This window comes from Pseudomonas sp. ADAK2 TE3594 (genome assembly GCF_053628675.1).
Window position 1 is genome coordinate 2,203,679 of record NZ_JBRJGV010000001.1, and the last position, 57,671, is coordinate 2,261,349.

Sequence of the window (57,671 nt, forward strand, 5' to 3'; positions counted from 1 at the left end):
ATACCCGGTCAGCAACGGCGCAAGCCGTTGCTGATTTTTTGCGTGTGACCTGCGCAAAACAGCCAGATGAATATTGCATGACAGAAGTTCGGTCGCGTCTTCGCGAAACCGCCTATCCCCTATAAGCAACGCTGGCCGCTTGATGGCACGGCGTTGCAGACCTTCTGCAAATCGAAAGGATGAGTAGTGATGCTGCGCTGCAAACCTCTGGCAAAACCGAATGCCCCGCGTCGTGATGGCGAGCTGTCGATACTGCGGCTCAAGCCGTTGGCCCAGGCCATTGCGTTGTTGATGGTTGCCGGCAATGCCCACGCGGCCACGGCATTCAGTTCCAGCTGGTTCGCCGCCAAGGGCGCGGCGCAGTCTGCTGGCGCGGCACTGCCAGGAGCGGCGGTGCCGGGGATGCCGCCACCACTGGCGCAGCAACAAAAGGCCAATCAACAGTTGCAGCGTTCACTGACCAACCTCAACAACACCGTGGCCGCGATTGCCGCGCAGCAAGCCGCGCAAGCGGCGGGGCGTCAGGCAGCGTTCGGCCGGGTGCAGACGGTGCCTGACGGGCTGGGCGAGGGCGGTTTGAAAGTCGACAACAGCCTGACCCAGGGCTGGGCCAATGCCCAGGCGCCGGAGCAAAGCCAGGTCGATGGCAAGACCACGGTGAAGATTCAGCAGACCGCCGACAAGGCGATTCTCAACTGGGAAACCTTCAATGTCGGGCGCAACACCACCGTGGATTTCAAGCAGCAATCGAACTGGGCGGTGCTTAACCGCATCAACGATCCGAGTGCGCGCCCGAGTCAGATCCAGGGGCAGATCAAGGGCGACGGCACGGTGATGCTGATCAACCGCAATGGCATCGTGTTCAGCGGCACCAGCCAGGTCAACGTGCGCAACCTGGTGGCCGCCGCCGCAACGATCACCGACGAACAGTTCACCCAGCGCGGCTTGTATGTCGATGCCACCGGCAGTCAGCCGACCTTCGCTGATGCCGCCGGCAAAGTGCTGGTGGAGCGTGGTGCCTTGATCGAAACCCGCAAGGCGGCATCGTCCACCGATGCGGGCGGTTACACCTTGCTGCTCGGCACCGAGGTGGAGAACGCCGGTTCGATCGTCACTGCCAAAGGTCAGGCCACGCTGGCGGCCGGCGACAGCTTTTACATCCGCCGTGGTGTCGGCACCAGCGGCAACCAACGCTCTACCACCCGTGGCAACGAAGTGGCCACGGCGCTCAAAACTGGCAGCAGCGCCGGTACGGTGATCAACAACGGCCTGATTCAGGCGTCCACCGGCGACATCACCCTGACCGGGCATCAAGTGCAGCAAAACGCCGTGGCGGTGGCCAGCACCTCGGTCGATATTCGTGGCACCGTGCATCTGCTTAACTCGGCCACCGACAGCACCGGCAGCGTGACGCTCGGCCAGGGCAGCATCGCGGCGATCCTGCTCGATGCCGCCAGCGGCTCGGCCCTGGACAGCCAGCGCAATGCGGCGCTGGCGGGGCTCGACGGTTTATCGAACACGCTGAACACCGGGCGCTTCAATAACCTCAGCGCTGTCGCCGACCGCACCGATCAGTCGCGGGTCGAGATCGTCAGCGGCGGTAGCGTCGACTTCCAGAACGGTTCGATCACCTTGGCAACCGGCGGCCAGGTCGCGGTCAGTGCCGGCCGTCGCAGCCTGGTGCAAGAGGGCGCGGTGATCGACGTGTCCGGCGCCATTGGCGTCAAGGTGGCGATGGAATCCAACAGCATCAAGATCAACGTCCAGGGCAACGAGCAGCGCGACGCCTCGGTCAACCGCGATGGCGGCAAACTGAGCAACAGTGACGTATGGGTCGATTTGCGTGAGCTGGTGCAGGTAGCCGCCGGCACCAATGGCTACGCCACTGATCGTTGGTACACCGCCGGTGGTTTGCTGGAAGTGGGTGGTTACCTCGGCACGCAAAATCACAGCGTCGGCGAATGGATGGCCCAGGGCGGCACGTTGACCTTCACCGGCAATGACGTGGTGACGCAGCAGAACGCGCAGCTCAACTTGTCGGGTGGCACGCTGGATGTGCAGAGCGGTTACGTCCAGCAATCCTGGCTCAAGGGGCCGAATGGCCGTTTGTATGAGTTGTCGCGCGCACCAGGGGACATTCTCTATTCCGGGCTTTACAAAGGCTACGAAGATCACAGCGAGCGCTGGGGCCAGACCGACTATTACTACAGCCCGCTGATCGCGCCCAAGCAACGCTACGAGGACGGTTACACCGTGGGCCGCGACGCCGGCAAACTGGTGATCGCCACCACCAGTGCGGTGCTCGAGGGGCAGATCGTCGGTGAAGTGTTCAAGGGCGAGCGCCAGACGCAAGCACCGAATCCCGGCCTCGACGGATACCGGCAATCGCAAACCGCCGTGGCTCGACGGGCACAGTTGTTGGTGGGTAACTACACGCCGATTTACGACACCACCACGGGTTCGCTCAACAGTGGTTTGAGCCCGACCCTGAATCAGGTGCTCATTGGCGATGTCGAGCAGAAGATCGCCGCCGGCCTTGACCTGACCTCGGCGGTGGCCAGTGATCGGCAGGGCACACTGCGACTGGACAGCGATCAGCTCAATGGTTTCCAGCTCGGCGCGGTGAAAGTCGCGGCCCGGCAACAGGTTCAGGTCGATGCCCCCCTGACCGTGGCTGACGGCGGCGAAATCACCCTGTATGCCCCGCAAGTCAGCGCCAACGCTGACCTCACCGCTCGCGGTGGCAGCATTCGTCTGGGCAACGTGCTCAAACAGGTCAATGTCGACAGCAACTTCGTGGTCGGCGATGTGATCCTGGCACCCACCCGTGATTTCAAGGCCCAGGTAACGGTGGCCGATGGCGTGCGACTGAACACCGCCGGTCTGTGGAGCAACCTGCTGCTTGATGCCAGCGACAGCACGCGTTTGCCGTACCTCAATGGCGGCACGGTGTCGTTGCGCAGCAGCGGCGATATCGACTTGCAGGCGGGCAGCCTGATCGATGTGTCCTCTGGCGGCGCGGTCATGTCCGACGGCAAGACCCGCGGCGGCAAGGGCGGTGATCTGACCCTGGCGGCGGGTGACGGCAGCCCGTCAGGATCGGCTTCGTTGACCCTGGGGGCCGGGTTGCGCGGTGAAGGTGTGACGGGGGGCGGCACCTTGAAAATCCAGTCCCATAAGGCGCAGATCGGCGAGGCGGACGCTACCGCTGCGAGTGACACGCTGCAGTTGGCCGCAGACTTTTTCAACAAAGGCTTTTCAGCCTACGACATCACTGGCAATGAAGGTTTGATCGTCGCGGATGGCGCTCAGGTCGAGGTGATCGCGCCGGCTTATCGCTTTGGCGAAGATGCCGCGCGCACGGAAACCGGCGCGGAACCGGCGACGGCGCTGGAGCGTTGGCTGCCGACCCTGTATCAGGAAAATCCGCTCAAAGGCGTGCTGACCCAGCGTAAAGGCGCCAGCCTGAGCTTGAATGCCGGCACCGCACAATCCACACCTGCCGACATGGCCACTACTGCGTTGACCGTTGGTCAAGGCTCGGTGATCAGCGTTGAGCCTGGCCAGTCAATCAACCTGCGCAGCATCGGCCAACTGACCGCCAACGGCACCCTGAATGCCTGGGGTGGGCAGGTCACGCTGGGCGCGCTGAATGTCGCGGCGCCGGTGTCCGAAGCGGTGAACGCCATCGGCCATGGCCGTACCATCTGGCTTGGTGAACAGGCATTGATTGATGTCGCGTCGCGGGCGGCGACAGCGGTTGATGCCCGTGGCAGGACCTATGGACAGGTGCGCAATGGCGGCCAGATCGTGATCGGAGGCCAGATCGACAGTAAAACAGGGATAGCCACGGCGTCCGATCTGTTCGTGGTACTGCGCGAAGGTTCGCGCCTGGAAGCCTCGGGCACTCAGGCATTGCTGGACATCGCCGGTCAGGGCAAAACCTGGGTGGCGAGCAATGGTGGGAGCATTTCGCTAGGCTCCAACAATGGCTTGTACCTGGATGGTAGTTTCAACGCCAAGGCGGGCGGTGTGGGAGCGGCGGGCGGCAGATTGTCGGTGGCGCTCGAAACACCTTACTACCCGAACGCCACCGTCACGGATCGAGTGTTGCAGGTCCGTGAGTTGATCCTCAGCCAGACGCATTTACCTGGCGCCTTGAATGGCTCACCTGAAGAGAATGCCGGTTCGCTGGTTTACGGTCGCGGCCAACTGGGCGTCGATCAGGTCCAGGCCGGCGGTTTCGACAGCGTGGCGCTGCTCAGCAACGGCTTGTTGAGCGTGGCCGGCGATGTGTCACTGACCACCGGCCAAAGCTTGAGTCTGTATGCGCGGAGCATGGGCCTGGCCAAGGGCGCCGCCGCCAATTCGCGGGTTGAGCTGAACGCGCCGCATGTGCTGTTGGCGGGTATCACGGAGGTTGCGAGCAAGGACGGCTACAACCGACCGGTGCTCAACGCCGATGTGTTTACGGCGACTAATCAGGCGCTGTTTTCGGTCAATTCCGATCTGCTCGACGTTCAAGGCAACGTGACTTTCAGCAGCAAAGGCACGTTCAGACGCGCCGACAACTCGACCGTCATTGTCGAACGCGAGGGTTTCGACCGGGTCGAGTTGACCAGTCGCGGTGATCTGCGTTTCCTGGCCGGTACCGGGGGGCAGGGGATGCCAGTCGGCTTTACCACGCAAGTGGTGACCCCAGGCGATATGACCTTGCGTGCCGCGCAGTTGTACCCGGCCAGCGGAGTTGGTGCGCGGGCGTTGGCGGGTTTGAGCATGGGGTCAGTCGTGGGGTCGATGTTCTATGACCCTGCGCGAGTATTGGTCGTCGGCCGTGTGGGTGACGTGATTCCAGATGTACCGTATTCGGTATTTGGTCGATTGCAATTGGGTAGTGGGAGAATCGAGCAAGGTGGTGTCGTTCGGGCGCCGTTGGGGCTTCTCGAGATCGGAACCGTGACCGAAACGCCAGGTAAAACGACGAAAGTCGAGCTGCTCCCCGGCAGCTTGACCTCCGTCAGCGGTAAGGGATTGACGTTGCCCTATGGCGGCACCGTCGATGGTCAGGCCTACAGCTATGGGGGCAAAAATGTGGCACTGGTCGGCCAAGGATCCGTGCTCAACGAGAACGGTGATCTGACGGTCGGGGTGATTTTGGGCGGGCAGTCGATCACGGCTCAGGAAGGGGCGGTTCTGGACCTGTCCGGTGGCGGTGATTTGTTGGGAGCCGGGTTTATCTCTGGCCGTGGCGGTTCGACCGACGCCCGTTACAACCCGTTGGTGCAAATCGGCGCCAACGGTGGCTTTACTTTGCCGGGCCTTGCCACTAACCCGGTGTACGCCATCGTGCCGGGCAATCAGAGTGCCTATGCACCAGTGGCCGCCGAAGGCGGTGCAGTCGACCCGGTGATTGGGCGACAAGTCACCATTGGTGCAGGAGTGCCAGGGCTGGCAGCGGGCACCTACAGGTTGATGCCTTCCACCTATGCCTTGTTGCCGGGGGCATTCCGGGTCGAGGTCAACGGCCTGGCGGGATTGGGCAGCGTGGCTGGCGCGCAACGGATGCGTAATGGTTCGTGGACCACCGCCGGTACGCTCTCGGTGGCCAATACCGGGCTGCGTGACAGCATTGCCAGTCAGTTGATCCTCACCTCGGGTGACGTGTTGCGCCGTTACTCGCAATACAACGAAACCAGTTACGCCCAGTTCGCGGTGGCCGATGCCGCGCGGTTGGGCGTTCCGCGAGCGATGCTGCCCATGGACGCGAAAACGCTCAAGCTGGCGCTGCTCAAGGGTGCCAAAGAAGAGGCGTTTTCGTTCAACGGCACCGGCAAATTCGACGCCGCACCGGGTGGGTATGGCGGCACTGTCGTGGCCTTGTCGGCCATCTCCAATGTCGACCTGGAAATCGTCGGCGCGGGCCAACCGGCTACCCCGGCCTTCTCCGGCATCACGCTGGATGCCGACAGCCTGAATGCCTTGCAGGCAACGCGGTTGATGGTCGGTCGACTGCCTTACGTGGTGTATGGCCAGGGCGGCAACTACATCAACTTCACCGGCATCGGTGCCAGTTCCAACATCGCCCTGCGTCAGGGTGCGACCCTCTCTGCCCCGGAGGTCTTCCTGGTGACCGGCAACGGTAACCTGGTGGTAGAGCAGGGGGCGATGATCAATACCATTGGCCGTGGCGCGGCGTCGTTTGATGCCCGGGACGGCTTCATTTATCAGGCGACCAACCTGCTCGCGGCCTCCAATGGCCTGCTCAACGTGCAGTTAGCGCCCAATACCATCAGCGGTTCGATCAGCGTGGGCGGTTGCGACAGCCTCTGCGCCGGGCAGACACGACTTTACTCCGAAGGCAGCCTCGTCGCGGCCACTGGCACAACCCTGGAACTGGGCGATCAGGTGCGCTACGGCACCCGCCACCTGACCCTTGCCGTGGGCAACATCAACGTCGGCAGCAGCCAGGCATTGACCGATGCCGCGACGCGCAACGTATTGCCCGCCGGTTTGAGTTTGAGCCAGCCAGTGCTTGAACGCTTATTACGGGGCGACACCGAGTATGGCGCTCCGGCACTGGAGACGCTGGAACTGTCGGCTCGCGAAGCGCTGAATTTCTACGGCAGCGCCAGCCTCGACACCTACGATGCCCAGACCGGTCGCTCGCGGCTGAGCAACCTGATGCTTACCACTCCCGCGATGTATGGCGCTGGCGGCGCGAATGATGTGGCGACGATTCGCACCTCCAACCTGATCTGGAACGGCGCCAAGGGCGTACCCGGCACGGTGATCGCCGGCGGTGCCGGCACCGGCAGCGGACGCCTGGACATTCAGGCCGAGCGCATCGAGTTCGGTTATGGCGATTTCGCCCAGCCCAACTCGGTCGACAGTCTTGATCGTCTGGCGCTGGGCTTTGCCAACGTCAACCTGAGCGCCAGCGAGCGCATCACCGCCAATCACAAAGGCAGTCTCGCGGTTTATCAGACCCAGGGCGCCTTCGACGCGCAAAAGGGTTTCAGTTACAGCGGCGGCAACCTGAACATTGTCACGCCGTTGATGACCGGTGAAGCCGGTTCGCTCAATCGCATCACTGCCGGCGGCGCCATTGATGTGGGCGGCACGGCCAATGCCGGTGCTGGCGATGTCGGCCTGGGTGCGCAACTGTCGCTGAGTGCCAGCCGTATCAGCCTGGCCAGCGCGGTCGTGTTGCCCAGCGGCAAGCTGACCCTTAACGCGACTAACGACCTGACATTGACCGATGGCGCGCTGATCGATGTGGCCGGACGCGCCATTGTCTTCAATGACCTGACGAAATACAGCGGCGGCGGTGAAGTCATTCTGCTGAGCCGCAACGGCAACATACGCCAGGCCGCCGGTTCGCGGATTGATCTGTCGGCCCGCAACAACCGCGCCGGCCAACTCAGTGCCGTGGCGCTGGACCCGACGGCCGGAGTGGTCGACCTGCAAGGCAGCGTTCTGGGGAGCAGCAGCGGTTATTACGACGCCGGTGGCACCTACATGCCGTATCAGGCCGGCGGGATCGAGATCCAGGCGCAACGCCTGGGCGATAACGGCAACCTGAGTGAACAATTCGCCGCGCTCAACCAGCGTTTGAATCAGGGCGAAGTGTTCGGCTCGCGCAGTTTCCAGCTCAAGCAGGGCGACCTGGCAATCGGTAACGACCTCAAAGCCTCTAACATCACTGTGTCGCTGGATAACGGCAGCCTGTGGGTCAATGGCACGGTGGACGCCAGTGGCGAGCGGGTCGGCAGCATTCGCCTGTCAGCGAAAAACGCCCTGACCCTGGGCAGCGGCGCAGTGCTCGATGCCCACGGTAGCCGCCTGCGGGTGGACAGCTACGGCAAGATCATCGACTCGCCGAACCGCGCGATGGTCGACCTGACTTCCCGCGAGGGCGTATTGACCCTGGCCAGCGGAGCGCGCATCGATCTGCGTCACGGTACGGACGTGGCGGTCGGCAGTCTGCCGGGGCAGAACGACGGCCGTGCTCGCGGCACCCTCGAACTCAATGCGCGGCGCATGGGCCTCGGTGCTGCCGATCCGGTCTACGGGGACATCGCCATTGATGCCAGCGGCAATCTGGATATCCAGGGCGCCCGCTCCATCGCGCTGAACGCGACCTGGCAGTACGACGATGCGCCGCTGGGCACTGACCCGGCGGCCAGTGGCCGACCGTATCAAGTGATCGATCAGGCTTATCTGGACGGCAAGCACCTGCAAAGCACCCAGTTCATCAACGCCGCGCTGGCCAACAACGACTTGATGCAGCGCAAACTGGCGGGGCTGAATAACGCCCGTTATGCCGACGCCTTCCATCTGCGACCGGGCGTCGAGATTGTCAGTGCTACCGCCGACGGCGATCTGGTGGTGCAGGGCGATCTGGACCTGTCGGGTTACCGCTACGCCAGCGTCAATCCGCACACGCAATTGACCTCCATTTACGGCTCCGGCGAGTCCGGCAGCCTGACCCTGCGCGCCGGTGGTGACCTGAGCATCTACGGCAGCATCAACGACGGTTTTGCACCGCCGCCCGCGACACAGGATGACAAAGGTTGGGTGCTGCTGCCCGGCATCGATTTCACCGGTGGCGATATCGTCGTGCAGGGCGCGGGCGTCACCCTGGCCGACGACACCGCGTTCCCGGCCGGGACAACCCTGAACTATGACGCGCCGATCAAAGGCGTGACGTTGGCGGCCGGTACTCGTTTGCCGGTGGCCGTGATTCTCGATCAGCCGTTGGAATTGCCGGCCGGTACCGTGCTGGCTGCCGCCGTACGCGATGGTTCTGGCAATGTCCTGTTTGCCGCAGGCACGTTACTCAATCAGAACCTGACCCTGGCCGCCGGCTCGCAACTCGATGCCGGGAGTCTGTTGACCAGCGCTGCGTCCCTGCGAACCTTTACCTGGCCCAAGGGCGTGCCGCTGCCGAATGTCGAGGGCGCTGGCAATGCGCAGGCCAATACGCTGAAACTCAATGGCAGCCTGGTTCTGGCCCGAGGCTCGCTGATCCCGTCCGGCACCGATGTGAAACTGCCCGCCGGCATTGACTCGGTACAGTTGCGCCCAGAAGTGGCGGGGCGGCAGGGAGGGATCTGGGCCATCGCGCCGATGCTGGCCGACGGCTCGCAATCCTGGTCGTTGCGACTGGTCTCGGGGGCTGACACCACGGCGGCGGACAGCCGGGTGGTGCAGGCCAATCCGACCCATGGCGATTTGCGGCTTGCCGACAGTCATTACGGGATGTTTGGTCAGGCGTTGCCGCCCAAGGCGGGGTTTGTGTGGACCGCCCAAGCCGCAATGGAACTGGCGGATGCGGGCATTATCGTCAAGGCCGGGGACCCGGTAGATCCCGCGCTTGTGGGTGACGTCGCGGCCTTCTGCACCGATACGCCGACTTATTGTGCTCCGGCGACTGCCTTCGTATGGACCGCGCAGGCCGCGATGGAGCTTGCGGATGCTGGCATTATCGTCAATGCGGGAGACCCGGTGGATCCTGGCCTCGTCGGTGATGTCGCCGTCTTTTGTGCCGATACGCCGACTTATTGCATGGCGTCCGGCAAAGTCGACTATGAACTCAAGCCCGGCAGCAGCCGATTCAGCGTAATCCGTACCGGCACCGGCGATCTTGAACTGTTGAGCGGCGGTAACCTGCGGATGGACTCGTTGTTCGGCGTCTACACCGCCGGCACCTCGGTCACCCCGACCTTTCCAGGCGACCCGTACAACCAGCCCAAGGCCCTTGGCGCCAATGGCACGGTGCTCAACGATGAGAACGGCAGTTACGAAAAACTGGTCAATGGCGGTACTGACAGCGTCTATCGCGCCTGGTACCCGGATGGCGGTGGCAACCTGACGCTCAAGGTCGGTGGCGACCTGACCGGCAACGCGACAACAGCCGTCACCTCAAACTTCGGCCGACCTAACCCGACCGATTGGGGTCATGACTCGGTCAACGTTGGCAACTGGCTCTGGCGTCAGGGCAATGGCGGGGTGGCGACCGGTGGCGCGGCACAACCGACTGCCTGGTGGATCAACTTCGGCAGTTACACCGCCGCGATGACCGCCGACGTTGCGGATCAGATGGTCGGCTTCACCGGTTTCGGCACGCTGGGCGGTGGCGATCTGAATGTGCAGGTGAGGGGCGATGCCGGAATATTGAATAGCCTGACCGGCAGCACATTCAATTCCAATATCAACCCGCGTAGCCAAGGGTTGGTATTGGCGGTGGGCGGCACCGGCCGGGTGGCCGCCGATGGCAGCGTGCAACTGACCGGCGGTGGCGATCTTGACCTGCGCGTCAGCGGCGCAGTGAATCCGGCCAGCACCATCGTCGACGGGCATCTTAATGGTGCCGTGATTGACCTGCGCGGCCATGCTCAACTCGACAGCGCGTCGATGGGCAGCCTCAACCTTCATTACGGCAGTACGCTCAACGACCAATCACCTGGAGAGACCCGAGCATATGATGTGTTCCGTGCGACCCGTGGTCTCGCGGCGGGCGGGCTGACATTGATGCCCGGCGATGCCACGTTTGCGCTGTCGACGCTGGGAGATCTGGTGGTACAGGATGTCGCGGATCCGGGGCGTGCGCCGTTGATGAGCGGTTCGGCGTTTACCTCTGGCGCTGGCGTTCAGGGGCTGGGGCTCAGTTGGTTCACGTTGTGGACAGAGCGTACCGCCATCGATCTGTTTTCGGCGGGCGGTAATCTCACGCCTTACACCCAAGGTGTGGAGACGGACCTGGCGGTGGTTTACCCGTCCATTCTGCGAGCGGTTGCGGCCAGCGGCAGTCTTTACTATGGCGAAGCCAGCAAGCTGGGGACCGGTGGTGGTGTGAGCAATCGCCGCCCTGCGTTAGTACTCGCACCGTCGGCGAGCGGGGAATTGCAGTTGCTGGCCGGTGATTCCATCTACGGCGGTGATCTGACCGTCACTCAATCGAGTGCCTCCGGCAGTGCGATGGCCACCCCGCAACGACCGGCATTTGTCGCAACCGTCACCACAGGCATCACCCCAGCCATCGTCAGCAGCAATCTGGCCGAAACCGGCAATCGTTACGGGGCCGGCTCTAACATCTTCCCACTGTTCGCCTTTGGTGCAGACAGTGCGGCCGGCGAAGGGGACGCTAATGCCAACCCGGCGCGCTTTTACGCCGTGAACGGCGATTTGCTGGCGGTCAGCAGCGGTCGGGCGATTACCTTCACCACAACCACTGATTCTCGCTTTGGACAAACCTGGTACGAGGGCGGCGGGCCGGTCTGGATGATGGCCGGGCGAGACATCGTCAGCAGTGGTACCGGGCTCAGTGGCGGTGTGGGTGGTGATACAACCTTGGCGTATACCCACGCAGGCAACCTGTTCATCCACAACAACCCGAATGACATATCCATCGCCTCCGCCGGGCGCGACATTCTCTACGGCAACTTCAACGTCGCCGGTCCCGGCACACTGGAACTCAGCGCCGGGCGCAATCTGCTGATGGAAGACAAGGTCAGCGTCACCAGCATCGGTGCCGTGGTGCCGGGGGATTCCAGAGCCGGGGCGAGCATTGTGATGCAAGCCGGGGTTGGTGCCGGCGGACCTGGCTATGATCGCTTCATCACTCCTTATCTGTCGTCCGCGAACCTGGCCCAGACCGGTCTTGGTCTGGCCAGTCAGGACGGCAAAGTCGCCAAGACTTACGAAACCGAACTGGTCAGCTGGCTGGCCGCTCGTTATGGCTTCATGGGCACCCCGCAGCAGGCGCGCAGCTTCTATGCCGCCTTGCCCGCCGAACAGCGCCGGGTGTTCGCCCGTGAGGTGTACTTCGCCGAACTCAAGGCCGGTGGCCGCGAGTACAACGAAGAGGGCGGCCTGCGTAAGGGCAGCTACGTGCGTGGTCGCGAGGCGATTGCGGCGTTGTTTTCCGAGAAGGACGTGGCCGGGAATCCGATCACTTACAAGGGCGATATCACGATGTACGGCGGCGCCGGTGTGCACACCGATTTTGGGGGTGGCATCCAGATGCTGACGCCGGGCGGTGGCCAGGTCTTCGGCATCGAAGGCACTGCGCCGCCGTCCACAGCGGGCGTTATTACCCAAGGGCGGGGCGATATCGAGCTGTACGCCAAAGGCAGCATCCTGCTCGGCCAGAGCCGGATCATGACCACGTTCGGTGGCTCGATCATGGGCTGGTCGGCCCAGGGCGACATCAACGCCGGTCGCGGTTCGAAAACCACCGTGGTCTACACGCCGCCCAAGCGTCTGTACGACACCTGGGGCAACGTGACCCTGTCGCCCTCGGTGCCGAGCACCGGGGCGGGGATCGCGACGTTGAACCCGATTCCCGAGGTGGCGCCGGGTGACATCGACCTGATCGCGCCACTGGGCACCATCGATGCCGGCGAGGCGGGGATTCGGGTGTCGGGCAACGTCAACATCGCGGCATTGACGGTGGTGAACGCGGCGAACATTCAGACCCAGGGCAAGTCGACCGGGGTGCCGATGACTGCTTCGGTGAACACCGGGGCGATCACCTCGGCCAGTTCCGCGGCGTCGTCGGCCACCCAAGCGGCAGAGGACGTGGCGCGTCAGCAACAGGCAGCATCACGGCAGAATCAGGCGTCGGTATTTACCGTGCAGGTGTTGAGTTTTGGCTCCGAACAACTGGCGCCGACCCGCGATGGCGCGAGCCGAGCGCCGGAGGCCGGGTACAACCCGAACAGCCCGGTGCAGGTGTTGGGGGCGGGTGCTCTGGATGAGTCGGCGCGGCAGCGGTTGACGGAGGAGGAGCGGGGCAGCCTTACCTTGTAGGACTCTCGTTGTAAATTTGGGCGACCTTCGGGTCGCCTTTTTTTCTGGTGTGTGGGTGAAGCGCGGCATAGCCGGATTCCCCGTTGTCTACACGACCGCCATCGCGGGCAAGCCCGCTCCCACAGGTATCTGCATTGACCAAGCATTTGTGAACGACACCGATCACTGTGGGAGCGGGCTTGCCCGCGATGGGGCCGATACAGCCATCACAAGGCTTGGTGTCAGACCGCTAAACAAGCACTGTTTAAACGACACTTCCAGATACTCACTCAGGCTACACATCCTTGCGCCGTTGCCTACGACTGCGCCAGAATCCGCCGGCTTGTGCGCCTTGGGGCCGGGCTCTATCGTTTGCCTGTCGCTGAAAAACAGCGAACGGGTTTGGTAGCCCGGGTTACTACTAGGCGTATCGCGCCACCGTTTGTAGGTCTTTTCAGACCTCGGTTTTATGGTGGCCATGCGCAGGGCTCCTTCGGGGGCGCCGGGTCCTAGTACCGGTCTACCAACCCGCGTATGGCCGCCACCCTCGTTTGGTAGCGAGGGTAATGGCTCCTTTATCTCTACTAGGAGTTTCATCTATGTTCAAACCAACGCCCAACCCACCGGAAACCGATCCGGCATCCCCGTACGAATCCCTCGATTCGAAAAAACTCAACGAAGCCGCCGACCGCGCCCTCGATTACTACCTCAAACCGGACATTCCCAAAGACACCAAGCGCAAGCCCAGCACCATCTACCATGTCGGCGCCGAGGTCGATAACGAAACCCTGCTGGTCAACGCCTGCGAATCCCTGGCGTCAGCGAGCATGATGCTCAGTGAGTTCGCCGGATTGATGGACATGCGACATCGCAACATGATGTTGGGGATTCAATCCGTGGTCATGCTCGGGGAGCTGGCAGTGAACCGGGTGCTGGATAACCTCGACCCGCGAGGCTAGCGAAGACCTGTGGCGAGGGGGCTTGCTGTGGCGAGGGGGCTTGCCCCCGTTCGGCGGCGAAGCCGTCGTAAAACCTGTGTATGCGGTGTACCTGAAAACATGCGATTGCAGGTTTTGGGGCCGCTTCGCAACCCAACGGGGGCAAGCCCCCTCGCCACAACAGCGTGTTCGGCTCCATTTCTTCGAATCACTCATGCGCAACTCCTCGCCACATCCTGCCCACCAGTCTCCCACCTTCAAAACACCCCACCTCCAAACCCCTGTAATGAAGCTTTTGTGACAAAAGTTCGGTAGCACCAGGCCATTCCGGTCATGCCTATGTAACGCGCTTGAGGGGGCCGCGAGGCCACTTTTCCAGCCGAGGGCGGGAAGCCGGGAGTGAGGCAATGGGGACTATGGAACGCTACTCGAAAGTGGGCATGCAAGAACTCGATCAACGCCTGTCGAAGATCGTCGAAGCCGCGCGCAAGAAGCCGGTTTCGGTCTATCGCTACGGCGCGCCGTGGGTCTGGATCGTGTCTCAGGATGACTGGCAGGGCGCCTTGAAAGAAGTGTCCAGCTACATCCCCCCGGGCCATTCACTGGTGTTGCTGCGTCCACAAATCGATGACCTGCTCGAAGAGCACCGCGACATCCTGCATGGCCTCAACGCCGAGCCCGGCATGCTCATCGCCCCGCAAACGGTCATGCACATCCTATTGCTGCAGTTGCTCTATTCGGTGCCCAGCGAGCAGCAACTCTACGAACAGCTCAATTACAACCTGCTGTTTCGCTGGTTCGTCGGCCTGGACCTGAACCAGAAGGTCTGGAGCTTCAACGTATTGAGCCGCGACATCGCCACGCTGCTGAACAACCCGCGGGCGGTGCAGTTGATCCAGAAAATCATTGGCGAAGTGTTCTGCGGTGCCTTGCTGCAAATGCCCGAGTTCTCCTTGAATTTCGCGCTGCTGCACACCTGGCTGGGCAAACACGCAGCGACGTCGACAACAAGCAATTGAGTGGGCCGAACGCTGGGCAAACAGCGACGGTCATTTCGAATTCAGGGGGTGGTGTGGAGCATCTTTTCAAGTCACGGCTGGCGCTGTGGGGCTGGCTGATGGTGGCGGCCGGTGTGCAGCCGGTATTCGCCGAAGATACCGAAACCGCTGCACCGACAAAGTTGGTCGATGTGAACGAATACTTCGTGCGCGGTAACACCGTGCTCGATGCCCGGGCGATCGAAGAAGCGGTGTACCCGTTTCTCGGTCCGCAAAAGACCCTGAACGATATCGAAGGCGCCCGCGAAGCCTTGCAGAAGGTTTATCAGGCCCGTGGTTATCAGTCGGTGTTCGTCGAGTTGCCGGAGCAGAAGGTCGAGGACGGCATCGTTTATTTGCAGGTCAGCGAAACCAAGGTCGGCCGGGTGCGGGTGGTCGGTGCCAAACACTATTCGCCCGTGGATATTCGCGAAGACGTGCCGGCCTTGAAGGAAGGCGAAGTGCCGGACTTCAGCAAGGTCCAGGGCGAGCTGGCGCAACTCAACAAGACCCCGGGCCGGCAGGTGATGCCGCTGGTGCGTGAAGGTCAGCGCCCCGGCACCATGGACGTGGACTTGCAGGTCGAGGACCAGAACCCGTGGCAGGCCAGCGTCGGGCTGAACAACGATTACAGCGCCGACACCGAGAAACTGCGCGCCGTCACCAGCCTGGGTTACAACAACCTGTGGCAACTGGGTCACAGCATTTCGCTGACTTATTTCACCGCCCCCCAGGACACCGATAACGCCAAGGTCTGGTCCGGTTCCTACACCGCGCCGTTGAGCGAGCGCTGGAGCCTGCAACTGTCCGGTTATCAATCCGACAGCAACGTCGCGACCATCGGCGGCAGCAACGTATTGGGCAAGGGGCACTCCTACGGGATCTCGGCGATTTACACGCTGCCGTCCAGCGGCAACTGGTCCAACTCGTTCTCGGCCGGCATCGACTTCAAGGACTTCGACGAGCGCCTGACCCTGGCCGGTGAAAGCGACAAGGTGCCGCTGCAGTACGCACCGTTCACCTTCGCCTACAACGGCTTTCGCTACACCGAAAACTCCCAATTGGGCCTTGGCCTGAGCCTGGTGGCTGGCACTCGCAGCCTGTTCGGTTATGGCAGCTCCGACGAAGACTTCGACTACAAACGCTACCGCGCCAGCCCCAGTTTTGCCGTGCTCAAGGGCGACACCAACTACACCTTCACCTTCGGCAACGACTGGCAAACCGCGACCAAAGCCGCGTTCCAGTTGGCGTCCGGGCCATTGGTTTCCAACGAGCAATTCTCCGCCGGCGGCGCGACTTCGGTGCGCGGTTATCTGGCCGCCGAGCGCACCGGTGACGACGGCTACCTGTTGTCCCAGGAGCTGCGCACGCCGTCCCTCGCCAAGTACCTGGGCACTTACGTCCAGGAATGGCGCTTCTATGCCTTCGCCGAAGGCGCCCAGTTGTACCTGCGTGACGAGCTCCCCGATCAGGACGCCGATTACGCCCTGGCCAGTGTCGGCCTGGGCACCCGCGCGAGCTTGAGCAAATGGCTGTCCGGCAGCGTGGATTGGGGCTACCCGCTGCTCGAAGGGCCGAACACCTCGAAACAGGAATCGCGCCTGCACTTCAACCTGCAAGCGACGTTCTGAACCTACGGAGTAATTTTTCATGCAGCGCTTATTCATCGCTTTCCTGATCTGCCTGGGCTTCGTGCTCCCGGCCACCGCCCAGGCCTGGTGGCAGGATGACTGGCATTACCGCAAACAGATTTCGGTGGACACCACGCCTCAGGGCGCGGCGATCAACGAGACGCTGGGTCGCACCGCGCTGCTGGTGCGCCTGCACACCGGCAATTTCACCTTCGACGGGGTCAAGGAGGACGGTTCGGATCTGCGCTTTGTGGCTGCCGATGACAAGACCGTGTTCAACCACCAGATCGAAAGCTTCGATCCGCTGATGGGCATGGCACTGATCTGGGTCGATGTGCCCGTTGTCACGGGCGGCCAGCGGCAGGACATCTGGATGTATTACGGCAACCAGAAAGCCCCGGCCACCGGCAACGGTCAGCTGACCTTCGACCCGAACTTCACCGCGCTCTATCACTTCGACGGCGCCAACGGCACACCGCCCAAGGACACCACGGCCTACGGCAACACTGCGCAAAGCGCTACCGGCGCGAGCATCGACGGTGTGATGGGGCGGGCCTTGCAGTTGAGTGGCCAGCCATTGCTGCTGCCGGCCAGCCCATCGCTGCAACACAACGCCGGCAGTGCGTTTACCTTCAGCGCCTGGTTGCGTCTGGATCAAGCCAACGGTGAACAGTTGGTGCTGGCAAGACGGGAAGGGACGAACAGTCTGTTGCTGGGCCTGAACCAGGGCATGCCGTTCGTAGAGATCGACGGCCAGCGCGCCGTGTCCAGCCAACCGTTGAACCCCGGTCAATGGCAGCACCTGGCGCTGACCGCCGAGGGCAGCAAGGTTTCGCTGTACATCAACGGCCGTGAAACCGCGAGCCTTGCAGTCGCGATGCCGGCGTTCAATTCAGTCATGGCCATCGGTGCCGACCTGCCGAGCGAAACCCCAGGCACTTATCAGCCATTCAGCGGCGCCATCGATGAGTTGCGCCTGTCCAAGGTCGTCCGGCCTGCCGCGCAGTTGCTGGCAGACGCCAATTCCCAGGGCGCCGAGTCGAAGCTGGTGGCTTACGGCGTCGATGAAGAACAGTCGGGTTACGGCTTCGGCAGCCTCGGTTTCCTGCTCAATGCCGTGCCGTTGGACGCCTGGGTGATCATCGCGGTGCTGGTGCTGATGATGTTCCAGTCGTGGGTCATCATGATCCGCAAGAACCGTATGGTCAGCCGCCTCAGCGCCGCCAACGAAGCGTTCCGCGAGCAATTCGCCAAGGTCGGTACGCGCCTGGAGATGTTCGCCGACGATCAGGACCTCGCCCAACGTTTGCAGCACTCGTCCTTGTGGCGCCTGTATCAGGTAGCGGTGAAGGAAATCCGCACCCGCCGCGAGCAGGGCGCCGACACCTCATCGGTGTCGGCCGCGACCATCGAAGCGATTCGCTGCTCCATGGACGGCGTGCGCACCCGCGAGAATCAGGCGCTCAGTTCCAAGCTCTCGACCCTGTCCAATGCCATCGCCGGCGGCCCGTACATCGGCCTGCTCGGCACGGTGCTGGGGATCATGGTGGTGTTCCTCGGCACGGCCATGGCCGGTGACGTCAACATCAACGCCATCGCCCCGGGCATGGCCGCTGCCTTGCTGGCCACCGCCATGGGCCTGTTCGTCGCGATCCCGGCGCTGTTTGGCTACAACCGGCTGATCACCCGCAACAAGGAAGTCAGCGCCGACATGCGCGTCTTTGTCGATGAGTTCATCACCCGTCTGGCGGAGATGCACGGTGAAAGCCAGTCCAGTGAAGCGGCCCATCGCCGTGGCAATCACACCCACGCATCCGTCCCGGCCTGAGGAGCACTGACATGGCAAGCGTCAATACCTCCCACGACGATGACGATGATGCCGCGGTGGACAGCATCAACATCACGCCCCTGGTGGACGTGCTGATGGTGGTGCTGGTGATGTTCATCCTCACCGCCACCGCCCAGGTTTCCGGCATCCAGATCAACCTGCCCAAGGCCAGCGCCTCGGTGTCGCTGTCCGAAGCCAAGACCAAGGCGATTTCGGTCAACGATGGCGGCCAGGTGTTCCTCGATGCCTACCCAGTGACTTTGGCGGAGCTCGAAGACCGCTTGCGCATCGAGAAGGCGCAGAACCCTGACTTCCCGGTAATCGTGCGCGGCGACGCCACGGTGCAGTACCAGAAAGTCATCGAGGTGCTGGACCTGTTGCGCCGGCTTGAATTGTCCCAGGTCGGTCTCGTCACCGGCAAACCGACCCAGGGCTGACCATGACCGCACAACTCCCCATCCGCCCGTCGCCCGTCAAGCCGTCGCCCCTGCGCTTTGTGAAGTGGGGCGCCGGGTTACTGATCGCCGGCGTGGCCGCGTGGTTTCTCTGGCAGTGGGCCAACGACATGAGTGGCGTGCGCCGGGAAGCCCCGAAGGTGCCGACGATTATTCCGTTGCCGCCACCGCCACCTCCGCCGCCGGAAAAACCGCCGGAGCCGCAAACCCCCGTGGAAGAAAAAATCGTCGAGCCTGAGCCGACGCCGGAGCCGGAGGAGGTCAAGCCTGAAGAAGAGGCGCCGCCATCGCCCGCCGATGACTTGGCCAACCCGATGCAAATGGATGGCGACGCCCAGTCCGGCAGCGACGCCTTCAACGTCGGCGCCGGCAAGGGCGGTGGCATGGCCGGTGCCGGAGGTGGGCGTGTGGGCAATGGCACGTACAGCCAGTTTTTGGCGTTCACCTTTCAGCGCTTGCTGCGGGAAAACCCGGACCTGCGCAACCTGGCCTTTTCGCTGCAGACCGACGTCTGGCTGAGCAGCGTGGGCGAGATCACCCGGGTCGAGCTGGTGAAGTCCAGCGGCAACCCGGAGGTCGACGCCCAGGTGCTCGCCGCGTTGCGCGGCGCACCGCATTTAACCGAACGGCCACCGGCCTCCATGACCTTGCCTGTGCGCTTGTCCCTGCAAGGGCGGCGTCCGGGTTAACCGAACATTTTCAGGTTTTGCCAAAAGGAGTTGTGTGCAGATGATTTCCAACGTGAATCGATTGTCCCTGGCGGTCGGCATGGTCATTGCGACCCTGGTCGGGCACGCAGCGGCAGCCCCTGCGCCCTCGGAAAACGCCACGATCAATCTGATCCGCTTGCTGGTGCAGCAAGGTGTATTGAAGCAGGAACAGGCCGACGGCCTGATCGCGCAGGCGGAAAAAGAAGCGGTGCAGGCGCGTCAGGCCAGCACCGCCGTCGCTGCCGGCCCGGCCGCTGCACCGGGTGACGTGCGGGTGCAATATGTGCCAGCGGCCGTTCGCGATCAGATCCGCGATCAGGTCAAGGCCGAGGTCATGGCCACCGCTAAGCAGGAAAACTGGGCCCAGCCCAATACCTTCCCGGACTGGGTCTCGCGCATCAGCTTCGACGGCGACATTCGCCTGCGAGACGAGTCGCGCTACTACTCGGGCACCAACAGCAACGAAATCGTCGACTTCGCCAAGCTCAACAACAACGGCCCGTACGACGTGAACCCCAACAGCAGCACCAACCTGCCGCCGTTGCTCAACACCCGCGAAGACCGCGAAAACCTGTTCCGCCTGCGGGCGCGCCTAGGCATGAAAGCGGTGATTTCACCGGAATGGACCGCCGGCATTCGCATCGGCACCGGTTCGGACAACAACCCGGTGTCCACCACCCAGACCCTCGGCGGCGGCTTCGGCAAAAAAGACATCTGGCTCGACCAGGGTTACCTGACCTGGAAGCCGTCCGATCAGTTGACCCTGACCGGCGGACGAATCGCCAATCCGTTCTTCTCCACCGACATGCTCTATTCCACCGACCTGAACTTCGACGGCGTGGCAGCGATCTTCGACCACAAGCTCAACCGCGATTGGGGCCTGTTCGGCACCGTCGGCGCGTTCCCGGTGGAGTACACCAACGACACCAGCACCAGCAATGGTTTCGACAAGGAAGAGAGCGACAACAAGTGGCTGTACGGCGCGCAGATCGGCGCCAACTGGGCGATCAACAGCAACAACCGCTTGAAAGGCGCCGTGGCCTACTACCGTTTCGACGACATCGAAGGCCAGCGCTCCAGCCCTTGCGAACCTTGGGCCGGCGCACCGGGCTGCGACACCGACGGCAGCCGCTCGGCGTTCATGCAAAAGGGCAACAGCGTATTCCTGCTGCGCGACATCACGCCCAACCCGCTCAACCCGTCCACCACGCCGCAACCGCAATTCGTCGGCCTGGCCTCGGAGTTCAACCTGCTGGACCTCAACGTCGTGTGGGACACCGACCTGCCGGAAGACTTCAAGCTGCGCAGCCAAGCCAATTACGTGCACAACCTCGGTTACGACGAAGGCGAGATGCGCAAGCGCTCGGCCGGGCAGATCGTCAACAACCTCGACAGCGATGGCGAGGTGCAAAGCGGCGCCAATGCCTGGATGGTCCAGTTCACCCTCGGCAACTCGCTGGACTTGAAGAAGCAGGGCGACTGGAACTTCTTCGCCGGCTACAAATACATCCAGCCGGACGCCTTGCCGGACGGTTTCAACGACTCGTCGTTCCACCTCGGCGGCACCAACGCCAAGGGCTATTTCCTCGGCGGCAACTACGGTCTGGCCAAGAACGTCTTCGCCACCGGTCGCTGGTTGAGTTCCGAAGCGGTGTACGGCGCGCCGTTCGACATCGACGTCTTGCAGCTTGAAATCAACACGCGCTTCTAAGGCGCAGGGAGAGCGTCATGAACACAAGAATCCTGCTGTTTGCCTTGGGGTTGCTGCTGACTCAAGGGGCGAGCGCCGAAGGCATGGAGGAGCGCTTGCGCACTCAACTGCGCAGCACCACCCAGCAGTTGCAGGCCCTGCAAAGCCAGCAGGCTCAGGCCAGCGCCGCGCAAGTGGCGGCCGAGAGCCAAGCCAAGGCCGCGCAGGCGCAAATCAAGCAACTGACGGCGGAATTGGCCAAGGTCAAAGGCGTGGCCGAACAGTTGGCCGGCCAGCACGACAGCCTGCAAAACCAGGCCCAGGCGCAAGCAGCGGCCAGCAGCGAGCAGATCGGCAAGTTCAAGAAAGCTTATGAAGAACTGTTGGTGATGGCCCGGGGCAAAGAGGCCGAACGCGCCCGGCTCGAGTCGCAACTGGCTGAACGTGACACACAAATGCAGCAATGTTCAGTCAAGAATCAACAGATGTACGGCGTGGCCAAGGAGATCCTCGCGGCCTACGAAAAGATCGACGTCGCCGAGGTGATGAAGATCCGCCAACCGTTCGCAGGCGCCGCCAGGGTCAAGTTCGAAGAACTGGCCCAGGGTTTTGGCGACGAACTCTACAAGACGCAATTCGACGCGCCCCAGGCCGCGATCGCTCATTGAATGACAGGGAAGACTTTCACATGACTCAATTGATCAGCCACGTATCGCCACAATCCCTCACCGACGTGCTGCAAGCCGCCGGTTACCGGGTCAATCAATCCGAACAGAACGGCATCGTGCAGTTGCTCAGCGCCAGCCAGGGCATTGGCTACGCGGTGCGTTTCGGCAATCCGGCGGCCGAGCCGGGCAGCTACGTCGACTTCACCTTCAGCTGCGCCTTGCGGGTGCAGGGCGAGTTGCCGGCCGGGCTGGCGGAACTGTGGAATGCATCGCGACGCTTTGCCCGGTTGTCGGTGCAGGGCGAGTTTCTGGTGATGGAGATGGACGTGGTAGTCGCCGCCGGCGTGAGCGACGATCATCTGCGGGGCAACCTTGAACTGTGGGATCGCTTGCTTCAGGAGTTCATTGTTTATCTGCGTGAATATAGCCAGAACGCGGCGCAGTTGCAGGCCCAGGCTGAAACCGCCGAGGCGCCCGCGCAAGAGGTACCAGCCCTGTGAAAAACCGTACGGTAGTGGCCGGCGCAGGTGCGTTGGCCGTGCTGGTGATTGCCGTTGCGTTGGGACTGCGTCCGGGCAATGACCCGATCGCGGCGCAGCAGCCGGCGTCATTGGTAGCGAGTGAGCCTGCGGTCGCGCGACTGGGCAATCAGCAGGTGTCACCCGACGAACTCAAAACGCTGCTCGCCACCTTGCCAGCGGAGTCGCGCGAACAACTGCGGGCCAATCGCGGGGCGCTGGAAAGCTGGATTCGCTCGCGCCTGGCTGAGAAAGCCGTGCTCGAACAGGCCGACGCCCAGGGCTGGCGTCAGCGCCCGGAGGTCGAACGGCAAACCCGCGCTGCCACCGAGCAGATCGTCTTTCGCGACTACTTGCAATCGGTCAGTCAGGTGCCGGCCGACTACCCCAGTGCCGCCGAACTGCAGCAGGCTTATGAGGCCGGCAAGGCCGGTTGGGTGACGCCGCCGATGTACCGGGTTAGCCAGATTTTCCTCGGTGTGGCCGATCCGCAGACACTGGAAAGCGTGCGCAAGCAAGCGCTCGAACTGAGCAAAAAAGCCCAGGCCGCGCCGACGGAATTTGCGGCGTTGGCGAGTCAGTTTTCGCAGGACCGCGCCAGCGCCGAACGGGGCGGCGACACCGGGCTGCAGCCGTTGCAGCAACTGGTGCCGGAAGTCCGCGGCGCGGTGGCGCGACTCAAGGTCGGCGCGGTGTCGGAGCCGGTGCAGAGCGCGGCGGGTTTTCATGTGATCAAACTCACCGAGCAGCAACCGGCGCGCACCGCGACGCTGGAAGAACTGCGCGAACGTCTGACCCAGGCCTTGCGTGCCCAGCGTCAAGAGCAGATCGCCAAGGCTTATCTGGAAGGCATGCTCAATACGGCGACGTTGAGTATTGATGGGGCCGAGCTCAACAAAGTGCTGGAGGAAAAACACTAATTTTCCCGTTCACAGCGATCCAGTGTGGGAGCGGGCTTGCCCGCGATAGCGGAATGTCAGACGCCAGAGATGTTGAATGTGCCGGCCTCATCGCGGGCAAGCCCGCTCCCACAGGATCCTCACTGGTTTAAAGAACTTCCATCGCGCTGGAAGCAATCAAAAACAAAGATCGACAGGGAGTCATCGATGTCATTCATAGAACCCACAGGACGTCAGGGTGTTGTCGAATACCGATCGCCGCAGGCGCCCTCCGAGTCCTGGCTGGCACGGGCCGCCGGGATTGATACCGAGGTCGCGCAATACTTTCTGGTCAGCGCCCGTTGCGGCTGTTTCATGCAGGCCGCGCGCAGCCTCAATGTGCGGGCGACCCTGCTGCGCAAGCATCTGGCGCAACTGGAAGATCAGCTGCAACGTTCTCTATTCAAATTCCAGGGCAGCGCGCTGACCTTGAGTCGTGACGGACAGCAGTTGCAGGCGCAGTTGATCGCGCTGGTGCACGAGCGCAAGTTGCCGGTGATCGAACAGCCCTTGATTCGCCTGGCCGTGGCCGAATCGATCCTGCACGACATCCTCGGCCGTGATCTGGTCTCGTTGCTGCGGCGCAACGCCAGTGTGCGCCTGGACATTATTTCCCTGGACAGCGAACTGGCCCTGCGAGCGATCAGTGCCGATGTGGTGGTGTGGCTGGCCGGCACCGATTCGCCGTTGCCAGGCCCCAGTTTTGCCATCAGCGAGCCCCAGCGTCTGGCGCGGCTGGACTATCTGCCGCACATCGCCAAACGCTATTCACGGGTCGCGGCGCGGCCGGACAGCCTGGGTGACCTGGCCGATTTCATGCTGGTGCAATGGCAGCACGATCGCCACGTCAGCGCTTTTGGGCCGTGGAACAGTCTGGTGGAGCAGCGGCTGGCGGGCGTGGTGCAGCTGCATTCCTATGAGCTGATGCTGGAGATGATCCGCTGCAGCGCCTGCATCGGTTTATTGCCGCACTACATGAGCCAATTCGACCGAGGGCTGGTGGCGTTGCCCGGGCTCTTCAAGCAACCGATGCAGCGCCAGGTGTGGATGGCGGTCAATGCCGAGTCCCGGAATGAGACCGAGGTGCAGGGGATCGTCGAGCTGATCCACAACACCTTCAGCGAGCGACGGGAGTGGTTCGAGAGTTAGCGATGATTCCCTGTGGGAGCGGGCTTGCCCGCGAAGGGGCCACCACAGTCGACATCAATGTCGACTGTACAGGTCGCCTTTCACGAGCAAGCCCGTCCCCCATGCCCTCCGTGGAACATGGGAACGATCAATTTCTTTGGCTATCCGCCTGGATATCGGCCGGTGTGGCGGTGAAGGCAGGCGGCGCAGCATGACTGTGCACGGTCTGAGCACCAACACCACAACTTGCGAAAAGTGCCATCAGGCTGAATCCTGCGGCGCGAAGCAAACCTTTCATAGAAATTTCCTCATTTTCCGAAAGTGACATTCAGTCCGGCCAATAACGTCGTTTCTCAAGTCGAACGCCCAAGTGGCGGTGCACGACTCCGGTGCTGGATAGTCGATGGGTATGCTTTTTACTCTAGCAGGTGGTTGTCGCGTCAACGGTCTAGCCATGCCGCTCTTTTATCGAGCTGATCCCTTGGCTTTTTTCAGCGGAAGAAAGTAGGCGGCCCATCCGATTGCCATCAACGCCAGGTTGGCGCCATCGCGCAACAGCAAGCTGCCCGCAGCACGCCGTACTTCCTTTGAGCTGACGCGGCCGCGGGTGATGTCGAGGCGGGCAAAACTGTGCATGTGACGAATGACATCGAACGCCATGAGCCCCGATGCTGCCAGGAAATAGAAAATCCGCTGCCAATAGGGTATGCCCAGCGACCGCGCCAGGTCCGTGGTGACGTGCTGGTGCGCCACTTCTTCAGCGCAATGCCATCGCCACAGGCGGGTCTGTGGTGACTCCTTGACCGAGAGCAGGCCGTTTCTGCGCAAGGCGGCAGCGGACATGACGGCCGTCACGTGCTCGAACGCGGCAGCCAATGCCAATTGCGCATTGAGCGACAATTTCGACTGAAGAGCCTCGAGATCTTTTTCGATCATGTGCTCGAACTTCTTGACTTCAAACCCCTGGGTTTCCAGTTGCTGGTTGTACAGCCTGTGCGCTCGCTGGTGGGCCCGTTCCTCTGCCACGAAGCGGCGCGAATGTTTGGCAAGCGCCGACGTTTGTTGTAATCGCAAAGCGGATGACTCCACCACCGAAATCACGAATTGCTCACCGGCAGGAAGCAGTACCGAACAGGCATCGAACAGATAGGTCTTGATCGATGTGTCGTTCCAGAATGGCGTGGAGATAGTGGCCTCGGCAGTCTTTGCGCGCCGCGGTTCGATAGGTGCGTCTGTCATGGCTTACTTCCAGAGTCGGGGACCGAGTCGCATCCAGGTCGCAAAGAAGGTGGGTAGGTCCGTTACGCCGCCGGGCTTGCTTTCGGCTAGAACCTCCGATTGAGCGTACGCATGGAACCAGCGGGTCGCCGGCGCGTGGTGGTGAATGCGGTGCAGCGAGCGATTCAGGATGAGCCAGGACAGAGGCCTTGGCAGGTATAAATCCGTCGTGATGTCAGCGGGTGCGCGGCGCGAGCCTTGAGCCGAGATCGGCACGCCATAGTGCTCGGCCTGCGTCAGCCAGAAATCCATCCAGGCAAACAGGCAATACGGGACCAGATAGGCGCACACGACTTGTCGAGGCACCTCATAGATGCCTAACGTCAGCAATGCAACGAAAACGACGATCAAGGCATTGTTCCAGCGCCAGCGCCAGACTGCGCGCGGGGGTGTGTAGCGTCGGGAGATAATATTGGTGGTGACGGTAACCCATAGTTGCTCCGCTGCACCCAGCAGGCTGATCAGGCGTGTCCGCCATGTCTGTTCGTACATCAGCCCTTCGGGATCATCGGCCTGGCAGGTTTTGCGGTGGTGTTCGAGGTGAAAGTAGCGATAGCCCACGAAGTTGGCGGCGAAAATGGCAGCCGCGAACACACCCACTGCATCATTGAGACGCGTGCCAACGAGGAACTGTCGATGCACACCCTGATGCTTGATCTCCTGAACGCCAATCATCAGGATCGCCTGGAGCACTATCAGCGGAACCAGCGGAACAACGACCAGCCATCCGAACCCCTCATGCGCAGCCAGCCAGGCGATCGCGGTCGTATTCAAGATGCACAGGGCCATGAACAGATAGCTGGGCAGGTTGGAGCGCGAGCCGGCATCGACGTGCTGCGCTTTTGTCAGAGAGGCGTTCACAAGCACACGGAGCACAGTTTTTTCATGCGCTGCAGCCAGGGCAGCGGAACTCTCTTCCATATGAAGGAAAGGCCGGAGAGTGGCACCTTACCTACGATCAGCACGCCGACATTCAGCGAAGGCTCATGCGGGAAATAGTTGTCGTTGATGGCGACGATCTTGCGAAAGCCTTTTTTGAAGTAAAACCGCAGTTGCGGATCCAGCGGCAGGCCCTTGCGTTCACCTCGCACATACTGCGCTACTGGAAGATCAGGATTCTGCGAGGCCCAATGACGAAGACCCGGGACCGGCGAGCCAAGATAGATGTCTGACCATCCCGCCTTCAGCGCATGGGGCCAGAAGAACTCGAAAATCGCTTGCACCGCTTTCGGATCAACACTGCTCAGGCTGATGCCAAACAACACACCGGTTTTTGCGGACTCCTCGCCGTCCTGTTTTCTTGCACAGTCTGCCCATGTCGGGCACTTGCGTATGGTGTCGTGCCGGGTAGGTTTCATGAACAACGACGCCAGCGCAGTCCCCGTGCGAGTGCAAAAAGCGCCGATGCTCAATGCAGGGAAAGAGGCGATCCGTGACGCCAACATGGAGGCCTCGGCGCGCTGATCGCTTTCCCACTTCCTTTGCTCAAGTTCAAGCACCGAGGGAATGTCAGCTGGCGATAGAAATCGAACGTTGATCTCAACGTCGTTAGAGGGGCAGTAAGCCCCCACTTCATTTCTGTCAGCGTAACGATCAGGGACCTTTGCAATCCCGTTTTTCAAGGCGGCTTCCATCTCGGTAACAGGCAACATTACGTATTCGGCTCACAGATTGAAGGGGCGAGAAATCAATCCGCGTTACTGTATTGCGCTTGTGTGAACGTCTGATGATGGGGCCGCAATGACTGACCCCCGCCACAGGTGTATCCACCTTCAATTGTTATCGCCACGCAGAGGGCGTGCGGTTTAGAGTGACCGGTCACACACCGATCAAGGACGAACACTGCCATGCCCGACCACGACCCCGCCATTCACCTCGAACGCTTCAGCGAACACCACATCGAGGGCATCACCGCGCTCTATAACGACCCCGCCGTGGCCCGGCAGGTGCTGCAAATGCCGTTTCAGTCCACCGAGGTCTGGCGCCAGCGCCTGATGGCGGACAACGAGCGCGCGGTGAAACTGGTGGCGCTGCACCAGGGATCGGTCATCGGCAACATTGGCCTGGAGCAGTTTTCGCGAATCCGCCGCAGCCACGCCGGCAGCTTCGGCATGGGTGTCGCCGTGGCTTGGCAGGGCAAGGGTGTCGGTTCGAAACTGCTGGCGGCAGCGCTGGACGTCGCTGACAACTGGATGAACCTGCAACGGGTCGAACTCTCGGTGTACGCCGACAACGAAGCGGCCATCGGCCTGTACCGCAAATTCGGTTTCGAGACCGAAGGCCTGTTTCGCGATTACGCGGTGCGTGACGGTCGACTGGTCGATACCCTGAGCATGGCGCGGTTGCGTCGCCGGTAAGTCAAAATAATTGAGCAACGAACACCCTGTAGGAGCGAGGCTTGCCCGCGAAGAATGCACCGCGGTTTTTCAGGCATTACGCGTCATCGTTCTTCGCGGGCAAGCCTCGCTCCTACAGTCAGTCACCCAACGCGAACGCCACCGCCGCCTGCGCATGCAGTTCGGTGGTGTCGAGCAGGGGCAGGGCGCTGTGTTCGGGTTTGATCAGCAGGCCGATTTCGGTACAACCGAGGATGATCGCCTGGGCGCCGCGTTCGGTCAGCGATTCGATCACGCGTTGGTAGACCTGGCGTGACGCCTCGCTGATCACCCCGACGCACAACTCGTCATAGATGATCCGGTGCACGGCCAGACGTTCATCAGCCTCCGGTACCAGCACCGTCAGGCCCTTGGCCGTCAGACGTGCCTTGAGAAAGTCTTGCTCCATGGTGAACGCAGTCCCCAGCAAACCCACCCGCAGAGCGCCGGCGTCCAGTGCCGCCTGACCCGCCGGATCGGCAATGTGCAGGAACGGAATATCGATCGCTGCCTGAATCTGCCCGGCCACCTTGTGCATGGTGTTGGTACACAGCACCACGCACTCGGCGCCACCGGCTTCCAGACGCCGGGCCGCATCCACCAGAATCGCTGCCGCGTCGTCCCAGCGCCCGGTATGCTGGGCCTGTTCGACCGGGCCGAAGTCGACGCTGTACATCAGCAACTTCGCCGAACGCAACGGCCCGAGGCGATCGCGTACCTGCTGGTTGATGAGGCGGTAATACTCGGCGCTGGACTCCCAGCTCATGCCGCCGATAAGGCCGATGGTGCGCATTGGATTTCCTCAGGCTGTCGCCTGGACCGACATGCCAGGCCCCGGCAGTTTCCAATGCTTTCGTCGGCGATGCCAGAGCAACCTGTATGCCGAGGCTATTACGCAATCAGCCTCAGGTACCACGAAAAGATAATCGGCTCGCCAGCGCCTGTTTTTCTCAGAGTGAAATTGAACATCACGGTTTCCCCCCGGTTTTCATCCAGCCAGGCCCGTGGCACGGGGTGATTGGTATAGGAGGGGGTCGTGATGGGGACTTCCGGACCGTAATGCGTATTGACGCCAAAAAAAGCCATGCGCACCGAGTATTGACCGACCAATGACGGGTAGGGTGTTCTGAGATTGCTCTTGTCGCCGCTAAGGGTAGGTTCTGCGAGGCGCAGACTTTGCGGGGTGACGGTGATGTCCAGACTCCTGGAGGGAAGGTCTTGGATGGTATTGGGCAGCCTGACGGTGTACCAGACTCTTGCCCCGCTACCGATGCAGTCGACCACCTCCAGTCGAGGCACTGAAAATCTCAGCGTCTGCCCGGCGAAGGATACCGTCTGGATCTCGCTGCCATAGGTGCTGTTGCGCCCCTCCCAATACACTTTCACCGTTTGCCCCGGGGCGGAGCCGGTGAAGGCGACCTCGACCGTGGCGAACTTGGCCTCATAAAAGTCCCGTACAAAGTTCAATCGAGTGCCGTCGAGTTCCAAGGCTTCCAGCACCATGGGCGCTTTTAGATCCAGAACCGGTTTTTGGATGTGTACATCGATGTAAGTGGTTTTCGACCAGATTGCGAGTGGGCCCGACGAATTGCCAATTTGATCGACAACCCGAAAGCGCATGGCAAATCGAGGGTTGTCACCGCTCTGGAATGCATCGGCGAACAGCTTCAGAACGACGGTGCCGGCTGCGGCTTGGGCGGCTGTGACGGTGTGCAAAACCGTGTGGCCATCACAATCCAGCGTGATTTTGTCGTATGCACGCATGTAGACGTAGCGCAGCGTGACATCCACCCCTTGTGCGGCACGAGCGGCATCCACGCCATTGGCGATGACATCCGCGGGAAGCGTCATTTGAAGATTGGGGTTGTCTCCGGAACCCACCACTTCGCCCCCTGGGCGAGGGGTGTGATAAAGAACCACACGATCTTCTGATGTCTCTGGATTCTGACTGACACGTTTGACTCTCAGGCGTATCCGGTTGATGCCGTTTCGCAGAAAAGCCGCCGGTAGATCCATAGTGAACCGTTGGTTTTCCTCACCTGGATTAATGGTTTTGGTGGCCACCGCCGTGGGCTCATCATTGATCAGGAGTTCCGCCGTGTCGTAAGCAGCCTGAGAGGACCACGGGTCGATCAGAACTTTCACGATGGGGGAAAGGGGGATGCCTCCTTCAGCGTCCGGAGCGATGACCGGGGTCGTCCACCCGGGGATGATTACCTTATCAATCCTCAGAATCACAATGTCATCCTGGCTACTCATGGCTCGCATTCCTTGATCGTGATGTGGGCTTTGCGCACAGGGTCATCAAACACTTGGGATGAGATGCCTGGCAACTGACAGATCTGACAGGTGGCCCCCTGAAAAGCAGGTAAAACACGACCATTCGTCGCGTTCATCTGCCGAGGCTCTGTAGCCGTTCGCACCTTTGCCGTACGTGAGCTGTCGGCATCTGCCATGATCGACATTCGCAGCATCGCTTCAACCAAAGGGAACACCGCAATGGACGACGTACAGCAATTGGGCGAGATGCTTCGCCACTATGCAGATAGCGAAGCGCACAAGAAGCAACTGTTTGAGTCGCAATCGGCCGTGTGGGCGACGCGCATTGGTGAGTTGTTCGATCAGATCCAGCAATGGCTGGCGCCGGTCCTGACGCCGAATCTGTTGGAGGTGAGTCGCGAGGCGTATGTCGCGTCCGGGCCGAGCGTGCCGGCGGAGACGTCGACGTTCAAGACCGAGAAACTGAGCATTGTGATTGCCGGCAAACCGGTGGAGTTCGTGCCGGACGTGATGGGCGCAGGCGGTCAGATTTCCCTTGCCGTGATGGGATTGACCGCCGCGCGCTATGGCAGCATTTCGCTGGTGTGCCTGCCGCCCTCCAGCAATTGGCAATGGCGCAAGACCAATGGCTTGAAAGACCCGGATACCTTTGCCTTCGACGCGAACTTTTTGGCACAGCAGCTGCAGAGCCTGATTCCCCGCGAGCGCGGCTGAATACGGAGTAAACGACACCCAACCCTGTGGGAGCGGGCTTGCCCGCGATGGCGTCAGCCCATTCAACATTTTCTGCGCCTGAGACACCGCTATCGCGGGCAAGCCACGCTCCCACAATGATCGGTGTCGTTCACCAATTCTTTGGCCGAAGCAGATACCTGTGGGAGCGGGATGTATCAAATTTCGAGGTTACCCCAACCCGGCTTCGCCTCTTCCGGAGCCACTGCCTTCACGGTCTTGCCCGTCGCCAACTCCACCCGCCGCGCCACCTCGGGGTCATCGGCGAACGGAATCAGGCTGGCATCGTCCAGGCTCTCGGCCGTCTGGTGTTTCAGGCAGTATTCGACCGCCAGCCAAAGCCCCAGAACACCCAATAGATTCAACGTCATCTCGATCATGTCAGGCTCCTTGCCTCAGGCAATCTGCGCTTCAAATTCGGCCATTTTCACGTCCGACACCCGCACCGTGCGCCAGGTGTTGTAGGCCATCAGCAACATGCCGCTGAGGAAGAACACCCCGCCGACAAAGCGCACTACGAACCCCGGATGACTGGCCTGCAAGGCTTCGACGAACGAATAGGTCAGCGTGCCGTCGTCGTTGATCGCGCGCCACATCAAACCCTGGGTGATGCCGTTGACCCACATCGAGGCGATGTACAGCACGGTGCCGATAGTCGCCAACCAGAAGTGCGCGTTGATCAGGCCGATGCTGTGCATCTGCGGGCGACCGAAGACTTTCGGGACCATGTGGTAGACGGCGCCGAAGGTGATCATCGCCACCCAGCCCAAGGCCCCGGCGTGAACGTGGCCGATGGTCCAGTCGGTGTAGTGGGAGAGGGCGTTGACCGTCTTGATCGCCATCATCGGCCCTTCAAAGGTCGACATGCCGTAGAAGGCCAGGGACAGCACCAGAAAGCGCAGGATCGGGTCGGTGCGCAACTTATGCCAGGCGCCCGACAACGTCATCATCCCATTGATCATGCCGCCCCAACTCGGCGCCAGCAGGATCAGCGACATCGCCATGCCCAGCGACTGAGCCCAGTCCGGCAATGCGGTGTAGTGCAAGTGGTGCGGGCCGGCCCAGATGTACAGGGTGATCAGCGCCCAGAAATGCACGATCGACAATCGATAGGAATACACCGGCCGCCCGACCTGTTTCGGCACGAAGTAATACATCATCCCGAGGAAGCCGGTGGTCAGGAAGAACCCCACCGCGTTGTGCCCGTACCACCACTGCACCATGGCATCAGTGGCCCCGGAATACACCGGATACGACTTGAACCAGTCCACCGGAATCGACAGGTGATTGACCACGTGCAGCATGGCGATCACCACAATGAACGCGCCGAAAAACCAGTTGCCGACGTAGATGTGCCTGGTCTTGCGTTGCACCACGGTGGTGAAGAACACGATGGCGTAAGCGACCCAGACCACCGTCATCCACACTGCGCCGGAGAATTCGATCTCGGCGTATTCCTTGGTGGTGGTGTAGCCCAGCGGCAGGGTGATCAGCATGACCACGATCACCGATTGCCAGCCCCAGAAGGTGAACGCGGCGAGCTTGTCGGAGTACAGCCGCACCTGGCAGGTGCGCTGCACCGCGTAGTAACTGGCGGCGAATTGCGCGCTGCCGGCAAAGCCGAAAATCACCAGGCTGGTGTGCAACGGGCGCAAGCGGCCGAAGGTGGTCCACGGCAGGTCGAGGTTCATCTCGGGCCATACCAGTTGCGAGGCGATCCATACCCCCATCGCCATCCCGACGACGCCCCAGACAATGGTTGCCACGACGAATTGGCGAACGACCTTGTAGTTATAGGCCTGTCCGATTGTTGCTGTGCTCATGGTCAATTCTTCCACGGTTGCAAAGTCTTGCCAGGCCACCCGGTCTGGCATGCATGAACTGTAGAAACCCTGCCGGAAACAAAACAGACTCAGAAAAACCGAGTTTATGCGGATCAGATGCGATGCGGGCCTGTGGCCATAGGCCGCGCCCTGATACGGTTTTTTAGTGTTTAGCTGAATCTGTAACGTGCTGCGCTGCTGTCGCATAGTTGCACCCCAAGAGCGAACCGCAGAGTTCGATACACCGCAGTTCCTGTGGGAGCGGGCTTGCCCGCGATTGCGGAGTGTCAGTCAAAGTCCATATTGACTGTGCCGCCGTCATCGCGGGCAAGCCCGCTCCCACAGGTTCTGTGCAAAATTCCTGATGAGGCAGCCACATGTATCAATACGATGACTATGACCGGGCCCTGGTGTTCGAGCGTGTTGCGCAGTTTCGCGATCAGGTCGAACGCTTCATGGCAGGCGAGTTGAGCGAAGAAGAGTTCCTGCCCCTGCGCCTGCAGAACGGCCTGTACATGCAAAAGCATGCCTACATGCTGCGCGTGGCGATTCCTTACGGCACGCTGAGCGCGAAGCAAATGCGCATTCTGGCGAGCATTGCGCGGGACTACGATCGTGGCTACGGCCACTTCACCACCCGGCAGAACATGCAGTTCAACTGGATCGAACTGCCCCAGGTGCCGGACATTCTCGAACGTCTGGCCCAAGTCGAAATGCATGCGATCCAGACCTCCGGCAACTGCGTGCGCAACATCACCACCGAAGCCTTCGCCGGCGTCGCGGCGGACGAGTTGATGGACCCGCGCCCGCTGGCAGAGATCCTGCGGCAATGGTCGACCATCAACCCGGAATTCCTGTTCCTGCCGCGCAAGTTCAAGATCGCCATCTGCTCGGCCAGGCAGGACCGCGCGGCGATCATGATGCATGACATCGGCCTTTATCTTTATCGTGATGACAGCGAGCAAATGCTGTTGCGGGTGATCGTGGGTGGCGGCTTGGGGCGCACGCCGATCCTCGGTTTGCAGATTCGCGAAGGCTTGCCGTGGCAGCACCTGCTGTCCTACGTCGAGGCGGTGCTGCGGGTCTATAACCGCCACGGGCGGCGCGATAACAAGTACAAGGCGCGGATCAAGATTCTGGTCAAGGCGCTGGGTATCGAAGCGTTCGCCAAGGAAGTGGAGGAGGAATGGCAGCACCTCAAGGACGGTCCGGCACAGTTGACCGATGTCGAGTACGAGCGTGTCGCCAGTGCCTTTGTGCCCCCCGATTACCGTTCACTGGCCGGCACCGACCTGGATTTCGGCACGCGTCTGGCCGAGAACCCGGCATTCGCCCGTTGGGTGACGCGCAATGTTCAGCCGCACAAGGTGCCGGGTTACGCCAGCGTGGTGCTGTCGACCAAACCGGGCATCGCCGCGCCACCGGGGGATGTCACGGCCGAGCAGATGGAGGCAGTGGCCCAGTGGTCCGAACAGTTCGGCTTTGGCGAAATCCGCATCGCCCATGAACAGAACATCGTCCTGCCAGATGTGCCCAAGACCGACCTTTACCCACTGTGGTGCCTGGCCTGCGAGCAAGGCCTGGGATGCGCCAACATCGGCTTGCTGACCGACATCATTGCTTGTCCTGGCGGCGACTTTTGCGCGTTGGCCAACGCCAAATCCATCCCCATCGCACAAGCGATTCAGGCGCGATTCGAGGACCTGGATTACCTGCACGACCTGGGCGATATCAGCCTGAACATCTCCGGTTGCATGAACGCCTGCGGCCACCACCACATCGGCAACATCGGCATTCTTGGCGTCGATAAGAACGGCAGCGAGTGGTACCAGATCACCCTGGGCGGCGCTCAGGGCAAAAATAGCGCGTTGGGCAAAGTCATCGGTCCGTCCTTCAGCGCCGCCGAAGTGCCCGATGTCGTTGAACGCATCATTGCCACGTTCGTTCGCTACCGGGAGAGCGAGGAACTGTTCGTCGATACCTTGGCGCGCATTGGTCTGGAGCCGTTCAAGGAGCGGGTGTACCCGAAAATGCTGGAGGTGTCGGCATGAACAATCTGCTGCGTTTGCAAGATGGCGGCGCCGAGTGGGTGCGCGACGACCCGTGGCAGTTGATCCGTGAAACAACAAATGAGTTACCGGCCGGACCGCTGATACTGCCGTTACCCCAGTGGCTGGCCCTCAACGCCAATACCACGACAGCGCTCGAAGGCGTCTGGCTGGGGCCCAACGATGAAGTGACAAACCTGACCCCGTGGTTTCCCGACCTGCCGCTGATTGCCCTGGACTTTCCGAGTTTTCGCGACGGACGCGCCTACAGCCAGGCCTATCTGTTGCGTACGCGTTTCGGTTGGCAAGGCGAATTGCGCGCGATTGGTGATGTACTGCGCGATCAACTCAGCCACATGCGTCAATGCGGTTTCGACAGCTTTGCCGTGCGCGAAGACAAATCCGCCGAAGATGCGCTGAAGGGATTGGCAGGGATGAGCGTGTTGTACGGGCGCTCGGTGATCGAGCCGCGGCCGTTGTTCCGGCGGCGCGGCCCACAGAACCCGTAGGAGCGAGGCTTGCCCGCGAAGAACGATGACGCGTAATACCTGAAAAACCGCGGTGCATTCTTCGCGGGCAAGCCTCGCTCCTACGGGGATCTCTCTTGTCTGGGTATTTTTGCTTGGGTCAATGATGGCATTTTGATAGAGTCCGCGCCTCATAAGGGAGTCAGCAAAGAAAGGAGTCTGGTTTGAGCGCGGGCAAGAAGATTTTAGGGCTGATAGCGTTGTTGCTGATGGCAGCCCTGTGGGGCAGTTACTTTTATGTGTTCAAAGAGAACCGTAACGGCCAGCTCGGGGAGACGTTCAGCAGCTACGCCTGGTGTGGCACGCCGCCGGCCAGCGATGCCACCGGCTCGGATAAAGACCGACTGTCGCTGTACATCACTAACAACGTTCACGGCGAGTTCATGCTCTCGGGCGCGGTGGTCGTCTCCGAGCGAACCTTTGATCGCTATGACCTTGGCCGTAATGAACTGCGGCTGCGCATGGAGCCCATGCAGTGGTCCTACGGCATTGCGCCGATTCTCATGGATCAGGTCAAGATCAAACCCCTGAGCCGCAACCTGTCTTCGACCAACAAAAGTGCCTATGCGGAACTTGAGTCCAGACCCATCGGGGTCCAGGGGCGGTCGACGGACTTTCCGTTCGACACCTATCGCTACGGCTATAAACCGGTGCTGTATTACCTCAAGGGCAACGAGCGCATAGACCTGCGCTTCAAGAACGTCACCACCAGCATGGCGATGTCGAACACCTTCACGCCGATTCAGAAGTACAACCGCGTGGAATACATCAACGAGAAAAACTCGTTGATTCGCGAGGAAGACTACAAGCCCTACGGCGCCAATGAATGCGCGTTCAGCGTCGAGCGCAAGGGCTCGTTCAAGGTGATTGTGCTGCTGTTGCTGCTGGTGATGTGCCTGCCACTGCTGCACGTGTTTTATCGCGATGAGCCGGGCATCGATTTTCTCGCGACGCTGGTGAGTATTGGTGCGATCCGGGTGTTTCTGGTGGGGCCGTTGAATGACTTCCAGCTGTACAGCATCGACTTCCTGTTCGCCGCGGTGATTATCCTGGTGGGCACGGTGTCGCTGATCAAGGCGATGCGGGCCAATAGTCGGCGGGAATTGGCGGCGAAAAGCGGATCTTCGTGGTGATCGGCCAGGTTTTTCCAGATGAGGTTTTGTGTTGTTTGAGCTGATGTCTTCGCGGGCAAGCCTCGCTCCTACGGGGGGCGTCACATGGCATGCCTACCCTTGTAGGAGCGAGGCTTGCCCGCGAAGAGGCCCTTGAATATTGCCGCGATCACCTCAGCAATAGATGAATATTGTGCTTTTTGATAACAAAGTGCCGGGCATTGGCTATACCTGTAATTCCCGTATTCAATATTCTTGCCCGGCCTTCTGACAGGAGTTACAGCATGAAGCTTGCGTTACTGATGAGCACACTGTGCATCGCCTCGATCGGGGTGGTGGGCTGCTCGAGCAAAGTTGTCGAGCCGGACCAGTATTCCGGTTTTCTCAAGAACTACAGTCAGCTCAAAGAAGCCAAGTCACCCTCGGGCGCCGTGGTGATGCGCTGGATGGACCCCAAGCTCGATATCAACAAGTTCACCAGTGTCTACATCGAGCCGACTCAGCTCTATCCCAAACCGCAGCCGACGGTGAAAATCCCTCAGGCCACGCTGAACGGCATCACCAGCTACTACGATCAGGCGCTTAAACGCGAAATAGGCAAATCCCTGCCACTGGCCAGCGGTCCCGGCCCCGGCGTGATGGTGGTGCGTGCGGCGATCACCTCTGTTACCAGCAAGACCGAAAGCCTCCAGCCTTATGAAGTGATCCCGATCGCCCTGGTAGCGGCGGCAGTCAGTACAGCCAGCGGCATTCGCGACCAGGAAACCAATCTGGCCACCGAAGCGGTGTTTCTCGATGGTGGCAACAACAAAGTCGTGGCCCAAGTGGTGCGCAAGGGCATTGGCAAGCCGCTGGAAAGCTCAGATCAGGTGATGAAGGCCGGTGACGTGAAAAACGTGATCGATGGCTGGGCGTCGGATATGCATCAGTCGTATCTGAAGCTCAAGTCCAAGTCCAAGTAATGCGGCGGGGCTGAGGGCCTATATCGCGAGCAGGCTCGCTCCCACACTGGATCTGCTGTGTGCACACTATTTGTGAACACCAGAGATCAAAATGTGGGAGCGGGCTTGCTCGCGAAAAGCGATGTCCCGCTAAACTCCCCGCAAACCCGATACCCGCGTAGGTGTATCAGGTGCGCTTCAGTGCTTCTTCGCCTGCGCACGCACTCGTTCTTCCTGCTCGCGCAGCTGCGGGGTGAACTCGGCACCGAAGTCTTCTGCCTCGTACACCTGGCGAATCTCGATCTCGGCCTCTGTACCCGGCATGGGATTGGGGCAGCGCTTGACCCACTCGATCGCTTCCTCTTTCGATTTCACCTGCCACAGCCAGTAGCCGGCGATCAGCTCCTTGGTTGCGGCGAACGGGCCGTCGATCACCGTGCGCTGGTCACCCGAGAAGCGCACGCGGGCGCCTTTGCTGCTGGGCTGCAGGCCATCGCAGTCGATGAGGATGCCGGCCTTGGCCAGTTCCTCGTTGAAATTGCCCATCGCGGTCATCAGTTCTTCGCTGGGCATCACACCGGCCTCGGAGTCCGGGCTGGCTTTCACAATGATCATGAATCGCATGGTCTTGTCTCCGCTGGATTTGAGTGACTCACTTCTTGGTCGAATGGCAGTCGCCTGAATCGACACCACCTCTAAAAAAAGACCGCAAAAGGGGCGGATTTGTTACTTGTGCAAGTGCCCCATTCCCTCAAATAGCACCTTGATTTAAATCCACACCGATAACTATGTACCGCACCCGACTGCGGCTCCATCGACATGCTGTGCCCTACAGACAAGGAGTGACTGTATGACACAACAAACACATTACGATGGAACGTCAGGAAGTGTTGTCATCAGGTCCGGACCACCCGCTTCGAGTGGTGGCTCTGGCGGCGGTTTTGGTGGCGGCGGAGGGGTTTCAGGCGGATTTGGTAAAACCAGCAAAAAAAGGCAAAAGGCCCGCAGGCGGGCCATAGAAGCTGATCGTCAGAAGAAGGAAAAAGAGCGCGCGCAGGCCGAGGCCAAAGCGCAAACCGAGGCGGCTCAAGCACAGGCAGCCGCAGCGCAAGCTCAGGCTCTTCACCAGTTTCTGGCGGGGCTGGCGCAGCGTCATGACGCTATCAGGGGTGAGGTGGACCGTCGTTTTGCCGACAGGGCCGGGCAACTCGCGCCATCTCTTGAACAAGAAATCTCGGCTGCACGACGGCCGCCCAACAGCGATTCGAGCGAACGCTGGCAGCTTTACCTGATCACCAAAGAAAAAAACGAAATCGATGGGCTCATCGCCCGCAAAACCACCGAGCTTAATGCCAGGAGCGCAGTCGCCCGTTCATTTGATGGTCATGATCCATTCACCCGCACTTCGAACGATTACCTGACGCGACTGGGGCAGTTCGGCCAGGCACTCAACGACGGCCACCAGATCTGGGAAAACGCCTACAACGCGGCCCACGAAGCTCGACTGCTATCCACACAGATAAGCGCACTCACAGACAAATCCAGCGCGCTGGCCAGACGTCATGCCGAGCAGACGATTGTCTGGCGCGAAAGGGAAGCGGTCTGGGAGGCCCAACGCCAGTACGCCAAGCAGCGTGAAGCTCGAGTTCGCTTCAAGCAGCAGGCTGATGAAGATGCACGGGTTGAGCGGGTCAGGCAGGCCAACACGCTGACAGTCCCGCTGTCTTCGCTGACCGCTGGTGGGATGGCTTTGACGCGCGATGGCATATTCGTTGCGCAGCAAGGCGCTGCAGTGCTTGAAATGGCTATCCAGTCTGCCGTCAATACCCTCATCGATTTCGGGCGGATTGCCGCAAAAACGGGACCGGTGTTCGTCACCGCGATGGTGTACTCGCCAGCCCTTGGTGATGGTGAGTTGAGCGCTGAGCAACGTCGGCGTTTGTTTCAGGCTGTCGGGGTGCCGGCGCAAGCGCTGGGCCTTACTGACCGCCAAGCGTTGCAATCGATCGCCGATGCGGGCTGTTCAGCGGAGGTCGCATACCGACTCAAACCTGAAACCGTGCCGGAAGGCACCGCGATTATCGCTGTCGCTACGGGCGATGCCATTGGTGCTGATGTGCCGGTCATCAATGCGGTGCCTGACCCGCTGACCGGCCTCTATAGCGTCGAGATTCCCGGATCGCCAGCCAGGCACCTGCAATTCGCCCCGGACACCACTCAGGTTGCCACTGCCAGTCAGCCCGGGCTGAGCGTGTTGACACCCCAGATCGAGGCCATTGGGACGGGTGTCGATCTGCGTATCAGCGATTGCATTGTGTGCGTGCGTGATCAGCCGCCGATTTACTTCACCTTCAATTTGCCACCGATAGGCTCGGGCGTCGTCACAGGGGTCGGTAAACCGGCGGCGAATGACTGGTGGAAAACCGCGAGCCAGGCACAAGGTGCTGCCATTCCCGTGCAGATAGGCGACCAGTTTCGTGGTCGTGAATTCAATTCGCTTGCCGCCTTCGACGAAGCGCTGTGGCGAACGCTCGGCGAGCATCCGGCGCTCATCGCTCAGTTCGATGAGGTGAACAAAAAGCGCATCGAACAAGGCTTCGCGCCGTACGCGCCGAAAAGTACCTGGGTCGGTGAGCGACGCTAGTTCGAACTGCGCTATCAGGAGCGGGCGGAGTTCGGCGCCAATCCTTTCAACCTCGACAAAATCAGCATCACCACGCCGCAAAGCATCCAGGGACGGCTGGGGATCACTCCTGCGGTCTTGCCCTGGCCGATTCGTCCGGTCGGCGTCGGAACCTGGACACCCCTGGTGCCGCCGGGTATCGAACACCTCGGTCCTACAACCTCACCGGCTACACCGTCGATTCCAGCGGTTTATCCCGGCACACCGCTCATCCCGGTCCTACCGCAAAACGAGACGTTTCCGGCTGTTGACGAAGGGCAGATCGGTGCCAGTATTCCTGGGTATCCGGCGGATATGGAGTTGCCTTCGCCGGATGTCCTGTTTCTGGATCGGCGTGATGATCCGGGTGTGGCGATCGGGGTTGGGGAGCAGGTATCAGGTGTATGGCTAGGCGATGCTTCACGAACGGACGGTGCGCCGATTCCTTCGCAGATCGCAGACCAGTTAAGAGGGAAGGAGTTTGCTAACTTTCATCGGTTCAGAGAGGCGTTTTGGAGGACTGTTGCGGCTGACATAAGCTTAAGCACTCAGTTCAAAGCCACAAACTTAAGGTTTATGCGCAAGGGCAGCGCACCTTTCCCTATCACAAATGATCAGTACCGAGGTCGAGTAAAGTTTGAACTCCATCACCGATTAGAAATTGCACAAGGTGGAGGGGTGTATGACATGGAGAATATTGTGGTGATGACGCCCAGACGACATGTTCTTTTACACAAAGGAGGCAATCAATTATGAAACACACCTCGCGCCTCGAAGATTACACAGAGTCTGAATTTCTTGATTTCCTTAGAGAGTTTTTTGATGGAGGAGAGGACTTGGCAGCGGACGACTTTGATAAATATATGATTGAACGCGTTCAGCATTTTGAAATGATTACCGAACACCCCGACCGCTCTGACGTCATCTTCTACCCCAAAGAAGGCCAAGAGGACAGTCCAGAGGGCATCCTGAAAGAAGTCAAAGAATGGCGCGCACTCAATAACAAACCCGGCTTCAAGCCAGAGTAACTGCACGCATCCAATTCAAAGGCATCTGCTCATCACACATGAGCAGATGCTGTTATCTGGCAGCCGTTGTGTGCCCGAAACAAGGAAGCAACAAAGATGGAACTTAAAACAACACTCAAGGATTACACCGAATCGGAATTCCAGGCCTTGGTGAACAGAATCTGGGCCGTCGATCTGCCGAAACAGGACCACGACCGACTGATCAATCATTTCGACCGCATCGTCGGTGATCCCAAAGGGGCCGACCTGCTGTTTTATCCGCCAGAGGATGATACGAATACTTATTCATCGGACTCGGTCGTGTACTACGTCAAAGACTGGCACCACAAACAGGGGCGTGCCGCATTAAAAGGGGAGGGCGTTCCTGTTCCTCGTCCTGTTGCTGCAAGACCGGGAGCACCGTTGACCCCGGCGCAGATGACACAGCAACGTATCGCCTGGAACCTGGCTGACGTACAGAAAGTCGCTGTAGATCTGGCGGACTCAGAACGGGTGGCAGAAGCGGCACTCAGTGTATTCGAGCAACAGATCAAACACTTGCGTCAGCGACAGAACGCCCAGGTGGACATCCGTGGGCGCGAGGCGGACATCCGTGCTCTGGAAACTTCTGAATTTGAAACGCGCGTGGCAGCCCGCCGATACGAATTCTGGAAAATGAGCATCGGGTTCAAAAGAGACAGCGCCCGGCGCGAGCTATCCTACGCCCGGTCCGAACTCGCGCAGTGGCAAAGTATCGCCCAGCAGATCAATGCCACTCACGACCGTTATCTGGCGAAGTTGAATGAGATCAATCAACATCTCCATCGTTTTCAAGTGGATGCCGAAGCGCTGCTGGCGGTCGCGCAAACACAACTCGTTGATCAGCGTTATCAGCAGGGAGCAGGGCCGACCCAGGCGGGCGAGTTGCTTTTTGCGCCGCTTGCCTTTGCCAATGCGCGACCGGGTATTTTCCTCGATGGCGGCCTTTCGCAACCGTTGGAGACCCATCGGGTTGCGCTGCAAAAAGCCATACGCTCGGCGGTGGCGGAGTTTACCTGGCAGATCACCTCGGGAGCCCAGGACCATCAAGGTCAATACGCCGCCGTGCTGCAATTCGAATTCACCAGCCGGGCTGAAGTGGGGAGGTACGGGCTCAGCGTTCCTCTGCTCGAGTTGCTGCCGATCGAGGGCAAGGATTGGCAAGACTTGGCCGTGACGGGTGCCGAAGTCGATCTTCCGTTCAGGATGAGCAGCGGCACGTACGCCGTTCCACCAGGGACAATGTCCCGAGGCCTGAGAGAAATACACACGTTGCTTCAGGTGGCTATTACGCCGACTAATGGCAATGTATTGTCCTCCCGGGTGAGGGTGCGAGCTGCTGTCTGGGATGCGCAGATGAAGACTTACTGCTTCACCGCTGACGGACCGGCCCCGATGATCGTGAGCTGGAGCGCGCCAGCATCCCTTGAAGCCACATCGACCCTGGCGCCGGCCCCCGAGTATCGGCTGGGATTCCTCCGGTCTTCACCTGTGCCCTTGCTGGATTCTTTCAACGACATGGCTGCGATTCGTTTCGATGACTATGTTGTGGTGTTCCCGCCGGAATCTGGCCTGGACCCGCTTTACATCATGTTCAGAGGCCGGAACGAATACCCCGAAATGACCATTGCTCAAGCAAAGTCCTAGCACTGCCGCTTTCAGCCACCCCGCCAAATAAAGGAATGTTACGGTCTATGCCTGTACTGGAACTCACCACCCTGGTCCCCAATCGTACCCCCGAGCAAGTCCTCGATTTCTGCCTGGAAGGCATCAACTTCCCGAAGATATTTCCAGAGCGAGTCACGCTGTTGAGCGATATTGATTTGAGTAACCTGCGCATCGAAGCCGGTCGCCAGTTCCGTTTCCGTCACTGGATGTTCAACGTGATCCCGTCGAGCTGGACGGTGGTGATCCGCGAGGTCGGTGATACGCATTTCATCGATGAAATGCTCAAGGGACCATTGCGTGCCTTTCGTCATGAACACCGTGTGGCGGCGGACAAGGGCGGTACGCTGTACACCGACCGTGTGACCTATGCGGCGATTGGCGGCGCACCGTTGGAATGGCTGCTGGTCAATACCTACATGCGGCGGATTTTCCAGGCGCGGCACCGCAATATGTTGCGTTTTCTGGGCTGACATCTATCTGTAGGAGCGAGGCTTGCCCGCGAAGGCGGTGTGTCAGGCAACATTGATGCAACTGACAGTCCCTCTTCGCGGGCAAGCCTCGCTCCTACAGAGGGTTGTGTTGTTTGTGAGGTTCGGCAACACAATTTGCTTTGTATTTGGGCATAGGTCGTCAGGCGATTTCGTGGTTAACTTCGGCCTCGTCAAAATTCTCTACATCAACGTTCAGAAGGACTCCGTTCATGGCTCAAGTCACTCTTAAAGGCAACCCGGTTCAAGTCAACGGCCAATTGCCACAAGCCGGCTCCCAGGCGCCAGCCTTTTCCCTGGTTGCCGGCAATCTGTCGGACGTGACCCTGGCGAGCTTCGCCGGCAAGCGCAAAGTGCTGAACATCTTCCCAAGCATCGACACCCCGACCTGCGCCACTTCGGTTCGCAAGTTCAACGCCCAGGCCAATGACGTCGCCAACACCGTCGTGCTGTGCATCTCCGCTGACCTGCCGTTCGCCCAAGCTCGTTTCTGCGGCGCCGAAGGCCTGGAAAACGTGCAAAACCTGTCGACCCTGCGCGGTGCCGAGTTCATCGAGAACTACGGCGTGGCGATTGCCGATGGCCCACTCAAAGGCCTGACTGCCCGTGCCGTCGTGGTTCTGGACGAAAACGACAAGGTTCTGCACAGCGAACTGGTCAAGGAAATCGCTGAAGAACCGAACTACGAAGCGGCTCTCGCAGCTCTGAAATAAGCATACCTTTACAATTGTTAACGGCCTGGCCCTGTCCAGGCCGTTTTCATTTGTGCTTCAGTGTCTTAACCAAACTTCCTGTTACGTAAGCCGAAGGTAAATTGCCGGTAAAGGCGCTTTGCTTCAGACCCGCCAGTGCTTATCGTTCAGCCTCATGTAAAAAAGCCCACGCGCCCAATGGTTGATCACTCAATGCAATCCTCCGCTTCCCGTAGTCCCCGTCGCTGGCTGTTTGGCCTGCTTGTCCTGTTGGTCATCGCTGGCGTGTGCTGGAAGTTCTGGCCCGCAGGCAGCAGCCCGAAGGAGGGCGCAGGGCAAAAAGCCGTGGCCGGGCACACCGGCAGGTCAGGGGGGATGCGTCCGGGGTTCGGCGGGGCAACCGGGCCGGTCCCGGTGCGCGTGGCGCCGGCGGTCAAGGGCGATTTCCCGCTGTATTACAAGGCGCTGGGTACGGTCACGGCGCTGAACACCATCAATGTGCGCAGCCGCGTGGGCGGCGAACTGATCAGGATTTCGTTCGAAGAAGGGCAGATGGTCAAGGCGGGCGACCTGCTGGCCGAGATCGATCCGCGTCCTTACCAGAACGCCTTGCTCCAGGCCGAAGGCACCTTGCTGCAGAATCAGGCGCAGTTGAAGAACGCTCAGGTCGATGTCGAGCGCTATCGCGGCCTGTACCGCGAAGACAGTATCGCCAAGCAAACCCTGGATACCGCCGAAGCACTGGTCGGCCAGTACCAGGGCACGGTCAAGACCAATCAGGCGGCGGTCAACGACGCCAAGCTCAATCTGGAATTCACCAAAATTCGCGCGCCGATCGCCGGGCGTGTGGGCTTGCGTCAATTGGACGTCGGTAACCTTGTTGCCGCCAATGACACCACGGCACTGGCGATCATCACCCAGACTCAACCGATCAGCGTTGCCTTCACTCTGCCGGAAAACAGCCTCGACGTCGTGCTGGCCCGCTATCGCACCGGCGCCAAACTGCCCGCCGAAGCCTGGGACCGTGGCGATACCAAATTGCAGGCCACTGGGGTGTTGCAGAGTCTGGACAACCAGATCGACGTCACCACCGGCACCCTGAAATTCAAGGCCCGCTACGAGAACCGCGATCAAGCACTGTTCCCCAACCAGTTCGTCAATGTCCACTTGCTGGCCGACACCCTCAAGGGCGTGGTGCTTGCGCCCTCGGCGGCGATCCAGTTCGGTACCAACGGCACGTTCGTCTATGCCATGGACGGCGACAAGAAGGTCACCATCCGCCAGTTGAAAGTCGGCGCCAGTGACGGTGACAACACGGTGATCACCGAAGGCCTGGCCGCTGGCGATCGGGTGGTACTGGAAGGCACCGACCGCCTGAAGGAAGGCAGCGAAGTGGAGGTCGTCAACGACAGCAAGGATGTACCGACCACCCCGACCGAACACCTGCAAGGCAAGTCGGCCGCCACTGCGCCTGACGCGACGGCCACCGACAAGGTGAAAAAGGGCGGCGCATGAACATCTCGCGGCTGTTCATCCTTCGCCCGGTCGCCACGACCCTGAGCATGCTGGCCATTATCCTGGCCGGCGTGATCGCCTATCGGCTGCTGCCGGTGTCGGCATTGCCCCAGGTCGACTACCCGACCATTCGCGTCATGACGCTCTATCCCGGCGCCAGCCCGGATGTCATGACCAGCGCCGTGACCGCGCCGCTGGAGCGTCAGTTCGGGCAGATGCCCGGCCTGACCCAGATGGCGTCCACCAGTTCTGGCGGCGCCTCGGTGCTGACGTTGCGTTTCAGCCTCGACATCAACATGGACGTTGCCGAGCAGCAAGTGCAGGCCGCGATCAACGCCGCGACCAATTTGCTGCCCAAGGATTTGCCGGCACCGCCGGTGTACAACAAGGTCAACCCGGCGGATACCCCGGTGTTGACCCTCGCCATCACCTCAAAAACCATGCTGTTGCCCAAACTCAATGATCTGGTCGACACCCGCATGGCGCAGAAAATTGCCCAGATCAGCGGCGTCGGCATGGTCAGCATTGCCGGTGGCCAGCGTCAGGCCGTGCGGATCAAGGTCAATCCCGAGGCCTTGGCGGCCAATGGCCTGAACCTGTCGGACGTGCGCACCCTGATCGGCGCCTCCAACGTCAATCAGCCCAAGGGCAACTTCGATGGCCCGACCCGGGTGTCGATGCTCGACGCCAACGACCAACTGACGTCACCCAAGGACTACGCCAACCTGATCCTCGCCTACAGCAACGGCGCGCCGTTGCGGCTCAAGGACGTGGCACAGATCGTCGACGGCGCCGAGAACGAACGTCTGGCGGCGTGGGCCAATGAAAACCAGGCCGTGCTGCTGAACATCCAGCGCCAGCCCGGTGCCAACGTCATCGAAGTGGTCGACCGGATCAAGGCCTTGCTGCCGAGTATCACCGACAACCTGCCGGCCGGCCTCGAAGTCACCGTGCTCACCGACCGTACCCAGACCATTCGCGCCTCGGTCACCGACGTGCAACACGAATTGCTGATCGCCATTGCACTGGTGGTGATGGTCACGTTCCTGTTCCTGCGGCGGGCCAGCGCCACGATCATTCCGTCGGTGGCCGTGCCGCTGTCATTGATCGGCACCTTCGGCGTGATGTACCTCGCAGGCTTTTCGATCAATAACCTGACCTTGATGGCGCTGACCATCGCCACCGGTTTTGTGGTGGACGATGCGATCGTCATGCTGGAGAACATTTCCCGATTTATCGAGGAGGGCGACAGCCCGCTGCAAGCGGCGCTCAAGGGCGCCAAGCAGATTGGTTTCACCCTGATTTCCCTGACCCTGTCACTGATTGCGGTACTGATTCCGCTGCTGTTCATGGCGGACGTGGTGGGGCGCTTGTTCCGTGAGTTCGCGATCACCCTGGCGGTGGCGATCCTGATTTCACTTGTCGTCTCCCTGACCCTGACGCCAATGATGTGCGCGCGGCTGCTCAAGCGTGAGCCCAAGGAAGCAGAACAGGGCCGGTTCTACCGCTCCAGTGGTGCCGCAATTGATTGGATGATCGCGGCTTACGGGCGCAAGTTAAAGTGGGTTCTCAAGCACCAACCGCTGACCTTGATGGTAGCTATCGGCACACTGGCGTTGACCGTGTTTCTGTACATGGTGGTGCCCAAGGGCTTCTTCCCGGTGCAGGACACCGGGGTGATCCAGGGTATTTCCGAGGCGCCGCAGTCGATTTCCTTTGCGGCGATGAGCGAGCGGCAGCAGGAACTGGCCAAGGTGATCCTGGCCGATCCGGCCATCGAGAGCCTGTCGTCCTACATCGGGGTCGATGGCGACAACTCGACGCTGAACAGTGGCCGGCTGCTGATCAACCTCAAGTCCCACAGCAATCGCGACCTGAGCGCCACCGAAGTGATTGCGCGTCTGCAACCGGAACTGGACAAGCTGATCGGCATTCGCCTGTTCATGCAGCCGGTGCAGGACCTGACCATCGAAGACCGGGTCAGTCGCACGCAGTACCAGTTCAGCATGTCGTCGCCGGATTCCGAACTGCTCAGCCTGTGGAGTGGGCGTCTGGTGGAAGCGCTGGCGCAACGGCCGGAGCTGACTGATGTTGCCAGCGACTTGCAGGACAAGGGCTTGCAGGTGTATCTGGTGATCGACCGTGATGCGGCATCGCGGGTCGGCGTATCGGTGTCGAACATCACCGACGCGCTGTACGACGCCTTCGGTCAGCGGCAGATTTCCACCATTTACACCCAGGCCAGCCAATACCGCGTGGTGCTGCAATCGCAGTCCGGCGAGAAGATCGGCCCGGATGCGCTGAACCAGATTCACGTCAAGACCACCGATGGCGGTCAGGTGCGCCTGTCCAGCCTGGCGCATGTCGAGGAGCGTCAGGCGCAACTGGCGATCACCCACATCGGCCAGTTTCCGGCGGTGATGATGTCCTTCAACCTGGCGCCCGGCGTGGCGTTGGGGCATGCGGTGCAGATCATCGATCAGGTGCAGAAAGACATCGGCATGCCGATTGGCGTGCAGACCCAGTTCCAGGGCGCGGCCGAAGCGTTCCAGGCGTCGCTGTCGAGCACCTTGCTGCTGATTCTGGCGGCGGTGGTGACCATGTACATCGTGCTCGGCGTGCTCTACGAGAGTTACATTCACCCGATCACCATTCTCTCCACCTTGCCCTCGGCGGCGGTCGGCGCCTTGCTGGCGCTGCTGTTGAGCGGCAATGACCTGGGGATGATCGCGATCATCGGCATCATTTTGCTGATCGGCATCGTGAAAAAGAACGCGATCATGATGATCGACTTCGCGCTCGAGGCGGAACGTAACCAAGGCATGGACCCGGAAACGGCGATCTATCAGGCGGCGCTACTGCGCTTTCGGCCGATTCTGATGACCACCCTGGCGGCGTTGTTCGGTGCCGTGCCATTGATGCTGGCCACCGGTTCCGGCGCGGAACTGCGCCAGCCTTTGGGTCTGGTGATGGTGGGTGGCTTGCTGGTGAGTCAGGTGCTGACGCTGTTTACCACCCCGGTGATCTACCTGTACTTCGATCGGCTGGGACGCCGTTTCGGCAAGTCCGACGCCCAAGAGGTGGCGCTATGACGGCGTCGGGCGGCAAGCTCACAGGTGCATTGGCTCCCACAGGGGTGGATGTCGGGAGCTGGCGTCGATGAACCTGTCCGGACCTTTCATCAAACGCCCGGTCGCAACGATGTTGTTAAGCCTGGCGATCATGCTGCTGGGCGGTGTGAGCTTCGGCCTGTTGCCGGTTTCGCCGCTGCCGCAGATGGACTTCCCGGTGATCGTGGTCCAGGCCAGCTTGCCCGGTGCGAGCCCGGAGGTCATGGCCTCGACCGTGGCCACGCCGCTTGAGCGTTCCTTCGGCGCTATCGCCGGGGTGAACACCATGAGCAGCCGTTCCAGCCAGGGTTCGACCCGAGTGATTCTGCAGTTCGACCTGGACCGTGACATCAACGGCGCGGCGCGGGAAGTGCAGGCGGCGATCAACGCCTCGCGCAACCTGCTGCCGAGCGGGATGCGCAGCATGCCGACCTACAAGAAGGTCAACCCGTCCCAGGCACCGATCATGGTGCTGTCGCTGACCTCGGATGTGCTGGAAAAAGGCCAGCTCTACGATTTGGCCTCGACCATTCTGTCGCAGAGCCTGTCCCAGGTGCAGGGCGTGGGTGAAGTGCAGATCGGTGGCAGCTCGTTGCCGGCGGTGCGCATCGAACTCGAACCCCAGGCGCTCAACCAGTACGGCGTGGCCCTGGACGATGTACGCACCACCATCGCCAACGCCAACGTGCGCCGGCCCAAGGGCTCGGTCGAAGATGGCCAGCGGCTGTGGCAGGTGCAGGCCAATGATCAACTGGAAAAGGCCAAGGATTACGAGTCGCTGATCATTCACTACGCGGACGGCGCCGCCCTGCGCCTGAAGGATGTGGCCAAGGTCAGCGATGGCGTCGAGGACCGCTACAACAGCGGGTTCTTCAACGACGACGCGGCGGTATTGCTGGTGATCAACCGCCAGGCCGGCGCCAACATCATCGAGACGGTCAACGAGATCAAGGCGCAATTGCCGGCGTTGCAGGCCGTGCTGCCGGCCAGCGTCAAACTGAACCTGGCGATGGACCGTTCGCCGGTGATCAAGGCCACCCTGCATGAAGCGGAAATGACCCTGCTGATCGCCGTGGCGCTGGTGATTCTGGTGGTGTTCCTGTTTCTCGGTAACTTCCGTGCCTCGCTGATTCCGACCCTGGCGGTGCCGGTGTCGCTGGTGGGCACGTTTGCGGTGATGTACCTCTACGGGTTCTCCCTGAATAACCTGTCGCTGATGGCGCTGATCCTGGCCACCGGGCTGGTGGTGGACGATGCCATCGTGGTGCTGGAGAACATTTCCCGGCACATCGACAAGGGCGTGCCGCCGATGAAGGCCGCGTACCTCGGGGCCCAGGAAGTCGGTTTCACGCTGCTGTCGATGAACGTCTCGCTGGTGGCGGTGTTCCTGTCGATCCTGTTCATGGGCGGGATCATCGAAAGCCTGTTCCGCGAGTTTTCCATCACCCTCGCGGCGGCCATTGTGGTGTCGTTGCTGGTGTCGCTAACGCTGACGCCGATGCTCTGCGCCCGCTGGCTCAAGCCGCATACGCCGGGGCAGGAAAACCGCCTGCAGCGCTGGAGCCAGCGGACCAACGAGTGGATGGTCGGCAAATATGCCACCAGCCTCGATTGGGTGTTGCGTCACCGTCGACTGACCCTGCTCAGCCTGCTCGTGACGATTGGCGTGAATATCGCGCTGTATGTCGTTGTTCCTAAAACGTTTTTACCTCAGCAAGACACCGGCCAGTTGATCGGTTTCGTGCGCGGCGATGACGGGCTGTCGTTCAGCGTGATGCAGCCGAAGATGGAAATCTTCCGCCGCGCCGTGCTCAAGGATGAGGCGGTGGAGAGCGTCGCCGGGTTCATCGGTGGCAACAACGGCACTAACAACGCCTTCATGCTGGTACGGCTGAAGCCGATCAAGGAACGCAACCTGTCCGCACAGAAAGTCATCGAACGCCTGCGCAAGGAAATGCCCAAGGTGCCCGGTGCACAATTGATGCTGATGGCGGATCAGGACCTGCAATTTGGCGGCGGTCGCGAGCAGACCACTTCGCAGTACTCCTACATTCTGCAAAGCGGCGATCTCGGCGCGTTGCGTGAGTGGTATCCGAAAGTCGTCGCCGCCCTCAAGGCGCTGCCGGAACTGACGGCGATCGACGCACGCGAAGGCCGTGGCGCCCAGCAAGTGACCCTGATTGTCGACCGCGATCAGGCCAAGCGTCTGGGCGTGGACATGGACATGGTCACGGCAGTGCTGAACAACGCCTACAGCCAGCGGCAGATTTCGACGATCTACGACAGCCTCAACCAGTATCAGGTGGTGATGGAGGTCAATCCGAAATACGCGCAAGACCCGATCACCCTGAATCAGGTGAAAGTGATCACTGCCGACGGTGCGCGGATTCCGCTGTCCACCATTGCCCATTACGAAAACAGCCTGGAAGACGACCGGGTCAGCCACGAAGGCCAGTTCGCTTCGGAAAGCATCGCTTTCGACATGGCCGAAGGCGTGACGGTGGAGCAGGGCTCGGCGGCCATCGAGCGGGCGATTGCCAAGGTCGGTTTGCCGGAAGACGTCATCGCGAAAATGGCCGGTACCGCCGATGCGTTTGCCGCGACCCAGAAGAGCCAGCCGTGGATGATTCTCGGTGCACTGGTGGCGGTGTATCTGGTGCTCGGCGTGCTGTATGAAAGCTACATCCACCCGCTGACCATTCTCTCGACCTTGCCGTCGGCCGGGGTCGGGGCGTTGCTGTCGATCTATGTGCTGGGCGGCGAATTCAGCCTGATCTCCTTGCTCGGGTTGTTCTTGCTGATTGGCGTGGTGAAGAAAAACGCCATTTTGATGATCGACCTGGCGCTGCAACTGGAACGGCACCAGGGCCTGGAGCCGCTGGAGTCGATCCGCAGCGCCTGTCTGCAACGGCTGCGACCGATTCTGATGACCACCCTGGCGGCAATCCTCGGCGCCTTGCCGTTGCTGCTAAGCCGTGCCGAAGGGGCGGAAATGCGTCAGCCGCTGGGCCTGACCATCATTGGCGGGCTGGTCTTCAGCCAGGTGCTGACGCTTTACACCACCCCGGTGGTTTACCTCTATCTCGACAAACTGCGCCATCGCTTCAACCACTGGCGTGGGGTGCGTACCGATGCTGCTCTGGAAACTCCGCTATGACTGACCGTTCGCTTATCAACCTGGCTGCACCGCTGATCACGGCGCTGTTCAAGGCGCAGCGCTCGCGCTTGCTGAGCCTGTCGCTGTGCGTGGCGATGCTCAGCGCCTGCGCCATCGGCCCGGATTACCAGCGCCCGCAAGCCGCCGCGCCGGCACAGTACAAGGAAGCGGCTGGCTGGCGTCAGGCCAACCCCAGCGACTCTCTGGCGCGTGGTGCCTGGTGGGAGCTGTATGGCGATCAGCAGCTCAACGGCCTGATCGAAAAACTCAACAGCGCCAACCAGACCGTCGCCCAGTCCGAAGCCCAGTACCGCCAGGCCCAGGCCTTGGTGCGCAGTGCCCGGGGTGCGTTTTTCCCGACGGTGGACCTGACGGTCGGGAAAACCCGTTCCAGCCAAGGCACCGGTAGCAGCAGCTCAAGCCTGAGCAGTTCCTCCAGCGGTATTCGCGACACTTACACCGCGCAGGCCGGGGTCAGCTGGGAAGCAGACGTCTGGGGCAAATTGCGCCGAGGCCTGGAAGCCGACACCGCCAACGCCGAGGCGAGTTTTGCCGATCTGGCGGCGATGCGCCTGAGCCAGCAATCGGAGCTGGTGCAGAACTATCTGCAATTGCGGGTGATCGACGAACAGAAACGCCTGCTGGAAGCGACGGTCGAGGCCTATCAGCGTTCGCTGACCATGACCGAAAACCAGTACCGCGCGGGCGTCTCCGGCAAGGACGCAGTGGCCCAGGCCACCACTCAGCTCAAAAGCACTCAGGCGGAGATGGTCGACCTGATCTGGCAGCGTGCGCAGTTCGAGAACGCCATTGCTGTACTGATTGGTCTGCCGCCAGCCGAGTTCAGCCTGGCTGAAACCCAAGACATCCCGGCATTGCCGCAGGTGCCGTTGAGCCTGCCTTCGCAGTTGCTGGAACGCCGCCCGGACATCGCCTCCGCCGAGCGCTCGGTGATGGCCGCCAACGCCAACATCGGCGTGGCCAAAGCCGCCTACTACCCAGACCTGACCCTGAGCCTGAACGGCGGTTATAGCAGCAGCACCTCTAGCAACTGGATCAGCGTGCCGAACCGCTTCTGGTCGGTCGGCCCGCAACTGGCCATGACCCTGTTCGACGGTGGGCAGCGCTCGGCGGAAGTCGATCGCAGTGAAGCGGCCTATGACGAGACCGTCGCCAAGTACCGCCAGACCGTGCTCGACGGCTTTCGTGAAGTGGAAAACTATCTGGTGCAGCTCAAGGTGTTGGAAGACGAGGCCAAGGTGCGTCAGGAAGCCCTGGAGGCGGCGCGCGAATCCCTTCGCTTGACCCGGAATCAGTACAAGGCCGGGCTGATTGCCTATCTGGATGTGGTGGTGGTTCAAGCCACGGCGTTGAGCAACGAACGCAACGTACTGAGCTTGCTGCAGAGCCGCTTGATCGCCAGCGTGCAGTTGATCGCCGCGCTGGGCGGCGGATGGGACGGGCAACTTCAGGTGAGCGACAAGCAATAGCACCAGTCAATAAATCCGAGCGAAGAAGATCCTGTAGGAGCGAGGCTTGCCCGCGAAGAATGCGCCGAGGTTTTTCAGGTATTACGCGTCATCGTTCTTCGCGGGCAAGCCTCGCTCCTACAGGCCATGTGCCTTGAGTTACCGCCATCTTGATGGCCTTTTGATGACTTTGTGAGTGCGTTCGTCCGCGGAATCAGTACAATCGCCGACTTTGCTCCCCGTGAACGAAGACGGCACGGCGGGGGCGGTCTCGAGAAGTCCCATGCTCATCGGTAGTTATTCCTTTACGCTGGTTTTCATATCGCTCTGTGTGGCGATACTTGCCTCTTATACCGCGCTAGACCTCACCGGTCGCATCGCCACGGCCAAGGGCCGGGCAGTGCATCTGTGGATGGCGGGCGGCGCTTTTGCGATGGGGGTTGGCGTGTGGTCGATGCATTTCATCGGCATGCTCGCATTCACATTGCCGATCGATCTGGGCTACGACGTTACCCTCACATCGCTATCGCTGTTGATCGCGGTACTGTCTTGCGGCTTTGCCCTGTGGCTGGTCAGCCAGCCACAATTGCCGGCCTGGCAACTGGCGTTCGGCGCGCTGGTCATGGGCGCCGGCATCAGTGCGATGCATTACACCGGCATGGCCGCCATGCGTATGCAGCCGGGCATCGATTACGACCCCGCACTGTTTAGCGCCTCGCTGCTGATCGCCGTCGGCGCGTCAGGTGCAGCGTTATGGATCGCCTTCCACCTGCGCCAGCACACGCCGTATGTTCGCCTGTTCCGCGGCGGTGCTGCGGTGATCATGGGCATCGCCATCGTCGGCATGCACTACACCGGCATGGCCGCGGCACGCTTTGCCGACGGCAGTTTCTGTGGTGCGGCGATCGACGGCTTGAACGGCAAGGGCCTGGACAACCTGGTGCTGATCACCACCCTCGCGGTGTTGAGCATCGCCTTGCTGACGTCGATCCTCGATGCGCGGCTGGAGGCTCGCACCGCGGAGCTCGCCCAATCCCTGACCGAGGCCAATCGCGAACTCACCCAGCTGGCGCTGCACGACACCCTGACCGGGCTGCCGAACCGGGTGTTGCTGGCCGACCGTATCGATCAGGCGATGTCGAGGGTGCAGGAGCAGGGCGGCTGTTTTGCGTTGATGTTCATTGATCTGGATGGTTTCAAACCGGTCAACGATGCCTTCGGACACCACATGGGCGACCAGCTGCTGCGTGAGGTCGGCCTGCGCCTGCGTGAAGATTTGCGCAGCCAGGACACCCTGGCGCGGATCGGCGGCGATGAATTTGTGCTGCTGGTGCAACTTACCGAGCCGAACGACGTGCTGAGCCTGGCGGCCCGTCAGGTCGGGCTGATCGGGCGTTCGTTCCGGGTGGCGGAACATGAATTGCAGATTTCCGCCAGCGTCGGCATCGCGCTCTACCCCGGTAACGGTCAGACCGCCGAGGAATTGCTGATGAACGCTGACGCCGCGATGTACCACGCCAAGGGCGCCGGGAAAAATGGCCATCGTTTCTTCGATGCCTCGATGAACAGCAATGCGCGCAAACAGCTTCAGTTGCTGCAAGACCTGCGCAACGCCCTCGATCAGCAGCAGTTCAGTCTCTATTACCAGCCCAAGTTCGACGCCGGCCATGGCCGACCGGTGGGTGCCGAGGCGTTGCTGCGCTGGGAACACCCGACCCAGGGCATGCTTCAGCCGGACAGCTTCATCGATCTTGCGGAGAAGACCGGGCTGATCATTCCGATCGGCGAGTGGGTGCTCAACGAAGCCTGCCGTCAGATGCGCGAGTGGTACGTGCTCGGTTACACCGACTGGCGCATCGCGGTGAACCTCTCGGCCTTGCAGTTCTGCCACGCCGGGTTGGTCCAGAGTGTCGCCAAGGCTTTAGCCACTCATCATTTGCCGGCCAACAGCCTGACCCTGGAAATTACCGAAACCACCGCCATGAGCGACGCCGATGCGAGCATGACGGTGCTGCAGGAACTCTCGGATATGGGCGTCGACCTGTCCATTGATGACTTTGGCACCGGCTATTCGAGCTTGATGTACCTCAAGCGCCTGCCGGCCAATGAACTGAAGATCGACCGGGGATTCGTCCGCGATCTGGAACACGACAGCGACGATGCGGCCATCGTCTCGGCCATCGTCGCCCTTGGCCAGGCGCTTGGCTTGCGGATCGTGGCCGAAGGGGTGGAAACCGATGTCCAGCAAGACTTCCTGACCCAACTCGGATGCGACTCGTTGCAGGGTTATCTGCTGGGGCACCCGCTGCCGGCCGATCGCTTCATGGCCGATATTCACCGTGGGGAGCAATTGGTGGCGGGCTGATTGACCGCGTTATCGTTCTTCGCGGGCAAGCCTCGCTCCTACAGAGGACCACCGATCCGTAGGAGCGAGGCTTGCCCGCGAAGGCGTCTGAACAGCCGCCACACAACCCATGCAAAACCCGCCGATGGCGGTTATTCTTGGCCCCGACTGCTTACGCTTGTAACGGGGGAAATGCCAGCATGGACAAAGTCATCGTCATCACCGGCGCAAGCCGCGGAATTGGTGCCGCCACGGCGCTGTTGGCCGCAGAACAGGGCTATCGGATCTGTATCAACTATCAGTCCGACGAACAGGCGGCGCACAGTGTGCTGGAACAAGTCCGCGCACTCGGTGCCCAGGCCATTGCGGTGCGCGCCGATGTCAGCATCGAAGACGAAGTGATCGGCCTGTTCCACCGCGTAGACACCGAACTCGGTCGGGTCACGGCGCTGGTGAATAACGCCGGCACCGTCGGGCAAAAGTCGCGGATCGACGAAATGTCTGAATTCCGTATTCTGAAAATCCTCAAAACCAACGTCCTGGCGCCGATCCTCTGCGCCAAACACGCGATCCTGCGCATGTCGCCCAAACATGGCGGGCAGGGTGGCAGCATCGTCAACGTGTCGTCGGTCGCTGCCCGCTTGGGCGCCCCCAGCGAATATGTTGACTACGCCGCGTCCAAAGGCGCGCTGGACACCTTCACCATCGGCCTGTCCAAGGAAGTGGCGGGCGAGGGTATTCGCGTCAACGCCGTACGTCCGGGTTACATCTACACCGATTTCCATGCATTGAGCGGCGATCCGGACCGGGTCAGCAAGCTGGAGTCGGCAATCCCGATGGCCCGGGGTGGGCGGCCGGATGAAGTGGCGGAGGCGATTGTGTGGTTGTTGTCGGATAAGGCTTCTTATGCGACCGGGACTTTCGTTGACCTGGGTGGTGGGCGTTAATTTCCGAATTTGTGTTGTCCCGGCGGGCCTCATCGCGGGCAAGCCACGCTCCCACAAAGAACTGTGTTGGTCAAAAAGCTTGTGAACGACGCAGATCCCGTGGGAGCGCGGCTTGCCCGCGATGAGGCCGGTGCCGGCAACATCGAACTTTCAGAACGACCGCACAATCCGCCCCAACGTCTCCATTGCCTTCTCCGAATCCTCAGTCCACGGGCTGCCGTAATTCAACCGAATACAATTCCTGAACCGCTGGGTCGGTGAAAAGATCGGCCCCGGCGCGATGCTGATCCCTTGCGCCAATGCCATCTGGAACAACTTCAACGAATCCATCTGCGGCGGCAGCTCCAGCCACAAAAAGTACCCTCCCGCCGGCTGACTGACACGCGTCTGGGCCGGGAAGTAACGGGCGATGGCCGCGAGCATGGCGCTTTGTTGCTCTTCCAGGGCGTAACGCAGTTTGCGCAGGTGCCGGTCGTAGCCGCCGTGTTGCAGGTAATCGGCGATGGCGGCCTGGGCGGGCATTGAGGCGCAGAGCGAGGTCATCAGTTTCAGGCGTTCGATTTTCTGCGCATAACGCCCGGCAGCGACCCAGCCGATGCGGTAGCCGGGGGCCAGGCTCTTGGCGAACGAACCGCAATGCATCACTAGCCCTTCGGTGTCGAAAGCCTTGGCCGGTTTCGGCGCTTGTTGGCCGTAATAGAGCTCGGCGTAGACATCGTCTTCGATCAGCGGCACCTGATGGCGGCGCAACAGCTCCACCAGTTCCTGTTTCTTCGCCTCGGGCATGGTCGCGCCCATGGGGTTCTGGAAACTGGTCATGCACCAACAGGCTTTGATCGGATGCCGTTCCAGGGTTTGGGCGAGCACGCCGAGGTCGATGCCGTCGCGCGGGTGGACCGGAATTTCCACGGCTTTGAGTTTCAGCCGCTCCAGCACTTGCAGGCTGGCGTAGAACGCCGGGGCTTCGATGGCCACCAGGTCGCCGGGTTCGGTCACGGCTTGCAGGCACAGGTTCAGGGCTTCGAGGGCGCCGTTGGTGATCAGCAGTTCTTCCATGGGCAGCATCAGCCCGCCGACCATGTAGCGCAGGGCGATTTGTCGACGCAGTTGCGGGTTACCCGGCG

The 57,671-nt window shown here is 60.9% G+C and carries 38 protein-coding genes and 1 pseudogene (1 of these 39 cut by a window edge); 29 read left to right on the forward strand and 10 right to left on the reverse strand.

Features of this window, described 5'->3' with window-relative positions; all coding sequences use genetic code 11:
- Nucleotides 1-189: 189 nt before the first annotated feature.
- From AB7M22_RS10145 to AB7M22_RS10200, 12 genes are all read left to right on the forward strand, one after another.
- Nucleotides 190-12,813, forward strand: a complete 12,624-nt coding sequence (locus tag AB7M22_RS10145; RefSeq protein WP_454186157.1) for a filamentous haemagglutinin family protein — start codon at nucleotides 190-192, stop codon at nucleotides 12,811-12,813.
- Nucleotides 12,814-13,391: 578 nt separating this feature from the next.
- Nucleotides 13,392-13,751, forward strand: coding sequence for a DUF6124 family protein (locus AB7M22_RS10150; RefSeq protein ID WP_454186158.1), 360 nt, complete (start codon nucleotides 13,392-13,394; stop codon nucleotides 13,749-13,751).
- A gap of 386 nt (nucleotides 13,752-14,137) precedes the next feature.
- The gene (locus AB7M22_RS10155; protein WP_007901236.1) at nucleotides 14,138-14,749 is read left to right on the forward strand and encodes a transposase; all 612 of its coding nucleotides are present in this window, start codon (nucleotides 14,138-14,140) and stop codon (nucleotides 14,747-14,749) included.
- A gap of 53 nt (nucleotides 14,750-14,802) precedes the next feature.
- Nucleotides 14,803-16,398 (forward strand): ShlB/FhaC/HecB family hemolysin secretion/activation protein, encoded by a 1,596-nt coding sequence (locus tag AB7M22_RS10160; RefSeq protein ID WP_454186159.1) that lies wholly within the window; start codon nucleotides 14,803-14,805, stop codon nucleotides 16,396-16,398.
- A gap of 19 nt (nucleotides 16,399-16,417) precedes the next feature.
- Nucleotides 16,418-18,226: a DUF2341 domain-containing protein gene (locus tag AB7M22_RS10165; RefSeq protein WP_454186160.1), complete on the forward strand. Its 1,809-nt coding sequence runs from the start codon at nucleotides 16,418-16,420 to the stop codon at nucleotides 18,224-18,226.
- An 11-nt stretch (nucleotides 18,227-18,237) separates the two neighbouring features.
- A complete protein-coding gene (locus AB7M22_RS10170; RefSeq protein ID WP_007901242.1) occupies nucleotides 18,238-18,663 on the forward strand; it encodes an ExbD/TolR family protein in 426 nt (141 codons plus the stop codon).
- Between the two features lie 2 nt (nucleotides 18,664-18,665).
- Nucleotides 18,666-19,370, forward strand: coding sequence for an energy transducer TonB family protein (locus AB7M22_RS10175; protein ID WP_454186161.1), 705 nt, complete (start codon nucleotides 18,666-18,668; stop codon nucleotides 19,368-19,370).
- Nucleotides 19,371-19,410: 40 nt separating this feature from the next.
- Nucleotides 19,411-21,102 carry a putative porin gene (locus tag AB7M22_RS10180; RefSeq protein ID WP_454186162.1) on the forward strand — a complete coding sequence of 564 codons (1,692 nt, stop codon included), beginning with the start codon at nucleotides 19,411-19,413 and terminating at the stop codon, nucleotides 21,100-21,102.
- Nucleotides 21,103-21,119: 17 nt separating this feature from the next.
- Entirely contained in the window at nucleotides 21,120-21,749 is a 630-nt protein-coding gene (locus AB7M22_RS10185; RefSeq protein WP_454186163.1) for a DNA repair protein, read from the forward strand.
- A gap of 20 nt (nucleotides 21,750-21,769) precedes the next feature.
- Complete coding sequence (locus AB7M22_RS10190; RefSeq protein WP_454186164.1) at nucleotides 21,770-22,249, forward strand: YbjN domain-containing protein; 480 nt, start codon at nucleotides 21,770-21,772, stop codon at nucleotides 22,247-22,249.
- Entirely contained in the window at nucleotides 22,246-23,187 is a 942-nt protein-coding gene (locus AB7M22_RS10195; protein WP_454186165.1) for a peptidylprolyl isomerase, read from the forward strand. The genes AB7M22_RS10190 and AB7M22_RS10195 overlap by 4 nt, the downstream gene beginning before the upstream one ends.
- A 186-nt stretch (nucleotides 23,188-23,373) precedes the next feature.
- Nucleotides 23,374-24,354: a LysR substrate-binding domain-containing protein gene (locus AB7M22_RS10200; protein WP_454186166.1), complete on the forward strand. Its 981-nt coding sequence runs from the start codon at nucleotides 23,374-23,376 to the stop codon at nucleotides 24,352-24,354.
- A 127-nt stretch (nucleotides 24,355-24,481) separates the two neighbouring features.
- Here AB7M22_RS10200 and AB7M22_RS10205 read toward each other — a convergent pair whose 3' ends face one another.
- The 4 genes from AB7M22_RS10205 to AB7M22_RS10220 all read right to left on the reverse strand — a co-directional run bounded on the left by AB7M22_RS10205 (nucleotide 24,482) and on the right by AB7M22_RS10220 (nucleotide 27,263).
- The gene (locus AB7M22_RS10205; RefSeq protein ID WP_454186167.1) at nucleotides 24,482-24,631 is read right to left on the reverse strand and encodes a hypothetical protein; all 150 of its coding nucleotides are present in this window, start codon (nucleotides 24,629-24,631) and stop codon (nucleotides 24,482-24,484) included.
- A gap of 167 nt (nucleotides 24,632-24,798) precedes the next feature.
- Complete coding sequence (locus tag AB7M22_RS10210) at nucleotides 24,799-25,572, reverse strand: metal-dependent hydrolase (protein WP_454186168.1); 774 nt, start codon at nucleotides 25,570-25,572, stop codon at nucleotides 24,799-24,801.
- A 3-nt stretch (nucleotides 25,573-25,575) separates the two neighbouring features.
- Entirely contained in the window at nucleotides 25,576-26,532 is a 957-nt protein-coding gene (locus tag AB7M22_RS10215; protein WP_454186169.1) for a fatty acid desaturase, read from the reverse strand.
- Nucleotides 26,469-27,263 carry a hypothetical protein gene (locus AB7M22_RS10220; protein ID WP_454186170.1) on the reverse strand — a complete coding sequence of 265 codons (795 nt, stop codon included), beginning with the start codon at nucleotides 27,261-27,263 and terminating at the stop codon, nucleotides 26,469-26,471. Before AB7M22_RS10220 ends, AB7M22_RS10215 begins: the two co-directional genes overlap by 64 nt.
- Before the next feature lie 195 nt (nucleotides 27,264-27,458).
- Here AB7M22_RS10220 and AB7M22_RS10225 point away from each other — a divergent pair, with 195 nt between their 5' ends.
- Complete coding sequence (locus AB7M22_RS10225) at nucleotides 27,459-27,968, forward strand: GNAT family N-acetyltransferase (RefSeq protein WP_454186171.1); 510 nt, start codon at nucleotides 27,459-27,461, stop codon at nucleotides 27,966-27,968.
- Nucleotides 27,969-28,086: 118 nt separating this feature from the next.
- Here the strand turns inward: AB7M22_RS10225 and AB7M22_RS10230 are convergent, their stop codons facing one another.
- A complete protein-coding gene (locus AB7M22_RS10230) occupies nucleotides 28,087-28,779 on the reverse strand; it encodes an aspartate/glutamate racemase family protein (protein ID WP_454186172.1) in 693 nt (230 codons plus the stop codon).
- A 98-nt stretch (nucleotides 28,780-28,877) separates the two neighbouring features.
- Nucleotides 28,878-30,245 (reverse strand): hypothetical protein, encoded by a 1,368-nt coding sequence (locus AB7M22_RS10235; protein WP_454186173.1) that lies wholly within the window; start codon nucleotides 30,243-30,245, stop codon nucleotides 28,878-28,880.
- A 240-nt stretch (nucleotides 30,246-30,485) separates the two neighbouring features.
- Between AB7M22_RS10235 and AB7M22_RS10240 the strand changes: the two genes are divergently transcribed.
- Nucleotides 30,486-30,980: a hypothetical protein gene (locus AB7M22_RS10240; protein ID WP_007901271.1), complete on the forward strand. Its 495-nt coding sequence runs from the start codon at nucleotides 30,486-30,488 to the stop codon at nucleotides 30,978-30,980.
- A 176-nt stretch (nucleotides 30,981-31,156) separates the two neighbouring features.
- On the opposite strand, the gene AB7M22_RS10245 is transcribed toward AB7M22_RS10240, so the two are convergent.
- On the reverse strand, nucleotides 31,157-31,378 hold the full coding sequence (locus AB7M22_RS10245) for a cbb3-type cytochrome c oxidase subunit 3 (RefSeq protein WP_454186174.1): 222 nt from the start codon (nucleotides 31,376-31,378) through the stop codon (nucleotides 31,157-31,159).
- Nucleotides 31,379-31,393: 15 nt separating this feature from the next.
- Entirely contained in the window at nucleotides 31,394-32,821 is a 1,428-nt protein-coding gene (gene ccoN, locus AB7M22_RS10250) for a cytochrome-c oxidase, cbb3-type subunit I (protein WP_454186175.1), read from the reverse strand.
- A gap of 377 nt (nucleotides 32,822-33,198) precedes the next feature.
- On the opposite strand from ccoN, the gene AB7M22_RS10255 reads away from it, so the two are divergent.
- The 4 genes from AB7M22_RS10255 to AB7M22_RS10270 all read left to right on the forward strand — a co-directional run bounded on the left by AB7M22_RS10255 (nucleotide 33,199) and on the right by AB7M22_RS10270 (nucleotide 37,470).
- A complete protein-coding gene (locus AB7M22_RS10255) occupies nucleotides 33,199-34,872 on the forward strand; it encodes a nitrite/sulfite reductase (protein WP_454186176.1) in 1,674 nt (557 codons plus the stop codon).
- Complete coding sequence (locus tag AB7M22_RS10260; RefSeq protein ID WP_454186177.1) at nucleotides 34,869-35,378, forward strand: DUF934 domain-containing protein; 510 nt, start codon at nucleotides 34,869-34,871, stop codon at nucleotides 35,376-35,378. The genes AB7M22_RS10255 and AB7M22_RS10260 overlap by 4 nt, the downstream gene beginning before the upstream one ends.
- A gap of 182 nt (nucleotides 35,379-35,560) precedes the next feature.
- Complete coding sequence (locus AB7M22_RS10265) at nucleotides 35,561-36,529, forward strand: hypothetical protein (RefSeq protein WP_454186178.1); 969 nt, start codon at nucleotides 35,561-35,563, stop codon at nucleotides 36,527-36,529.
- 263 nt (nucleotides 36,530-36,792) lie between these two features.
- Complete coding sequence (locus tag AB7M22_RS10270; protein ID WP_008010909.1) at nucleotides 36,793-37,470, forward strand: DUF3313 domain-containing protein; 678 nt, start codon at nucleotides 36,793-36,795, stop codon at nucleotides 37,468-37,470.
- Nucleotides 37,471-37,647: 177 nt separating this feature from the next.
- Here AB7M22_RS10270 and AB7M22_RS10275 read toward each other — a convergent pair whose 3' ends face one another.
- The gene (locus AB7M22_RS10275; RefSeq protein ID WP_201060324.1) at nucleotides 37,648-38,073 is read right to left on the reverse strand and encodes a YciI family protein; all 426 of its coding nucleotides are present in this window, start codon (nucleotides 38,071-38,073) and stop codon (nucleotides 37,648-37,650) included.
- Between the two features lie 226 nt (nucleotides 38,074-38,299).
- On the opposite strand from AB7M22_RS10275, the pseudogene AB7M22_RS10280 reads away from it, so the two are divergent.
- The 11 genes and pseudogenes from AB7M22_RS10280 (at nucleotide 38,300) to AB7M22_RS10330 (ending at nucleotide 56,547) form a co-directional block, all read left to right on the forward strand.
- Nucleotides 38,300-40,867 (forward strand): annotated as a pseudogene (locus tag AB7M22_RS10280) (S-type pyocin domain-containing protein).
- Entirely contained in the window at nucleotides 40,864-41,139 is a 276-nt protein-coding gene (locus AB7M22_RS10285) for a bacteriocin immunity protein (protein WP_454186179.1), read from the forward strand. The pseudogene AB7M22_RS10280 and the gene AB7M22_RS10285 overlap by 4 nt, the downstream one beginning before the upstream one ends.
- A 96-nt stretch (nucleotides 41,140-41,235) precedes the next feature.
- The gene (locus AB7M22_RS10290; protein WP_454186180.1) at nucleotides 41,236-42,804 is read left to right on the forward strand and encodes a bacteriocin immunity protein; all 1,569 of its coding nucleotides are present in this window, start codon (nucleotides 41,236-41,238) and stop codon (nucleotides 42,802-42,804) included.
- Nucleotides 42,805-42,851: 47 nt separating this feature from the next.
- Nucleotides 42,852-43,295: an SRPBCC family protein gene (locus AB7M22_RS10295; protein ID WP_454186181.1), complete on the forward strand. Its 444-nt coding sequence runs from the start codon at nucleotides 42,852-42,854 to the stop codon at nucleotides 43,293-43,295.
- A gap of 230 nt (nucleotides 43,296-43,525) precedes the next feature.
- Complete coding sequence (tpx, locus tag AB7M22_RS10300) at nucleotides 43,526-44,026, forward strand: thiol peroxidase (RefSeq protein WP_007901300.1); 501 nt, start codon at nucleotides 43,526-43,528, stop codon at nucleotides 44,024-44,026.
- Between the two features lie 177 nt (nucleotides 44,027-44,203).
- Nucleotides 44,204-45,520 carry an MdtA/MuxA family multidrug efflux RND transporter periplasmic adaptor subunit gene (locus AB7M22_RS10305; protein ID WP_454186182.1) on the forward strand — a complete coding sequence of 439 codons (1,317 nt, stop codon included), beginning with the start codon at nucleotides 44,204-44,206 and terminating at the stop codon, nucleotides 45,518-45,520.
- Complete coding sequence (locus tag AB7M22_RS10310; RefSeq protein WP_454186183.1) at nucleotides 45,517-48,612, forward strand: MdtB/MuxB family multidrug efflux RND transporter permease subunit; 3,096 nt, start codon at nucleotides 45,517-45,519, stop codon at nucleotides 48,610-48,612. Before AB7M22_RS10305 ends, AB7M22_RS10310 begins: the two co-directional genes overlap by 4 nt.
- Nucleotides 48,613-48,679: 67 nt before the next feature.
- Entirely contained in the window at nucleotides 48,680-51,787 is a 3,108-nt protein-coding gene (locus AB7M22_RS10315; protein ID WP_454186184.1) for an efflux RND transporter permease subunit, read from the forward strand.
- Nucleotides 51,784-53,277 carry an efflux transporter outer membrane subunit gene (locus AB7M22_RS10320; protein WP_454186185.1) on the forward strand — a complete coding sequence of 498 codons (1,494 nt, stop codon included), beginning with the start codon at nucleotides 51,784-51,786 and terminating at the stop codon, nucleotides 53,275-53,277. Before AB7M22_RS10315 ends, AB7M22_RS10320 begins: the two co-directional genes overlap by 4 nt.
- A 262-nt stretch (nucleotides 53,278-53,539) precedes the next feature.
- Entirely contained in the window at nucleotides 53,540-55,621 is a 2,082-nt protein-coding gene (locus tag AB7M22_RS10325; protein WP_454186186.1) for a putative bifunctional diguanylate cyclase/phosphodiesterase, read from the forward strand.
- 179 nt (nucleotides 55,622-55,800) lie between these two features.
- A complete protein-coding gene (locus AB7M22_RS10330; protein ID WP_007901312.1) occupies nucleotides 55,801-56,547 on the forward strand; it encodes an SDR family oxidoreductase in 747 nt (248 codons plus the stop codon).
- Between the two features lie 150 nt (nucleotides 56,548-56,697).
- Here the strand turns inward: AB7M22_RS10330 and mapR are convergent, their stop codons facing one another.
- Nucleotides 56,698-57,671 carry the 3' portion of a GntR family transcriptional regulator MpaR gene (gene mapR / locus AB7M22_RS10335; RefSeq protein ID WP_454188785.1) on the reverse strand. Its footprint extends 436 nt past the window's final position, so the window shows 974 of its 1,410 coding nt (coding positions 437-1,410); the start codon falls outside the window, past its right edge — the gene reads right to left on this strand; its stop codon occupies nucleotides 56,698-56,700.

Bases quoted from the DNA above. Each gene is read 5' to 3' on its own strand.
- AB7M22_RS10215 (WP_454186169.1), bottom strand. From the start codon at position 26,532: ATGGAAGAGAGTTCCGCTGCCCTGGCTGCAGCGCATGAAAAAACTGTG.
- AB7M22_RS10260 (WP_454186177.1), top strand. From the start codon at position 34,869: ATGAACAATCTGCTGCGTTTGCAAGATGGCGGCGCCGAGTGGGTGCGC.
- AB7M22_RS10180 (WP_454186162.1), top strand. From the start codon at position 19,411: ATGATTTCCAACGTGAATCGATTGTCCCTGGCGGTCGGCATGGTCATT.
- ccoN (WP_454186175.1), bottom strand. From the start codon at position 32,821: ATGAGCACAGCAACAATCGGACAGGCCTATAACTACAAGGTCGTTCGC.
- AB7M22_RS10270 (WP_008010909.1), top strand. From the start codon at position 36,793: ATGAAGCTTGCGTTACTGATGAGCACACTGTGCATCGCCTCGATCGGG.
- tpx (WP_007901300.1), top strand. From the start codon at position 43,526: ATGGCTCAAGTCACTCTTAAAGGCAACCCGGTTCAAGTCAACGGCCAA.
- AB7M22_RS10275 (WP_201060324.1), bottom strand. From the start codon at position 38,073: ATGCGATTCATGATCATTGTGAAAGCCAGCCCGGACTCCGAGGCCGGT.
- AB7M22_RS10205 (WP_454186167.1), bottom strand. From the start codon at position 24,631: ATGAAAGGTTTGCTTCGCGCCGCAGGATTCAGCCTGATGGCACTTTTC.
- AB7M22_RS10190 (WP_454186164.1), top strand. From the start codon at position 21,770: ATGACTCAATTGATCAGCCACGTATCGCCACAATCCCTCACCGACGTG.
- AB7M22_RS10220 (WP_454186170.1), bottom strand. From the start codon at position 27,263: ATGTTGCCTGTTACCGAGATGGAAGCCGCCTTGAAAAACGGGATTGCA.
- AB7M22_RS10175 (WP_454186161.1), top strand. From the start codon at position 18,666: ATGACCGCACAACTCCCCATCCGCCCGTCGCCCGTCAAGCCGTCGCCC.
- AB7M22_RS10150 (WP_454186158.1), top strand. From the start codon at position 13,392: ATGTTCAAACCAACGCCCAACCCACCGGAAACCGATCCGGCATCCCCG.
- AB7M22_RS10290 (WP_454186180.1), top strand. From the start codon at position 41,236: ATGGAACTTAAAACAACACTCAAGGATTACACCGAATCGGAATTCCAG.
- AB7M22_RS10245 (WP_454186174.1), bottom strand. From the start codon at position 31,378: ATGATCGAGATGACGTTGAATCTATTGGGTGTTCTGGGGCTTTGGCTG.
- AB7M22_RS10185 (WP_454186163.1), top strand. From the start codon at position 21,120: ATGAACACAAGAATCCTGCTGTTTGCCTTGGGGTTGCTGCTGACTCAA.
- AB7M22_RS10315 (WP_454186184.1), top strand. From the start codon at position 48,680: ATGAACCTGTCCGGACCTTTCATCAAACGCCCGGTCGCAACGATGTTG.
- AB7M22_RS10255 (WP_454186176.1), top strand. From the start codon at position 33,199: ATGTATCAATACGATGACTATGACCGGGCCCTGGTGTTCGAGCGTGTT.
- AB7M22_RS10240 (WP_007901271.1), top strand. From the start codon at position 30,486: ATGGACGACGTACAGCAATTGGGCGAGATGCTTCGCCACTATGCAGAT.
- AB7M22_RS10305 (WP_454186182.1), top strand. From the start codon at position 44,204: ATGGTTGATCACTCAATGCAATCCTCCGCTTCCCGTAGTCCCCGTCGC.
- AB7M22_RS10200 (WP_454186166.1), top strand. From the start codon at position 23,374: ATGTCATTCATAGAACCCACAGGACGTCAGGGTGTTGTCGAATACCGA.
- AB7M22_RS10285 (WP_454186179.1), top strand. From the start codon at position 40,864: ATGAAACACACCTCGCGCCTCGAAGATTACACAGAGTCTGAATTTCTT.
- AB7M22_RS10230 (WP_454186172.1), bottom strand. From the start codon at position 28,779: ATGCGCACCATCGGCCTTATCGGCGGCATGAGCTGGGAGTCCAGCGCC.
- AB7M22_RS10320 (WP_454186185.1), top strand. From the start codon at position 51,784: ATGACTGACCGTTCGCTTATCAACCTGGCTGCACCGCTGATCACGGCG.
- AB7M22_RS10325 (WP_454186186.1), top strand. From the start codon at position 53,540: ATGCTCATCGGTAGTTATTCCTTTACGCTGGTTTTCATATCGCTCTGT.
- AB7M22_RS10310 (WP_454186183.1), top strand. From the start codon at position 45,517: ATGAACATCTCGCGGCTGTTCATCCTTCGCCCGGTCGCCACGACCCTG.
- AB7M22_RS10225 (WP_454186171.1), top strand. From the start codon at position 27,459: ATGCCCGACCACGACCCCGCCATTCACCTCGAACGCTTCAGCGAACAC.
- AB7M22_RS10235 (WP_454186173.1), bottom strand. From the start codon at position 30,245: ATGAGTAGCCAGGATGACATTGTGATTCTGAGGATTGATAAGGTAATC.
- AB7M22_RS10145 (WP_454186157.1), top strand. From the start codon at position 190: ATGCTGCGCTGCAAACCTCTGGCAAAACCGAATGCCCCGCGTCGTGAT.
- AB7M22_RS10170 (WP_007901242.1), top strand. From the start codon at position 18,238: ATGGCAAGCGTCAATACCTCCCACGACGATGACGATGATGCCGCGGTG.
- AB7M22_RS10165 (WP_454186160.1), top strand. From the start codon at position 16,418: ATGCAGCGCTTATTCATCGCTTTCCTGATCTGCCTGGGCTTCGTGCTC.
- AB7M22_RS10295 (WP_454186181.1), top strand. From the start codon at position 42,852: ATGCCTGTACTGGAACTCACCACCCTGGTCCCCAATCGTACCCCCGAG.
- AB7M22_RS10210 (WP_454186168.1), bottom strand. From the start codon at position 25,572: ATGACAGACGCACCTATCGAACCGCGGCGCGCAAAGACTGCCGAGGCC.
- AB7M22_RS10330 (WP_007901312.1), top strand. From the start codon at position 55,801: ATGGACAAAGTCATCGTCATCACCGGCGCAAGCCGCGGAATTGGTGCC.
- AB7M22_RS10155 (WP_007901236.1), top strand. From the start codon at position 14,138: ATGGGGACTATGGAACGCTACTCGAAAGTGGGCATGCAAGAACTCGAT.